Raw genomic sequence first — 57671 nt, 5'->3', positions numbered from 1 at the left:
TGATGCTGGTTGTCGGAACTGGCGCCGTCGTCATCGGCCGGGTTGACCGGATACTCGATTTCCTCGTAGGGCAAGAGGTCGCTGTCGCCGGCTGGCGCGGCGTCGAACGCCTGGTTCCAGGTGTCGTTGGTTTTGGTCGGCGAGGCCTCGAATCGGGCCTTGCGCAGGGCCGGGTTCTTCAGGATTTCGCTGAAGGATCGTTCGCCCCCAAGGTAATAGTGCAGCGCGCTCATGCCCACGCACAGGGTCAGCGTGCCGTTGCCTTCGGTGCGTTGGAAGCTGCGTTCGGCGGCTTCGCCCCAGGCCGCTTGCAGATGATGCAAGGTGTCGGCACTCATGCCGGCAGGTACCGCCAGGGACGAGTCGCCAGGTTGCGCCAGGTGAGCGCTGATGGCACGCACCAGGGGCTGGGGATCGAACCCCTGTAGGCTCGGTTGCTGTTCGGCGCGAAATTTGGAACGATAGCGCGGCCCTACATCCAGTTGCGGTGCGACGGCAAACAGGCTGCCGGCGGTGACGGCCGGGTCGAGCTTGACGCTCTGGCTCCACGGCTCCAGCACTTCGGCCAGCCGGGCGATCTGGCTCTGGCGTAACTGGTTGCTGCGCGACGCGCCCAGCAGCAGGGCGACGACGTAGGTCTGCTCGGCATTCAATTGAGGGACCTGGCTGGCCAGCTCATCGCCAACGCTGAGGTGCTGCAATCGGTGCTGACAGGCGATCCGGTACAGCTGGTGCAAATCGAGCCATAAACCTTCAGGCACGGGGCTGTATAGCTGGCTGGCTCGCAACAGCGTGCCGTCGAGGGCATGTATCGCCCGTTGCAGCGCTGTCGCCAGCAGGCGCGCCCGGTCCTTGGTGAATTTTGGCGAGATACGCGCAACGATTTGTTTGTATCCCATCGCCAAATGAGTCTGCAGGGCCTGGCTCAGGTTGACGATCTTGCGCGAGCGCTCATCCAGCACGATGGCCTGTTGCAGGAAGTGTCGCTCCAGGTGCTTGCAGACGTAATAAACCTCGGGCCGCAGCAGTTCGAGCAGCTGCAAGCGATTTTCACTCGGGGTGAGCAACTGGTTCAGTTCACCGAGGGCCTGGTACAGCAGGCGCGCGGTTTCACCGATGTTGGCCTTGGGCAGGTTGCCGATCCAGCGCTTGAGGTCGCGTGGCGTGGCATCGCAGAAGGACAGGCGCGACTGGGTCGGTGTCGAGACGCGCAGTAACTGGAGAGGGCTGGTCTCGTTCATGCCGTGGATGGGCTCCGGCGGGAAATGAAGGGAATGTTCCAACTCTAGCAGGTGTGGGCAAAAGATCATGCTGCGGCGACACCTGGCGCCATGCGGCGTACAAGACCGCCGCAGGGCCGGTCGGCCACGCTAGCTTTGCAGGCGGCCCATTGACTGGGGGTCGTAGGCTTTCATTTCGCCGACGCTGCGGGTGATGTACAAGTGGTTGGCCGGGATACTTTTGTTGACGAAGGCGCCAGCGCCGACGATCACGTTGTCGCCCAGCTCCAGGTCGTCTGAAATGATGCAGGCATGGGCGTGTACCCTGACGCCGTCACCGATACGCAAGAGCGCAGTTTCGCTTTGGCCCTTGATGCCCAGCGTGCAGTTCTGCCAGATCCTGAAGTCTTTGCCGATAACGGCGTGCGAGGTGATGACGATTCCATTCGGGTGCGCGATCCACAGCCCTTCTCCGATGGTGGCGCCGAGCATGATTTCCACATTGAACTGGCGACTGATTCGCTCGTTCAGCAGCTTGCCGCGCCGTCTCCAGAACTTGCTGTCCTGCTGATGCATGGCGTAGGCCAGGCGAAACCAGAACAGGTAGCGGTACCGGTTGATGCGCTGGCACTTCTGGTAAAGCCGGCGCCATCTGAACGGTTTGTCCAGGCCACCAAGGATTTCGATATGCCAGTAGCGTTTGGCTGACCGGAAAATATCAATGAGCATCGACAGCCTCTTTGCAAGGTGCAGGGCCTGGTAGGAAACGCTGGGAAAGAATGATCCCGACAGGGAGCCAGAAGACGATCCAATAGACCCCAGGCCTGTTGAATACCGTGTGGTAGTCGAACATGGCCGTTACAAGGCCAAAGATGAGCAGCGGCAAGCCGACCGACCCCAAGGGATGAGACCAGGTCTTTCTGTCGATCGAGTACCTGAACACATGAGTAACAGCCAATAACAGCAACGTTGCGCCTATGACTCCGAATTCGTAAAAGAACTGAAGAAACAGATTGTGGACCTGGTTGAAGCACTGCGCCTCGAGGATGCAGATATCAAAGTTGCTCCCCGCACCGGCCCCGAATAGCCAGAACTCTTGGATGCGGCTCAGCCAGCCGGCCCAAATCAGGTCGCGTAGGCTGAATCCACGACTTTGCTGGTCGATAATGACCGGCCATAACCATGCAATTGCCACCAGAAATAGAGCGCCTGTGAGATATAGCCATTTTCGCGTTCGTGGTGTGTGGTGGAGAACAATGCTGGTGCAGACAGCCAGGCCATACCCAAGCCAGACGGCCCTTGAAAGGGTGCAGAACAGGTACAGCGACAGGCCTGCCACGCATGCCATGTAAAAAACTCTGAGCCATGGCCCGCAGGGTTTGGTCAGCAAGAGGTGGAACCCGTAGATGCCAAAAAAGCCGTAGTACAGCGCAGCGATGATCGGGTTCTTGAAATTCGCGTAGTCGCCATACCCCAGGTTGAATAAGCGTCCACCCATGAAAAAGATGTTCTGGTCTTGCTGTACGAAATGAATCAGCAGGCCTGCGATTGCAAAGAGTCCTGCCACGGCGAAGGCAAACGTGAGGCTTTTTTCAAGCAGCCCCTCTCGAGCCAGTATATGCACAGTGCCGAGGTACAAGGTCACGTACAGCACGGTTTTGAACTGCGAGAAGGCGGACGTCGTCGAGCCGGAGTTCAGGAGCGCGATCAGCAATGAGAAAGCCAGCATCAGCAGGACCGGCCAATAGCACTTCTGCACCAGGCTTTGGCGCAGGCGTGCGTCGACAATGCACAAAAGCAATGCAGGCAGGAACAGGCTCAGGTTGGAAATTGTCGTGTAGGTGCTGCCGTCGGTGATGAAAAGTAGCCCTGTCAGGTGTACGGTGAATCCGATCATCAGAACTAGCACGGTGTATCTGGTAAAAACCGAACGTGTCATACCTATTCCAGGGGCAGTGAATGGGAGCCAGGGCTGAGGTCCAAGGCGTGGGGGAAGACCGCCGGCGATGGCAGCGACCCAAGTCGCTGCCTCGGTGATCAAGCCTTGGGTAATGCCAGTCCTTGACCCATCTGCACCGGCGAGCCGGCTACCAGGTCTTCGGCCCACTTCACTTGATCCGGCCCGAACAGCACGATAGCGGTCGAACCCAGTTTGAAGCGGCCCAGCTCGGCGCCTTTTTCCAGATGAATCGGCGCACGGGCGGCTTCGTCATAACGGAAGGTCTTGAGTTCGCGCTTGGGCGGTGTCACCAGGCCGGCCCAGACCGTCTCGATGGACGCCACGATCATTGCACCCACCAGCACCACGGCCATCGGCCCGCGTTCGGTGTCGAAAATGCACGCTACGCGTTCGTTGCGGGCGAACAGCTCCGGAACGTTCTCGGCAGTGGTCTGGTTGACCGAGAAAATGCGCCCCGGGATGTAGACCATTTCCCGCAGCGTGCCGGCCAACGGCATGTGCACGCGGTGGTAATCCTTGGGCGACAGGTAAATCGTTGCGAAGTCGCCGCCCATGAATGGCGCCGCGTTGGCCGCATCGCCGCCGAGCAGTTCCAGCACGCTGAAGCTGTGGCCCTTGGCCTGGAACACGCGGCCATGCTCGATCGGGCCGAGCTGGCTGACGGCGCCGTCGGCGGGGCTGAGAATCGCGCCTGGGGTTTGATCCAGGGGGCGGGCACCGTCTTTCAGCGCGCGGGTGAAGAAAGCGTTGAAGTGCTCGTAGGCGCTCAGGTCTTCCACCAGGGCCTGGGACATATCCACCTGGTAGCGCTTGGCGAACCAGGCCGTAAAGGCGTTCTTGAACCAGCGCACGCGGCATTCGGCGATGCAGCCGGCGAGGCGCGACAGCAAGTGGTGCGGCAGCAGGTATTGGGAAAGGATGAACAAGCGGTTCTTCATTAAATGTCCTTAGGAATCTTCAAAGCTCGATCGGGGTGTCAGGGTGGTTGCCCCATTCGCCCCAGGAACCGGCGTAGCCTTTGACTCGCGGATAACCGAGCGCCTTGGCCACCAGATAGGTGAAGCCAGAGCGGTGGTGAGTCTGGCAGTGGGTAATGATTTCCTTGTCGGGCGTGATGCCCAGCTGTTCGAGGATCTGGGGCATGTCCTTGCGAATGCGCAGGTTGCGCGTCGGGTCCATGCCGGCGGTCCATTCGAAGTTCACCGCGCCGGGAATGTGGCCGCCTCTGGCCGCGACGACTTTTTCGCCGGAGTACTCCAGCGGGCCGCGTGCATCCCAGATCGCCAGGTCGGCAGCGCCGAGGCGGCCTTGCAGGTATTCGCGGGTGGCAGTGGGTTCGTCGTGCAGCTCAAGGCTCACCGGGCCTGCGCCGGGCGCGGGCATTTCAGTGGACACCGGCAGGCCCTCATCCAGCCAGGACAGCAAGCCACCGTCGAGGTAGTGATAATTCGAATGACCGATCACGTCCAACAGCCAGATGAAGCGCCCGGCCCAACCACCGCCTTCATCGTCATACACCACGTAGACGGCGTTGGGGTTGTGTCCGAGTTCGCCGAACAGCGCCTCAAGGTCGGCTTTTGCCGGCAACAGGCCTGGGGCCGGAGGCTGACCCAGTTGCGTGCGCTTGGGATCGACGAAACGCGCGCCGGGGATGTGCCCGCTGCTGTAGCGGGCCGCGCTGGTGAGGTCCACCAGAATCAGCTCGGCAGCATCGAGGCGCGGCAGCAGTTCGCTCGGTTCGATTACCAGCGGCAAGCCAGAGAAGTCAGGCATGTGAGGTCTCCTGGGGCGCAAAGGGAAAGGATTGTAGCAAGTTCAGCGGCCGCGGTTGGTGAAGCTGTGCAGGGCGCGCTCAATGCACTGCACGGTTTTACCGAACGCTTGTACCGTCACATCCGAAAATGGTCCGCCGCCCTGGTCCACCACCACCAGCATAATTACTCGACCGTTACAGGTCAGAGAGCGCAGCAGCAGGTGCTCGCCGCGAAACAGGCTGCGCAGGCCCGCTGGCAGCAATGCCGAATATTGGGCGTTGTTTTGCGGGGTCAGGCGAACCTGGGCCTGCTGGGCAAGTAATCGTTGCAAGATTTTGCTTAGGCTGATGGAGAAGCTCATGGCCGCCGCTTCCTTGGGCAAACCGGCAGTCTGATGCACGCGTACGCTGGTCTGGCTGCGGTCGGCCATCAAGATCATGACCCGGCGCATGCCACATGCCGCTAGCGCATCCCGTGCGGAGGTGGTCAGGTGCATGGCGTTGCGGAACGGGCTCGGCTCCACCAGCAACGCGGCGCATTGTTTGCGCCATTGGCTCAGGTCCTGGGCGCTGGGCGGGGCGGCGGGCAGCAAACCTGGGTGGACCCGCTTGCTGCCCGGCGGCCAGATCAGCGCCACGGCGGGATGCCAGAGGTCCGGCATGGCGTGCTGGCGCGCGCTGTTGGCGGCCTGTTGATGAAGCTGTTGCTGAATGTCGTCCATCGGCATCTGCAGATACAGGCTGGTCAGGTATTGCCAGCGGGCGCTGTGCGGGCTGTCCCAGGCCTGCTGTGCCGAAAGTGCCAGGCCGTTGGCCAGCAGCACGGTGTTGGCGGGCTGATTGAGCCAGCGCCGCAGGGTCGGGTCGTCGTCCAGGCGATTCTGTTGGCGCAGCGGATGCTCACTGTCGCGCGCAATGCGCAGCACTTTGACCAGTTCGCGACGCTCGTTGAGCAGCAGGCGATAGCCCTGCGCTACCCAGACCGGCAGGCGCCAGGTCTCCACCAATGCCAGGCAGATTTTCAGCAGGCTGACGCCGAACAGTTCACGCTCCACTTCGCCGGCTGGCTGGCCTTTATGAACGACGCGCAGCTCCCATTCCCCGAGCAATCGTGGATGAGTAAGGGCCAGCGGCCAGAGCGGTGACAGGAACAGCAGGCTGCCCCAATGGATGTCTTGCCACAGCCGCGCCAGGCGGCTGGCAAAAAAACCGTTGGCCTGTTGCGTGGCGTGCTGGCTGATCAATTGCAACTGGCGCAGGGCCAAGGGAATCTGCTGCCCCGGCAGTGAGGGCAGGCGAGCAAGCAGTTCTTCGGTGCGCTTGAGGCCGAGGCGGTTGATGGCCACCTCAAGGTTTTCCGCCGGTTCCGCCAGGGTGCCGTGCGTGTGGTGGTTGGCTTCGCGGATGACGCTCAGGGCCAGCGCGGGGCTGTCCTGCATCAATTCGGCGATGTCACGCAACGAGCGGCGACTGTCGCCAATCGCCTTGCAGACCAGGTCGTGGCTGGCCTGGGGTACCGGCAGGTGCACGCCCTCGAGCAGCTTTACCCAGCCTTCGAGGGTGGTCGGTCTTGGAGTTGGGACGTTCGTTTCGTTAGCCATGGTTGGACGTGATCATCGCATGGGGTATCTACGCCCGGAACGGGGCAAAATTGGCTTTTCGCCGGAACTGGCTATAGTCTGGCGCAGTTTTGCCGATAAGTAGAAGAAGAGATTTTTCAGCTTCCGAATATGACCTTGAACCCGACTTAAATAAGTACTTTCTATCTATGGCTAAAATTATCGGCATCATCGTCGTGTTCGCGAGCGTGCTCGGCGGATACGTGCTCTCCCATGGCAAGATTGCCGCCCTGGTCCAGCCTTTCGAGGTGTTGATCATCGGCGGTGCTGCCCTTGGTGCATTCCTGCAGGCCAACCCTGGCTATATGACAATGCATGTGCTCAAGAAATCCTTGAGCATGTTCGGCTCGCGTTTCAGCCACACCTTCTATCTCGAGGTGCTGGGGCTGGTCTACGAGATCCTCAACAAAAGCCGCCGCGAAGGCATGATGGCGATCGAGGGTGACATCGAAGACGCCGCCGCCAGCCCGATCTTCGCCAAGTACCCCTCGGTGCTGAAAGACGAGCGCATGACGGCGTTCATCTGTGATTACCTGCGCATCATGTCGTCCGGCAACATGGCCCCCCATGAGCTTGAAGGTTTGTTCGACATGGAGCTGTACAGCCTCAAGGAAGACCTTGAGCACCCGTCCCATGCAGTCAACGGCATCGCCGACGGCATGCCCGGTTTCGGTATCGTTGCGGCGGTATTGGGCATCGTGGTGACCATGGCATCCCTGGGTGAAGGCGATCAGGCGTCCATCGGTCTGCACGTGGGCGCGGCATTGGTGGGTACTTTCTTCGGTATTCTGGCGGCGTACGGTTTCTTCGGCCCGCTGGCCCATTCCCTGGCGCATGACGCCAAGGAAGAACTCAACGTCTATGAGGCCATCAAGGCTTCCCTGGTGGCTTCGGCCTCGGGCATGCCGCCGTCGCTGGCGGTGGAGTTCGGTCGCAAGGTCCTGTACCCGGCGCACCGTCCAAGCTTCGCCGAGCTGGAACAAGCGGTTCGCGGTCGCTAAGCCATGGAAAATAACCAGCCCATTATAGTCAAGCGCGTCAAGCGCATTGCCGGCGGGCACCATGGCGGCGCCTGGAAGATTGCCTTCGCCGACTTCGCCACGGCGATGATGGCGTTCTTCCTGGTGCTGTGGCTGCTGTCCACCGCGACCCCGGAACAGAAAATCGCAATCGCCGGTTACTTCAAGGATCCGATCGGTTTTTCCGAGAGCGGCACGCCGTACATCATCGACCTGGGCGGCTCGCCGGTCCTGGCGCCGGAAAATACCCTCAACCCCGAGGTCAAATCCCAGCCTCAGCCTGACAAGGCGACGGTCGACGCCAATGAGGCCGAAGGCGTGGCCGAGCAGGTCGAGCGCGAACGCCTTGAACTGCTCCTGCAGGAATTGCAGAACAAGGTTGAAGAGAACCCGGAACTGCAGAAATTCAAGGACCAGATCCTTTTCGAGATCACACCGAACGGCCTGCGCATCCAGATCATGGACGCCGATAACCGTCCGATGTTCGACTCTGGCAGTGCGCGCCTGAAGCCGTATTTCGAAGACATCCTGCTGGCCATGGCCGATACCATCAAAGCGGTGCCGAACAAGATCAGCATCAGTGGCCACACCGATGCCAAGCCTTACGTCGGCAAAGGCGACTTCGGTAACTGGGAACTGTCGGCCAACCGGGCCAACGCGGCACGGCGTGCTCTGGTAGCGGGCAGCTATCCGGATGAGCAAGTGGCGCGGGTTGTCGGTTATGCGTCTTCGGCACTGTTCGATCGCAAGGATCCGTTCAACCCGGTCAACCGCCGCATCGACATCGTGGTGTTGACCAAGAAAGCCCAGAAAGCCATCGAAGGTTCGCAGACCGACGATCCGGCGCCAGACCCGGCCCCGGGCGAGGGCGCGCCGGGTGAAGTGCCTGCATCGCCCGCCACGCCTGGCGCGGCCGCCGATCCGAACGCGCTGCCGGCGGACCAGCAACCAGTGCCGGCCCATGAGTTGCGCGAGCGCCTGAACCTGTTCGACGACGCCGCGCCGAAACCGGCGGAGCCGCCAGCGCAGTGACCCAATAAAAAAGCCGACATCGTTGTCGGCTTTTTCATGAGCACTGTTCACTAGAGACGTGCTCGCTTTTTGTGGCGAGGGAGCTTGCTCCCGCTCGGCTGCGCAGCAGTCGCAAACCGGACAATTGAGTCTTCCTGGAAAACTGCTGGGGCCTGCTTCGCAGGCCAGCGGGAGCAAGCTCCCTCGCCACAGAATGATCGAGCCTACATTGCGTGCAGGTCAGTAACTGCTTTCCGGCAAGCTCGCAATGATCGAACGGTAGCTGTTCATCCGTTGTTGATGCACGCGGCCTTCTTCCAGCGCCTTGAGCAAGGCGCAGCCGGGTTCGCGGTCGTGCTTGCAGTCGCGGAATCGGCAGGTGCCGATCAGGTCGTTGAACTCGATGAATCCGGCTTCGACATCGGCCCGGCTGACGTGGCCCAGGCCAAACTCGCGGATGCCCGGCGAGTCGATCAGCTCACCGCCGCCGGGAAAGTGGAACAGTCGCGCGGTGGTAGTGGTATGGGTGCCTTGGCCGGACAGCTCGGACAACGGCCCGACGCGGGTCTCGACTTCCGGCAGCAGGCTGTTGACCAGCGACGACTTGCCGACGCCGGACTGGCCGACAAACACGCTGATGCGCCCATCGAGTTGCTGCTGCAATTGCTCCATACCGTTGCCGTGATGGGCCGAGACTTCCAGCACCGGGTAACCCAGATCCCGATAGACCGACAGCAGGGCGTTCAGCGCCGGGGCGTTGTGTTCGTCGATCAGGTCGAATTTGTTGAGCAACAGCAACGGGCGGATGCCGGCGTGTTCGGCCGCCACCAGGTAACGGTCGATCAGGTTGGCGTGGGGCTCGGGCAGCGGGGCGAAGACAATGACGATCATGTCGACGTTGGCCGCCACCGGCTTGAGCTGGCCCCGGCTGTCCGGGCGGCACAGCTCGGTGTGGCGCGGCAGTTGCGCGACGATCACGCCGATGCCCTGGTTGCCGGCACGCCAGACCACCTGGTCGCCGGTCACCAGCGCCGGCAGGTTAGCCCGCAAATGGCAACGGAATACCTGGCCGGCCAGCTCGCCTTCCTGGGCCTCGACCTCGACCTGGACGCCGAAATGCGCGATCACCAGTCCGGTCTGCTCAGGGCCCAGGTCTCCACCCTCCAGGGCCTCGACGGCACTGGATTCACGTTTGGCTGCGCGGGCGGCGCGCTCGCCCTGGATCTTTTCGATGCGCCAGTTCTGACGACGATTGAGTTGGCGTTTGGCCATGGGTGTTCCGTATGAAGAAATGCAGCGAATAGGGTAAAACGGCGGCGAGTTTAGCACGCCCGACCGGTTGCCTAGTCTAAACTGCGCAGCTAAGCCGAGGAGCTCCCCCATGCAAAACCCGCAGAACCTGATCTGGATCGACCTGGAAATGACCGGTCTGAACCCTGACACCGACGTCATCATCGAAATGGCCACCATCGTCACCGACAGCGATCTCAACACCCTGGCCGAGGGCCCGGTGATTGCGATCCACCACAGTGATGAGGTGCTGGCCGGCATGGACGAGTGGAACACCCGCCAGCACGGCGGCTCGGGTCTGACCCAACGGGTGCGCGAGAGCAGGATCAGCATGGCCGAGGCCGAAGCCCAGACCATCGCTTTCCTGGAACAATGGGTGCCAAGGGGCAAGTCGCCGATCTGTGGCAACAGCATCTGCCAGGACCGTCGCTTCCTTTATACCCACATGAAATCCCTGGAAAGCTATTTCCATTACCGCAACCTGGATGTCTCCACGCTCAAGGAGCTGGCCGCACGCTGGGCGCCAGAAGTGCGTGACAGTTTCCAGAAGGGCAGCACCCACCTGGCCCTGGACGACATCCGCGAATCCATCGCCGAGTTGCAGCATTATCGCAAGCACTTCATCAAGTTCTGATTCAAGCGCCGAGCGCTCTTGTGGCGAGGGAGCTTGCTCCCGCTGGCCTGCGAAGCAGGCCCCAGCAGTTTTCCAGGAAGACTCAATTGTCCGGCTTGCGACTGCTGCGCAGCCGAGCGGGAGCAAGCTCCCTCGCCACAGGGGATCCTCTTAGCCAGGGTCGGCGCCGCGCCCCCTTTTGGTGCCTGCCCAAACTGGCTAGACTGCGCGCCTTCCCGCAAGGACTGCCACCATGTTGCTGATGCTGTATCTGATCGCCATTACCGCCGAAGCCATGACCGGCGCCTTGTCTGCCGGGCGGCGTGGCATGGACTGGTTCGGCGTGGTGCTGATCGCCTGTATCACGGCGCTGGGTGGCGGCTCGGTGCGCGACGTGCTGCTGGGGCATTACCCGCTGACCTGGGTCAAGCATCCGGAATACCTGGTGCTGACGACCGCGGCGGCCATGTTGACGGTATTCCTGGCGCGCTGGATGCGTCACCTGCGCTCGCTGTTCCTGGTGCTCGATGCCGTTGGGCTGGTGGCGTTTACCTTGATCGGCTGCATGACCGCGCTGGAAATGGGCCATGGCATGTTGGTGGCCTCGGTCAGTGGGGTGATTACCGGGGTTTTTGGCGGCATTCTGCGGGATATCTTCTGTAACGATATCCCGCTGATTTTCCGTCGCGAACTCTATGCCAGCGTCTCCTTCGCTGCCGCGTGGTGCTACCTGCTGTGTGTCTACCTGCAATTGCCCAGCGAGCAGGCGATCCTGATCACCCTGTTTGGTGGTTTCCTGCTGCGGCTCCTGGCGATCCGGTTTCACTGGGAAATGCCCAAGTTCGTCTATAACGACGAAGTCTGACGTTCGGCATGTTGGCGCAGCGCCCATTGCACATGTTCCTGGACCAGGGCTGACGGATAATCCTGTCGCGCCTTCAACGCCTCCAGCACGGGAATGGTCGTCGGCGCATTGCCAAGCCCCACCGCCAGGTTACGCAGCCAGCGCTCATAACCGGCGCGGCGTAATGGCGAACCTTCGGTGCTGCTGAGAAACCTGTCCTCATCCCACATGAACAGCTCGGCCAGTTCGGCATTGTCCAGGTTGTGGCGTGGCTTGAAGTCACCTTCCGCGGAGGGCCGGGCGAAGCGATTCCACGGGCAGACAATCTGGCAGTCATCGCAACCGAACACCCTATTGCCGATCAGCGGCCGCAGTTCCTCGGGGATAGCGTTTTTCAGTTCGATCGTGAGGTAGGAGATGCAACGCCGGGCATCCAATACGTAGGGACCAACGAAGGCGTTGGTCGGGCAGATGTCCAGGCAGGCGGTGCATTTTCCGCAATGCTCGGTGCCGTGGGGCGGGTCCACCGGCAGCGGCAGGTCGACGAACAGCTCGCTGAGGAAAAAATAGCTGCCGGCCTTGCGGTTCAACACCAGGGTGTTTTTGCCGATCCATCCCAGCCCGGCCTGTTCGGCAATGGCTTTTTCCAGCACCGGTGCGCTGTCGACAAACGCGCGATAGCCGAAGGGGCCGATGGCTGCCTGGATTTTTTCTGCCAATTGCTGCACGCGTTTACGGATCAATTTGTGGTAATCGCGGCCCAACGCATAACGCGAGACGTAGGCTTTTTCCGGTTCGCCAAGCAATTGCGCCATTCGGGTGTCGCCCGGCAGGTAGTCCATGCGCAGGGACACCACCCGCAGCGTGCCCGGAACCAGTTCTTCCGGGTGCGAGCGTTTGCTGCCGTGGGCGCCCATGTAATCCATTTCGCCGTGGTAGCCGGCTCCGAGCCAGCGTTGCAAGTGCTGCTCATGCTCGCCAAGGTCCAGGCCGCTGATGCCGACTTGCTGGAAACCCAGCTCGCGGCCCCAGTCCTTGATGGATTGGGCGAGGGCGGGGAGGTCTGTGGGAATGGCAGGCATGAGGCGAGAGAAACCGGAGCTGAGATGCGTATAATTCTGCCAGACATCGGAGCCCGAAGACGCATGCCGCAGACTAAAGATGAATTTCCCGACGCGCTGTACAGTGCCGCGCAAGTCCGGGCCCTCGACGCACAACTGATCGCGGCGGGCACCAGCGGCTTCGAATTGATGCAGCGCGCCGCCCGCGCCACCTGGCGAGCGATCGTCCGGCGCTGGCCTGAGGCCGGCGAGTTGACCGTATTCGCCGGCCATGGCAACAACGCCGGCGATGGCTACTTGGTGGCGACTCTGGCCCGGCGTGCCGGCTGGGCGGTCCGGGTACTGGCGGTAGGCGAGCCCCGGCGGTTGCTGGGTGATGCCGCCAATGCCCATGCCGAAGCCGTGGCGGTCGGTGTGCCGGTGGAACCTTGGTCGGATGATTGCGAATTGCGCGGTGTTCTGCTCGACGCGTTGCTCGGCACCGGGGCGAGCGGTGACGTTCGAGAACCGTATGTCCGGGCAATCGACACCATCAATGTCAGCGGGTTACCGGTCGCGGCGGTGGATATCCCTTCCGGGTTGTGTGCCGACACCGGTCGGGTGCTGGGTACCGCAGTGACGGCGGACCTGACCGTGACCTTCATTGGCCTGAAGCTCGGTCTGTTCACCGGCGATGCGGCGGATCGGGTGGGAGAGTTGGTATTCAACGACCTGCACGCGGACCCGGACCTCGTTGACGCGGCGCCGGCCGATGCTCGATTGCTCTTGCCGCATAATTTGCCGCGTCTGCCGCCCCGTGCGCCTTCAGCCCACAAGGGCAGGTTTGGTCATGTGCTGTTGATTGGCGGCGACCGCGGTTTTGGCGGCGCCATCCAGATGAGCGCCGAAAGCGCCTTGCGCAGCGGTGCGGGGATGGTTTCGATGGCGACCCGCAGCGAGCATGTGGCCGCCGCGCTGGTGCGTTTGCCCGAGGTGATGGTGCAAGGCACCCATTCGGCTAACCAGTTGATGGGGCTGCTCAAACAGGCCAGCGTGCTGGTGGTGGGGCCGGGCCTGGGCCAGGCCGCTTGGGGGCGCAGCCTGTTGTCGGCGGCGGCCAATGCGTCGCTGCCGCAGGTGTGGGATGCCGATGCGCTGAATTTGTTGAGCCATGGCGTGGTCAGTCTGCCGGAACAGTGCATCATCACCCCGCATCCAGGCGAGGCCGCGCGACTGCTGGGGATTTCCACCGTGCAGGTGCAGGCCGATCGTCCAGCGGCGGCCCACGCATTGAGCAAAAAATACCGAGCCAGCGTGATTCTCAAAGGCGCCGGTAGCCTGATCGCCAGCCCGGACGGGCGCCTGGCGGTTTGCGGTCAGGGTCATCCGGCGATGGCCACCGCTGGCCTGGGGGATGTACTCGCTGGCGTGGCCGGCGCTTTGCTGGCCCAGGGAATGGAAGGATTCGAAGCCGCGTGCCTGGCCGTCTGGCTGCATGCCAATGCCGGGGTGCAGGTCGGTCGCTCGGGCCGCGGATTGGCCGCGACCGATCTGATTCCGGCCATTCGTCAGTTGTTGGAGGAGCATTCACCGTGTCTGAAGTAACCCTGTACGTGGCGGACGAACAAGCCATGACACAATTTGGCACCCGCATCGCGCAGATCACCGCAGGCCATGGTCTGATTTTTCTCGAAGGTGACCTCGGCGCGGGGAAAACCACCCTGTCCCGTGGCATCATTCGCGGCCTCGGGCATGTCGGCTCGGTCAAGAGCCCCACGTTCACGTTGGTCGAGCCCTACGAGATCGGTGATACCCGCGCCTTCCATTTCGACCTGTATCGACTGGTCGATCCTGAGGAGCTGGAGTTTCTCGGGATCCGTGATTATTTCGAAGATGACGCCTTGTGCCTGATCGAATGGCCTCAGAAGGGTGCAGGCTTTTTGCCAAAGCCCGACCTGACCATTACCATTGGCGCGCAGAACGGCGGGCGTTCGCTGAAACTGACGCCGCAAGGCTCGCGTGGCGAGTCGTGGTGTGCCGCTCTGGCACTGGAAAACTAATTGATGATGGGGTTTGGTATGCGCTTTCGCGCGGTGGTTGCTGTCGTAGGACTGTTGCTTACGGCACTGGCCGTCGATGCTGTGGCTGAGACAAAGGTTAACAGTGTTCGCCTCTGGCGGGCGCCGGACAACACCCGGCTGGTGTTCGACCTGACAGGCCCGGTGCAGCACAGCGTGTTCACCCTCGCGGCCCCGGATCGCCTAGTGATCGACATCAACGGTGCATCCCTGGGCGCGCCGCTGAACGTGCCCACGGCCAACACGCCGATTACCGCGATGCGTTCGGCCCAGCGCACGCCCACCGACCTGCGAGTGGTCATCGACCTGAAACAGGCCGTGACCCCGAAGAGTTTCACCCTCGCACCCAATGCCCAGTACGGTAACCGGTTGGTGGTGGATCTGTTCGATAACCCGGCCGACGCCGCGCCTGCGCCACCGCCCCCGACCAAGGTCGCGACGGTGCCTGCCGTTCCGGTCACACCCACCGAGCCTGCGCTCAAGCTGCCACCGGCGCCGGCCGGCAAACGCGACATCATCGTGGTCATCGATGCCGGCCACGGTGGCGAAGACCCTGGCGCCTCGGGCTCGCGCGGTCAGCGTGAGAAAGACGTGGTGCTGGCCATCGCCCGGGAGTTGCAGCGCCAGGTCAACGGCATGAAGGGCTTTCGCGCTGAGCTGACCCGCACCGGCGACTACTTCATTCCGTTGCGTGGCCGCACCGAGATCGCCCGCAAGAAAGGTGCGGACCTGTTCGTCTCGATCCACGCCGACGCCGCGCCTTCGAAGGCTGCGTTCGGCGCCTCGGTATTCGCCTTGTCCGATCGTGGCGCCACCTCCGAGACCGCGCGCTGGCTGGCCGACAGTGAAAACCGTTCCGACCTGATCGGCGGTGCCGGCAACGTCAGCCTCGACGACAAGGACCGGATGCTCGCCGGCGTGTTGCTGGATCTGTCGATGACCGCCTCGTTGACGTCCAGCCTCAACGTTGGGCAAAAGGTCCTGAGCAACATCGGCCGCGTTACCCCGTTGCACAAGCAACGCGTCGAACAGGCCGGATTCATGGTGCTCAAGTCGCCGGACATCCCGTCGATCCTCGTGGAAACCGGGTTTATCTCCAACGCCAACGAAGCCTCGAAACTGTCCTCTGCGAGCCATCAGCAGGCCCTGGCCCGTTCCATCAGCAGTGGTGTGCGGCAGTTCTTCCAGCAGAACCCGCCGCCGGGCACCTACATCGCCTGGCTGCGCGACTCGGGCAAGATTGCCCAGGGACCACGGGATCATCGCGTCAGTCCTGGCGAAACCCTGGCGATGATCGCGGTGCGCTACCAGGTGTCGCCCGCTACCTTGCGCAGCGCCAATAACCTGCAGAGTGACGAGCTGAAGATCGGCCAGACCCTGACCATTCCCGGCAACGAAGTGGCGGTCAAGCAATGACGGATGAAGTGATTGGCGGCAACGCTCGCATCGAACTGCTCAGCCCGCGGCTGGCGAACCAGATCGCTGCCGGTGAGGTGGTCGAGCGCCCGGCGTCGGTCATCAAGGAACTGCTGGAAAACAGCCTCGACTCCGGGGCCAAGCGCATCGACGTCGATGTCGAGCAGGGCGGCGTCAAACTGTTGCGGGTGCGCGATGACGGTCGCGGCATTCCCGCCGACGACCTGCCGCTGGCGCTGGCTCGCCACGCCACCAGCAAGATTCGCGACCTGGAAGACCTTGAGCGGGTCATGAGCCTGGGGTTTCGTGGCGAGGCGCTGGCGTCCATCAGCTCGGTGTCGCGCCTGACGCTGACGTCCCGCACCCGCGATGCCGACCAGGCCTGGCAGGTCGAGACCGAAGGCCGCGACATGGCTTCTCGCGTCCAGCCCGCCGCCCATCCGGTGGGCACATCGGTAGAAGTGCGCGACCTGTTCTTCAATACCCCGGCCCGGCGCAAGTTCCTCAAGGCCGAGAAGACCGAGTTCGATCATTTGCAGGAAGTCATCAAGCGCCTGGCCCTGGCGCGTTTTGACGTGGCGTTCCATTTGCGCCACAACGGCAAGACCATCCTCAGTCTGCACGAGGCCCACGATGATGCGGCCCGTGCCCGACGCGTGGGCTCGGTGTGCGGTGCGGGTTTCCTCGAGCAGGCATTGCCCATCGAGGTGGAGCGCAATGGCCTGCACCTGTGGGGCTGGGTCGGCTTGCCGACGTTCTCCCGCAGCCAGGCGGATTTGCAGTATTTCTATGTGAATGGCCGCGCGGTGCGCGACAAGCTCGTGGCCCACGCGGTGCGCCAGGCGTATCGCGATGTGCTGTTCAACGGTCGGCATCCGACCTTCGTGCTGTTTTTCGAGGTCGACCCTTCGGTGGTGGACGTCAACGTGCACCCGACCAAGCACGAAGTGCGGTTCCGTGACGGTCGCATGGTCCATGACTTCCTCTATGGCACTTTGCATCGCGCCCTGGGCGATGTGCGTCCCGAAGATCAATTGGCGGCCCCGGCGGCGGTGGCCGGCATGGTCCGGCCAAGCGGACTGGAAGCTGGCGAATTCGGTCCCCAGGGCGAAATGCGCCTGGCGGCCAACGCGCTGCTTGAGCAACCCCAGCCCCAGCCGGTCTATAACACGGCCGGCAACGGTGCCGGCAGCGGCTATCAATACCAATACACGCCGCGTCCTCAGTCGAATGTGCCGGCGGCGGAGGCCCAGGCTGCCTATCGCGAATTTTTCAAGCCGCTGCCGGAGACCGGTGCGGCGGCATTGCCTGATGGCCAGGGCGATATCCCGCCGCTAGGCTATGCCCTGGCGCAGCTCAAAGGTATCTACATCCTCTCGGAAAATGCCCAGGGCCTGGTCCTGGTGGACATGCACGCCGCCCACGAGCGGATCATGTACGAACGATTGAAGATCGCCATGGCCAGCGAAGGCTTGAGCGGGCAACCGCTGCTGGTGCCCGAATCCCTGGCCGTCAGCCAGCGCGAAGCCGATTGCGCCGAAGAACATGTGAGCTGGTTCCAGCGCCTGGGCTTCGAGTTGCAGCGCCTGGGCCCGGAGACCCTGGCGATCCGGCAAATCCCGGCCTTGTTGAAACAGGCCGAGGCCAATCGCCTGGTCAGCGACGTGCTGGCGGACCTGATGGAGTACGGCACCAGTGACCGGATCCAGGCGCACCTGAACGAACTGCTCGGCACCATGGCCTGCCACGGCGCAATCCGCGCCAACCGGCGCCTGGCCCTGCCGGAAATGAACGGTCTGCTGCGGGACATGGAAAACACCGAACGCAGCGGTCAATGCAACCATGGCCGGCCGACCTGGACCCAATTGGGCCTGGACGACCTGGACAAACTGTTCCTGCGCGGTCGCTGATGAGCCAGCTCCCTCCGGCGATCTTCCTGATGGGGCCGACGGCCGCCGGCAAGACCGACCTGGCCATCGAACTGACCAAGGTGCTGCCCTGCGAGTTGATCAGCGTCGACTCGGCCCTGGTCTATCGGGGCATGGACATCGGCACCGCCAAGCCATCGAAGGAACTGCTGGCTGAATATCCGCACCGCCTGATCGATATCCTCGACCCGGCCGACGCCTACTCGGCAGCCGATTTCCGGCGTGATGCGCTCCAGGCCATGGCCGAGATCACCGCGCGGGGCAAGATTCCGCTGCTGGTGGGCGGCACCATGCTCTATTACAAGGCCTTGGTCGACGGGCTGGCGGACATGCCGGCGGCCGATCCCGAGGTGCGCGCGCAGATCGAAGAAGAGGCTGCGCGCCTTGGCTGGCAAGCGCTTCACGAGCAATTGGCGGTGATCGATCCCGATTCGGCGGCGCGTATTCACCCCAACGACCCGCAGCGGCTCAGCCGAGCGCTGGAGGTTTATCGGGTCAGCGGCCAGAGCATGACGGCCCTGCGCCAGCGACAATCTGCGCAAAGTACTGAAGCAGCCGCTTCGGGACTGCAACAATTGCCCTATACTGTCGCGAATCTGGCCATCGCTCCGGCGAACCGGCAAGTGTTGCATCAGCGTATTGAACAAAGATTCACATTGATGTTGGAACAGGGGTTCATAGACGAGGTCGTAGCCCTGCGTGAGCGAAGTGACCTGCATGCCGGGTTGCCGTCTATACGTGCGGTAGGTTATCGACAAGTCTGGGATTACCTGGACGGCAAGCTGACGTCAGCCGAGATGCGCGAGCGTGGGATTATCGCCACGCGCCAATTGGCGAAGCGCCAGTTCACCTGGTTGCGCAGCTGGACTGACTTGCATTGGCTCGACAGCCTTGATTGCGACAATCTGCCACGCGCCTTGAAATACCTTGGGACCATCTCCATATTGAGCTGAGTCCTTGCAATTGCCGTCTATCCTTGGGGGTGTGACGGCCCAAGCCATCTGATTCCGATTTTTATAATTGATCCTTAAAGGAGTGCGGCACATGTCAAAAGGGCATTCGCTACAAGACCCTTACTTGAACACTTTACGTAAAGAAAAAGTTGGGGTGTCCATCTATCTGGTCAACGGGATCAAACTGCAAGGCACGATCGAGTCTTTCGACCAGTTCGTCATCCTGCTGAAAAACACCGTCAGCCAGATGGTCTACAAACACGCTATCTCGACAGTGGTGCCGGTTCGCCCAATTCGTCTGCCTAGCGCAACCGAATCCGAAGGCGCTGACGCTGAGCCGGGTAACGCTTGATAGGAGCCTCCTTTGTTCTTTGAGCGCCACGGTGGTGGTGAGCGGACTATTCTCGTTCACTTGGAAGGACAGGACCCTGAGGCGCGCGAAGATCCGCAGGAGTTTCAGGAATTGGCAATTTCGGCCGGCGCCGAGACCGTCGCGTTTTTCAACGTGCCGCGTCATCGGCCAACCGCCAAATTCCTGATCGGCAGTGGCAAGGTCGAGGAGTTGCGCGACCTGGTCAAGGCCGAGCACATCGATCTGGTGATTTTCAATCACATCCTTACGCCCAGTCAGGAACGTAACCTCGAACGTGTCTTCGAGTGTCGCGTGATCGACCGCACCGGGCTGATTCTCGATATCTTTGCCCAACGCGCGCGTACCCATGAAGGCAAGCTCCAGGTCGAACTGGCCCAGCTTGAGCACATGAGCACACGGCTGGTTCGCGGCTGGACTCACCTCGAGCGCCAGAAAGGCGGTATCGGCCTGCGTGGCCCGGGTGAAACCCAGCTGGAAACCGACCGGCGCCTGCTGCGGGTTCGCCTGCGCCAGATCAAGGGGCGGCTGGAGAAGGTCCGCAGCCAGCGCGAGCAGTCGCGACGCGGCCGCAAGCGGGCGGACATCCCGACGGTTTCACTGGTGGGGTATACCAACGCCGGCAAATCGACGCTGTTCAATCACGTTACCCAGTCCGACGTCTACGCGGCCGACCAGTTGTTCGCCACGCTCGACCCGACCCTGCGCCGGCTCGACCTGGACGACCTCGGGCCGATCGTGCTGGCCGACACCGTGGGCTTCATCCGGCACCTGCCGCATAAACTGGTCGAGGCTTTCCGGGCTACGCTCGAAGAGTCGAGCAACTCCGACCTGCTGCTGCATGTGATCGATGCTGCCGAGCCGGACCGGATGCTGCAGATCGAGCAGGTCATGGTGGTGCTGGGCGAGATCGGGGCGCAGGACTTGCCGATCCTCGAGGTATACAACAAACTCGATTTGCTCGAGGGCGTGGAACCGCAGATCCAGCGCGATGCCGACGGCAAGCCGCAGCGGGTCTGGCTGTCGGCGCGTGATGGCAGCGGCCTGGACCTGCTCAAGCAGGCCGTGGCGGAGCTGCTGGGCGACGACCTGTTTGTCGGCACCCTGAAGCTGCCACAGCGTTTTGCCCGGCTGCGTGCCCAGTTCTTCGAGCTGGGGGCGGTGCAGAAAGAAGAACACGACGAAGAAGGTGTCTGCCTGCTGGCCGTTCGCCTGCCTCGGTCGGAACTGAACCGGCTGGTCAGTCGTGAAGGGCTGCAACCGATGGAATTCATCGAGCAACACACTTTGCAATAAAAGCCTGAGAAAGCTGTGTCAGGCATTCTGTAGCATTGGCCGGCGCGCAGTGGGTGCGTCTTTGCTTTATCAGATGGAGAGCGCTATGGCTTGGAATGAGCCGGGTGGCAACTCGAACAACCAGGATCCCTGGGGCGGCAAGCGTCGTAACAACGGCGACCGCAAGGGACCACCGGATCTCGACGAGGCCTTCCGCAAGCTGCAGGAAAGCCTGAACGGTTTGTTCGGTGGTGGTAAGAAACGCGGTGACGATGGCGGCAGCCGTCCGGGCAGAGGCGGTGGTTTCGGCCTGCTCGGCATCGGTCTTGTCGTGCTTGCGGCTGTCTGGCTGTACAGCGCGGTTTATGTCGTGGACGAGCAGGAGCAAGCCGTGGTGCTGCGCTTCGGCAAGTACTACGAAACCGTCGGCCCGGGCCTGAACATCTATTTCCCGCCGATCGACCAGAAGTACATGGAGAACGTCACGCGTGAGCGTGCCTACACCAAGCAGGGCCAGATGCTCACCGAGGACGAGAACATCGTCGAAGTGCCGCTGACCGTGCAGTACAAGATCACCAACCTGCAGGACTTCGTGCTGAACGTCGACCAGCCGGAAATCAGCCTGCAGCACGCGACTGAGAGTGCCTTGCGCCATGTGGTGGGCTCCACCGCCATGGATCAGGTGCTGACCGAAGGTCGCGAGCTGATGGCCAGCGAAATCAAGGAGCGTCTGCAACGCTTCCTCGACACCTATCGCACCGGTATCACCGTGACCCAGGTCAACGTGCAGAGCGCAGCGGCACCGCGTGAAGTCCAGGAAGCCTTCGACGACGTGATCCGTGCCCGTGAAGACGAGCAGCGTTCGCGCAACCAGGCCGAAACCTACGCCAACGGCGTCGTGCCGGAAGCCCGTGGCCAGGCCCAGCGCATCATCGAGGATGCCAACGGCTATCGCGACGAAGTGGTTTCCCGCGCCAAGGGTGAGGCTGATCGCTTCACCAAGCTGGTGGCCGAGTATCGCAAGGCTCCTGAAGTGACCCGCCAGCGTCTGTACCTGGACACCATGCAGGAAGTCTTCAGCAACACCAGCAAGGTCCTCGTGACCGGCAACAAGAACGGCCAGAGCAATCTGCTGTACCTGCCGCTGGACAAGATGGTCGAGAGCGGTCGCAACACCGGCACGCCGTCAACCGGCGCGGCGGCAGCCGCCAGCAATGAAGCCAATGCCCGCGCGGCGGCGGACCTGCAGCAACAGCAAGCACGTACCAGGGAGAGTCGCTGATGAGCAATAAATCGCTGATCGCCCTTATTGTCGGTGTCGTCGTGGCGATCGCTGCCTGGAACTGCTTCTACATCGTGGCTCAGACCGAGCGTGCGGTGTTGCTGCAGTTCGGTCGCGTGGTCCAGGCTGATGTCCAGCCGGGGCTGCATGTGAAAGTGCCGTACGTCAACAAGGTGCGCAAGTTCGACGCCCGCCTGATGACGCTGGACGCGCCGACGCAGCGCTTCCTGACGCTGGAAAAGAAAGCCGTGATGGTGGATGCCTACGCCAAATGGCGCGTGAAGGATGCCGAGCGCTTCTACACCGCGACGTCCGGCCTCAAGCAGATCGCCGACGAGCGTCTGTCCCGTCGCCTGGAATCGGGTCTGCGTGACCAGTTCGGTAAGCGTACCCTGCATGAAGTGGTCTCCGGTGAGCGCGATGCGCTCATGTCCGACATCACCCGTTCGCTGAACACGATGGCGGAAAAAGAGTTGGGTATCGAAGTGGTCGATGTCCGCGTCAAGGCCATCGACCTGCCGAAGGAAGTGAACCGCAGCGTGTTCGAGCGCATGAGCACCGAGCGTGAGCGTGAAGCCCGCGAGCACCGTGCCAAGGGTAACGAGCTGGCTGAAGGCATCCGTGCCGACGCCGATCGCCAACGCCGTGTGCTGCTGGCCGAAGCCTATCGCGAATCGGAAGAAGTCCGTGGTGATGGCGATGCCCAGGCCGCTGCGATCTACGCCAAGGCCTACGGCCAGGACCAGGAGTTCTACGCGTTCTATCGTAGCCTGCGCGCCTACCGTGAAAGCTTCGCGAACAAGTCCGACGTTCTGGTCCTGGACCCAAGCAGCGACTTTTTCCACTACCTGGAAAAGGCCAAGCCTTGATGCGACGTTGACCTGAAGCACTCCGCCCGGCGGCTAAAACGTCGGGCGGGGTGATCCTTTGGGAAAACGTGTGTATGATGCGGCAGCCGGGAAATTCCCGGCTTTTTTGCGTCTGCACGTTCGATTGTGGTGTTGGTTGCTGGCGTCGGGTGAAATGACCCGACAGGTTTTTCGAGGAAAGTGCTTGGCGAGGCCGATTCAAGGCCATTCGTCACGTCGCCCTTGCGCGTGGTTTGCGGTTTTTCGCATGGCGCGGGCATTTTCTGCTTCACTCAAGGCCAGCCCGAAAGTTGGCCGCCCGGATCATAGGGGAATGGCGTAATGGCAACGGTAGACCGCTGGCTGCTGCCAGATGGCATCGAAGAAGTACTGCCACCGGAGGCCGCGCGTATCGAAGTAGCGCGTCGGCAGGTGTTGGATCTGTTCCAGAGCTGGGGTTACGAGTTTGTCGTGACCCCGCATATCGAGTACCTGGAATCCCTGCTGACCGGCGCGGGCCAGGACCTGGATCTGCGCACCTTCAAGGTCATCGATCCGCAGTCGGGTCGGCAGATGGGCTTTCGGGCCGACATCACGCCACAAGTGGCGCGCATCGATGCCCACACCCTGCGTCGTGAAGGTCCGAGCCGCCTGTGCTATGCCGGCAGTGTCCTGCATGCCTTGCCGCGTGCCTTGTCGTCTTCGCGCAGCCCGATCCAGCTGGGCGCCGAGCTGTACGGCGACGCGAGCCCGAGCAGCGACGTGGAAGTCATCAGTCTGATGCTGGCCATGCTGCAACTGGCTGACGTGCCGGATGTCCACATGGACCTGGGCCATGTCGGCATCTACCGCGGCCTGGCACGTGCGGCCGGCCTGTCCGGCGAAGTGGAACAGCAGTTGTTCGATGCGTTGCAGCGCAAGGCCATCGACGAAGTCATCAGCCTGACCGAAGGCCTGCCGACACAATTGTCTGGCATGCTGCGGGCATTGGTGGATCTGTGTGGCGGCCGTGAGGTGCTGGGCGCCGCTCGCGAGCGTCTGGCCGGTGCGCCGGCGCCTGTGCTGGCGGCCCTTGATGACTTGTTGGCGATTGCCGAGCGTCTGTCGGTGCGTTTCCCGGAGCTGCCGCTGTATTTCGACCTGGGTGAACTGCGCGGTTATCACTACCACACCGGCGTGGTGTTCGCCGTATTCGTACCGGGCGTCGGCCAGTCCATCGCCCAGGGCGGTCGCTACGACGACATCGGCGCCGATTTCGGTCGTGCCCGTCCGGCGACCGGCTTCTCTACCGATTTGAAAACCCTGGTGACCCTGGGGCGTGCTGAGGTCGAGTTACCGTCTGGCGGTATCTGGATGCCTGACAGTACGGATGCGGCACTCTGGCAGATGGTCTGCCAGTTGCGCAGTGAGGGTCAGCGTGTCGTCCAGGCATTGCCTGGGCAACCTTTGGCCGCCGCCCGTGAAGCGGACTGCGACCGGCAATTGATTCAGCAGAACGGGCTTTGGCAAGTATTGCCGCTGGCTTCTTGAGTTTTCCTGCCGGCCATCGCCGGCACCAAGTTTGCGCGAATGAGGACAAGTGTTATGGGTAAGAATGTCGTAGTCCTGGGCACCCAATGGGGTGATGAGGGCAAAGGCAAGATCGTTGATCTGCTGACCGAACATGCTGCCGCCGTAGTGCGCTACCAGGGTGGCCACAACGCAGGTCACACCTTGGTGATCGACGGTGAGAAAACCGTTCTGCACCTGATCCCCTCGGGTGTGCTGCGCGAAGGCGTGCAGTGCCTGATCGGCAACGGCGTGGTGGTTGCCCCCGACGCCCTGCTGCGGGAAATCATCAAGCTGGAAGAGAAGGGTGTACCGGTGCGCGAACGCCTGCGCATCAGCCCGTCCTGCCCGCTGATCCTGTCCTATCACGTTGCGCTGGACCAGGCCCGTGAAAAGGCCCGTGGCGAGCTGAAGATCGGCACCACCGGTCGCGGCATCGGCCCGGCCTATGAAGACAAGGTCGCCCGTCGCGGCCTGCGCATCGGCGACCTGTTCCACCGCGAACGTTTCGCCGCCAAGCTGGGCGAGTTGCTGGACTACCACAACTTTGTCCTGGTCAATTATTACAAAGAGCCGGCCATCGACTTCCAGAAAACCCTGGACGAGTGCATGGAATACGCCGAGCTGCTCAAGCCGATGATGCTCGACGTCACCGCCGAGTTGCACGAGCTGCGCCGCGCCGGTAAGGACATCATGTTCGAAGGCGCCCAGGGTTCGCTGCTGGACATCGACCACGGCACCTACCCGTACGTCACCAGCTCCAACACCACCGCTGGCGGCATCGCCACCGGTTCGGGTTTTGGCCCGATGTACCTGGACTACATCCTCGGCATCACCAAGGCCTACACCACCCGCGTCGGTTCGGGCCCGTTCCCGACCGAGCTGTTCGACGACGTCGGTGCCTTCCTGGCCAAGCGCGGCCACGAGTTCGGTGCCACCACCGGTCGTGCCCGTCGTTGCGGCTGGTTCGATGCCGTCATCCTGCGTCGCGCCATTGACGTCAACAGCATCTCGGGCCTGTGCCTGACCAAGCTGGACGTGCTGGACGGCCTGGAAACCATCAACATCTGCGTGGGCTACAAGAACCAGGACGGCGCCGTCATCGACGCACCGACCGATGCAGACAGCTACATTGGCCTGGAGCCGGTGTACGAGCAGATGCCAGGCTGGACCGAATCGACCGTGGGCGCCAAGACCCTGGAAGAACTGCCCGTGGCGGCCCGCAACTACATCAAGCGCGTCGAAGAGCTGGTCGGTGCGCCGATCGACATTATTTCGACGGGGCCGGACCGCAACGAAACCATCGTTCTGCGTCATCCTTTCGCCTGATAAGTCGTTGATGTAACTCACAAAGGACCCTCGTTTGGGTCCTTTGTCGTCTCTGTCTGTCAGACGGCACGACCTTTGCTACGCACCCTTGATAATAAGTACTTCTTGTGAAGTGCCATCAATTTACTGGCGTTAGTAGAGGGATTCCCCTGTGTCGGCCGTTCTCTCACTGTTACAAAGCCGTTTGCTGCGGCCTGTTTTCGTTACGCTCGGTATCGCCCTTTTGGTGCAGGTACTGGTCGCCGTTGCGCTGACCCGAAGCACGGTCACTGCGCTGGAGGCCGACCTGAACGCGCGCCTGGGGGCTGACAGCCAGAAACTCGCCGGTGAGCTGGAGCAGGCCGGGCGTGAAGTCACCTCGAGCCTCGATAGCCTTTCCGCCAGCACCCGCCAACGGTTGAACGCCGGTTTGTCCTCGCGGCTGAAGGAGGAACAGGCCCATCTGCGTGCGACTCTGGAAAAAGACCTGAGGGATTCCGCCAATGATATGGCGCAGCTTTTGGCCTCGGTCGCGCCTCGCGCCATGTGGGACAGCGACGTGCCGACCCTTTCCGAATTCGCCCGCCGCGCCCAGCGCAATCCCAACGTGTTGTTCGTCATCTATGACGACGCTGCCGGCGAACACCTGACTCGTTATCTGAACCGGGAAAACCCGATCAACAAGGCCCTGCTGGAAAAAGGCAAGGGCGAGCGGGCACTGGACAAGGTGCTGGACGCGGCGAAGAACGACCCGTCGGTCTATTACCTCGAAGCGTCGATCAACCCCAACGGTGTGGAAATTGGCAAAGTGCTGATGGGCGTTTCTACCGCCTCGGTAGAAACCGATCTGAAAGCGCTGGATCAGCGCTTCTCGGCCTTGATCGCCAGCAGTGACCAATTGGTCGGTGACAGCCTCAAGGGCGCAGCCGCGGACAGCGCCACCGCGATGCGTGGCCGCCTGGGCTCGGCGCAGGCAACCGCCACGCAAATGCAGACCAATACCGCCGCCACCGTGCAGGAAGCTGCGGGGACTTTGCGCTGGCGCATCGGTCTGGGCCTGGCGCTGGTCGGGTTCGGCGTGCTGGCATTGCTGGCCGTGGTGCTGGGGCGGCGGGTGGTCAATCGCTTGAAGCTGTTGATCGCAGCGATGAACGACCTGGCGGCGGGCGAGGGCGATCTGACCAAGCGTGTACAGATCAGCAGCAAGGATGAAATTGGCGACATGGCTTCGGCGGTCAATCGTTTTGTCGACAAGTTGCAACCTATCGTGCGTGAAGCGGGCGACGTGGCCCAGCGCACCGGCCAGGAAATCGGTGCGATGACCCTGCGCAACTCCGGCGCCGACGCGGCGGCCGGCATGCAGCGCGACGAAGTGGCCGAGAGCCTGCGGGCGTTGTCGCAGATGGCTGACGAGGCGCAATCGGAAAGCCAGGCGATGCAGGCGGCCCTGCAGCAGGTGGTAGAGATTCGACAGGCCACCGATGAAACGACCCGCACCGCGGCCAAGGTCGGCGGCTTGATCGAAGCGCTGGCCGGACAGGTCGACACCGGGGCGAAGGTCATCGAGCGGCTGGCCCAGCAGAGCGAGCAGATCGAAGTGGTCTTGACGGTTATCCATGGCATCGCCGAGCAAACCAACCTGCTGGCGTTGAACGCGGCCATCGAAGCGGCGCGGGCAGGCGAAACCGGGCGCGGATTTGCGGTGGTGGCGGACGAGGTGCGGGCACTGGCGAGCAAGACCCAGAGTTCGACCGGTGACATCCAGGCGCATATCGTCGCCTTACAACAAGGTGCGCGCGAAGCGGTGGCTGCGATTGGCCAGGCTGGACGACAAGCGAACGAGGGTCTGGCGGTGCTGCGAGACAGCGCGCGGCTGCAACAATCAGTGCAGGCTTCGGTCGAGCAGGTCCACGCGGCCATCGGCCTGGCGACCCAGGCAGCAGCGCATCAGGCCCAGGGCGCCCAAGCGGTGCGCGGACGGGTGGAAACCATCCACGCCCAGGCCGAAAAAGCCGCCCAGGCGGTGGTCGAGACCACTGCCAGCGGCAAGGTGTTGGACAGTCTGGCGGCGCAGTTGAAGGCGAGCCTGGGGCAGTTCAGGGCCTGATCGAGATTGCGGCTGGCCCTTCGCGAGCAGGCTCGCTCCCACAGGGGTTCTGGCGTCTACAAGACCTGGTACCTGTGGGAGCGCGCCTGCTCGCGAAAGTGATTTCAGCGGCTCAGATACATCCGCGTCGTCAGTAAATAGACCGGCAACCCCGACACCAGGATAAGCAGCGCCGCGTAAGGCGCCGCTGCCGCAAACTCGACGTTCGAGGTATGTGCCCAGACCGCTGTCGCCAGGGTGTTGAGCCCGGTCGGGCTGAGCAGCAAAGTAGCAGTCAGTTCTTTCATCGCGTCCAGGAAAACCAGCGCAAATGCCGCCCCCAGCGCCGGGAAGATAATCGGCAAGGTCACCCGGCAAAACGCACTGAAAGAAGAAGCCCCCAGCGTGCGAGCCGCCTCTTCCAGCTGCGGCGCGGCCTTGTTCAGCGCCGTACGCACCGGCGCCTGGGCCAGCGGCAGGAACAGCAGCGCGTAGGCAATCAGCAGCAAGCCCGAGGTCTGATAGAGCGCCGGCACATAGTGCAGCGCGAAATACACCAGGCTCAGGGCAATCACCAGGCCTGGCAGTGCATGCAGCAAATACGGCAGGCGTTCTGCCCATAGCGCCAGGCGCCCCTTGTGACGCACCACCAGCAGGCCGACCGGCACCGCGAGTACAAGGCACAGCGCGGCGCCGCCCAGTGACAGCGCCAGGGATGACAGCAGGGCTTCGCCGATCTCGCCCACCGGGAAGGCGGCGGAAGTGCCCACCGCCAGCCAATACACCAGCATCCCCAGCGGAATACCGCTGCCAATAACCGTCAATGCCGCGCAATACAGCTGGCCGAGGAGCGCCCAGGGGCCGAGTCGTACCTGTTCCGCGCGGCGTGCCGCGCCTTGTCCGGTGCGTACGTGGCGGCCCTTGCCGCGCACGCGCAATTCCAGCCACAACAGTGCCAGGCAAAGCACCAACAGCACCGCCGACAGCATGGCGGCATTGGCGTTGCTGAACTCCAGCTCGAATTGTTGATAGATCGCGGTGGTAAATGTTTGCAGTCCGATGATCGACAACGCGCCGAACTCCACCAGCATGTGCAAGGCAATCAATAGTGAGCCGGCCAGCAGCGAAGGCCAGAGCAATGGCAGGGTGACGCGAAAAAACACGCCCCTGCGATTTTGCCCCAGGGTTCGTGCGGACTCCTCAAGAGAGGGATCGAGATTGCGTAGCGTTGCCGCCACCGGCAGGAAAATCAGCGGATATTTGGACAGCGTCATGACCAGGATGGCCCCGCCCAGTCCTTCGAATTGCGCGCTGAGCGATACCCAGGTGAAGCTGCTGACAAACGCCGGCACTGCGAATGGCAGGCAGAGGATCACGCCCCAGACCCTGCGTCCCGGCAGATTGGTGCGCTCCAAAAGCCAGGCCAGGGACAGGCCGATCACGCCACAGGCCAGCGTGACACCGATCATCAGCGCCAAGGTGTTGCGCAGCAGGCCGAATACATAAGGCCGCCAGAGCAAGTGCAATGCTTCTGTCCAGCCGGCCTGCCAGGCCTTCGCGATGACATACAAGAGCGGCAACGCGCTCAGCAGCACCAGCAGCAGAACCGGGAGCAGCAGACCGATCGAGGGGCGCTTGCGCCGGGGGATATAGCTCCCCGCGACACGGGGTGCGTTCAGCGACGGTGTCATCAGTTCAGGCCGACTTCACGTTCCAGCTCCAGGGCTTCTTCAGCATTGCCGAGGTCGGCCGGGGTGACCTTTGGCGGTTCAAGTTCACTGAACGGCTTGAGGCCACGGTCCGACACCATGCCTTTGTGCAGCGGGTACTCGGCGGACGTCTGGGTAATCACGCGCTGGCCTTCTTCACTGGCCATGTAGGCGAGCAGTTGTTGGGCTTCCTTGGGGTGCTTGCTGGATTTCAGCGCGGCGGCGCTGGACACGGTCACCAGGCCACCGGCATCGCCTCCGGTGAAATAGTGCAGCCTGGAGTCGAGCTGGCCTTTCTCTCGCTGCAGCGCGAACCAGTAGTAATTATTCACCAGGACCGTTGCCACTTCGCCGTTTTCCACGGCCTTGAGGGCAACCATGTTGTTGCTGTAGACCTTGCCGAACGCGCGCAGCCCGGTGAGCCATTCCTCGGCGGCGTCCATCCCGTGCAACTTGATGATGGCGACGGCTTGCTCCTGGAACGCGCCGCTGGTTGGTACAAAGCCGACCTTGCCCTGCCATTGCGGCTGGGCGAAATCGAGGACGGTTTTCGGCAGGTCTTTCTCGTCGATCAGTTTGGGGTTGTAGGCAACCACACGTACGCGGGCGGTCACGCCCATCCAGGTGCCATTGCTCGCAACATAATCCTTGGGTAGTACGTTGAGCGTGGCGTCGTCGATCTTCGCCAGCAGCCCTTGCTCGCCGAGCTTGTTCAAGGGCGGCGACTCTTCGGTGTAGATCACGTCCGCAGGAGAGCGCTCGCCTTCTTCGACAATCTGGCTGGCAAGCTGGTTGCTGCTGCCCTTGCGCACGTTGACGTGGATGCCGGTCTTGGCCTCGAAGGCCTTGGCCAGTTCATCGCCAACTTCTTTGTGCTGGCCGTTGTAGAGAGTCAGTTCCACCTTGTCGGCGGCTTGGGTGAGGGGCGTTGCGAGGGTCAGGCCGAGCAGGGTGCAGGTCAGGGCGCGGCGCAGGGTGGTTCGAAACATCATTCGCGGGGGTTCCTCACTGTCGTGTAGCAAAAACTTGTAACAATGATAAACGATATTGTTTCTCATGTGCGTCTTGACGATAAGTGGGGAGTTTGCGTGGCGAGGGAGCTTGTCCCCGCTGGGCTCCGCAGCAGCACCCAGGCGTCTGATGAATTGATGGGGAGGGTTATGCCCTCCAGCGGGAGCAAGCTCCCTCGCCACAGGGCCTCTAGCCCGGAAATGCAAAAACCCGCTTTCGCGGGTTTTTGTGAGGTTCAAGGTACGTAAACCTTGAAGCTTGAATTGGTGCCCAGAAGAAGACTCGAACTTCCACGACCTTGCGGTCACCAGCACCTGAAGCTGGCGTGTCTACCAATTTCACCATCTGGGCAGTATCTTCAGCGTTGCCGCTGTTGATGTCGCGCACTATACGGAGCGCATTTTGATCTGTAAACCCCTGTTTTTGTTTTGGTAATTGCCAAAACGAAACGGCGGGGGCAAAAATGCAAAAACCCGCTTTCGCGGGTTTCTGTAAAAGCTCGCAGACATTATCTGCTGCTTGAAATTGGTGCCCAGAAGAAGACTCGAACTTCCACGACCTTGCGGTCACCAGCACCTGAAGCTGGCGTGTCTACCAATTTCACCATCTGGGCAATATCGACAACGTGTGTGCGTCGTCGATGGCGCGCACTATACGGAGCGTGTTTTTAACTGTAAACCCCTCGGTGCAAAAAAAAGCTAAATTTCACGAGCGGTGCAATCACAGGCTTTAAAGGCGTGTCAAAAGGCTTTAGAAAAGGCATCTGACGCTTGAAATTTCCCGTTTCATTACGCCTATGCCAAACTAACCCGCATATAGACAAGGTGAAAACTCTCTAATGGCCGATTGGCAGTCCCTCGATCCCGAGGCCGCTCGTGAAGCGGAAAAATATGAAAACCCTATTCCTAGCCGCGAACTGATCCTGGCGCATCTCGCCGATCGGGGTTCGCCTGCTAGCCGTGAGCAGTTGGTCGAAGAATTCGGTCTGACCACCGAGGACCAGCTCGAGGCCCTGCGCCGCCGTCTGCGCGCCATGGAGCGCGACGCTCAACTGATCTATACCCGCCGTGGCACTTATGCGCCGGTCGACAAGCTCGATCTGATCCTGGGTCGTATTGCCGGGCACCGCGACGGCTTTGGCTTCCTGATTCCGGATGACGGCAGTGACGACCTGTTCATGAGCCCGGCGCAGATGCGCCTGGTGTTCGACGGCGACCGCGCCCTGGCCCGTGTCTCCGGCCTGGATCGCCGTGGGCGTCGTGAGGGTGTGATCGTCGAAGTGGTGTCTCGTGCCCACGAGACCATTGTCGGTCGTTATTTCGAAGAGGGCGGCATCGGTTTTGTCGTCGCCGACAACCCGAAGATCCAGCAGGAAGTGCTGGTGACGCCGGGCCGCAACGCCAACGCCCAGGTCGGTCAGTTCGTCGAGGTGAAGATCACCCACTGGCCAACCCCGCGCTTCCAGCCGCAAGGCGACGTGGTGGAAGTGGTCGGCAACTACATGGCCCCGGGCATGGAAATCGACGTTGCCCTGCGCACCTATGATATCCCCCACGTCTGGCCTGAGGCGGTGCTCAAGGAAGCTGGCAAGCTCAAGCCGGAAGTCGAAGAGAAGGACAAAGAGAAGCGCATCGATCTGCGCCATCTGCCGTTCGTCACTATTGACGGCGAAGACGCCCGGGACTTCGACGACGCGGTCTACTGCGAAGCCAAGCCAGGCAAGTTGCGCTTGTTCTCCGGCGGCTGGAAGTTGTACGTGGCGATTGCTGACGTCTCCAGCTACGTGAAGCTCGGCTCGGCACTGGATGCCGAGGCCCAGGTGCGCGGCAACTCGGTGTATTTCCCCGAGCGCGTCGTGCCGATGCTGCCCGAGCAGTTGTCCAACGGCCTGTGTTCGCTCAATCCCCAAGTCGATCGCCTGGCCATGGTTTGCGAGATGGATATCTCCAAATCCGGCGAGATGACCAACTACTGCTTCTATGAAGCGGTGATCCATTCCCATGCCCGCCTGACCTACAACAAGGTCAGTGCGATGCTGGAAACGCCGAAACTCGCCGAATCGCGCAAGCTGCGCGGCGAGTACACCGACGTGGTGCCGCACCTCAAGCAGCTCTACGCGCTGTACAAGGTATTGCTGGCGGCGCGTCACGTGCGGGGCGCGATCGATTTCGAAACCCAGGAAACCCGGATCATCTTCGGTACCGAGCGCAAGATCGCCGAGATCCGTCCGACGATTCGCAACGACGCCCACAAGCTGATCGAGGAATGCATGCTGGCGGCCAACGTGGCCACCGCCGAATTCCTGAAAAAGCATGAAATTCCTGCGCTGTACCGCGTCCACGACGGTCCGCCACCAGAGCGTCTGGAAAAATTGCGGGCATTCCTGGGCGAGCTTGGCCTGTCGTTGCACAAGGGCAAGGAAGGTCCGTCGCCGAAGGATTACCAAGCCTTGCTGGCAAGCATCAAGGATCGTCCGGACTTCCACCTGATCCAGACCGTGATGCTGCGTTCGCTGAGCCAGGCGGTGTACAGCGCCGACAACCAGGGCCACTTCGGCCTGAATTACGAAGCCTACACCCACTTCACTTCGCCGATCCGTCGCTACCCCGACCTGCTCACGCACCGGGCGATTCGCAGCGTGATCCACTCGAAGATGGACACCCCGCACGTCAAGCGTGCCGGTGCGATGACCATCCCCAAGGCGCGTATCTACCCGTACGACGAGGCGGCCCTGGAGCAGCTCGGCGAGCAATGCTCGATGAGCGAGCGGCGTGCCGACGAAGCGACCCGCGACGTGGTGAACTGGCTCAAGTGCGAGTACATGAAGGATCGCGTGGGTGAGTCTTTCCCGGGCGTGATCACCGCCGTGACCGGTTTCGGCCTGTTCGTCGAGCTGACCGACATCTACGTCGAAGGCCTGGTGCATGTCACCGCGCTGCCGGGCGACTACTACCACTTCGATCCTGTGCATCACCGCCTGGCGGGCGAGCGCACCGGTCGCAGCTTCCGTCTTGGCGATACCGTTGAAGTGCGGGTGATGCGCGTCGATCTGGACGAGCGAAAGATCGACTTCGAGATGGCCGAAAAAACCATCAGCGCGCCGATCGGTCGCAAGAAGCGCGGCACCGAAACGGCTGCGCCAGCAACCAAGACCGCCGCCGAGCCTGCCCCGGCCAAGTCGGGGCGCCGCGGTTCGGCCAAGGAGAAGGCCGTCGAGGCCTATCGCCCGAGCGATGCGGCGGCGAAAAATGCCGAGTTGCGCAAAAGCCGTGAAATGAAACAGGCGTTGCTGGCCGAAGCCAAGAACGGTGGTAAAGCGGCGTCTGGGGGAAAGACCGGAAGGTCGACCCCGGACAAGGCGACCAGCAAGCCGAGCAAGCACCGTAAAGGTCCGCCGAAAGCGGGCTCGTCCCCAGCCAAAAGTGGCGGGACGCGTAAACCCAAGGGCAAGTCATGAGTCAGCTGGAAAAAATCTACGGTGTGCATGCCGTGGAGGCGCTGTTGCGTCACCACCCCAAGCGGGTCAAGCAGATCTGGTTGGCGGAAGGACGCAGCGATCCGCGTGTCCAGACGTTGATCGAGCTGGCGGGCGAGAATCGCGTGGCGGTCGGCCAGGCCGAGCGGCGTGAGATGGACGCCTGGGTTGAAGGCGTGCACCAGGGTGTCGTGGCCGAAGTCAGCCCGAGCCAGGTCTGGGGCGAGGCGATGCTCGACGAGCTGCTCGATCGCACCGAGGGCGCACCCTTGCTGCTGGTGCTGGACGGCGTGACCGACCCGCACAACCTCGGCGCCTGCCTGCGTTCGGCGGATGCCGCCGGGGCGTTGGCGGTGATCGTGCCAAAAGACAAGTCGGCCACCCTGACCCCGGTAGTGCGTAAAGTCGCCTGCGGCGCGGCGGAAGTGATCCCGCTGGTGGCCGTGACCAACCTGGCGCGCACCCTGGAGAAACTCCAGCAGCGCGGCTTGTGGGTCGTCGGCACGGCGGGCGAGGCCGAGGTCAGCATCTATGACCAGGACCTGACCGGCCCGACCATCCTGATCATGGGCGCCGAAGGCAAGGGGATGCGCCGCCTGACCCGCGAGCATTGCGACTACCTGGTCAAGCTGCCGATGGCCGGCAGTGTCAGCAGTCTCAACGTCTCGGTTGCCACCGGCGTGTGCCTGTTCGAAGCCCAGCGCCAGCGTGGGGCCAAGGCTGCCGCCAAAAAGCCCTGATCCAGACGCGGTCAGAATGTGGGAGCGAGCTTGCTCGCGATGAGGGCCTGCCAGTGATGGAAATGTCGCCTGGCACGCCGCTATCGCGAGCAAGCTCGCTCCCACAGTGTTTTGTGTAGGGCAAGGAACGGCGCTGTTCAAATAATCGCCAATTGCCTTGCGCCGCCCTCGACCCTTCTCTACAATTGCGCCCCTTGCTGTGATGGCAGGCACTTATGTGTCTAGCGTCCTCAAGTCCATAAGTGTCATTCACTCCTTGTCTGACCGTTTTTGAGCGGCAGGCTACAACCCGTAAGGAGCATTCATGCGTCATTACGAAATCATCTTTTTGGTCCACCCGGATCAAAGCGAGCAAGTCGGCGGCATGGTTGAGCGTTACACCAAGCTGATCGAAGAAGACGGCGGCAAAATCCACCGTCTGGAAGATTGGGGCCGTCGTCAACTGGCCTACGCAATCAACAATGTTCACAAGGCTCACTACGTGATGCTGAACGTTGAGTGCACCGGCAAGGCCCTGGCCGAGCTGGAAGACAACTTCCGCTACAACGATGCAGTGATCCGTAACCTGGTCATCCGTCGCGAAGAAGCCGTCACCGGCCAATCCGAGATGCTCAAGGCTGAAGAAAACCGCAGTGAGCGCCGTGAGCGTCGCGACCGTCCTGAGCACTCTGACAGCGCCGATGGCGATGACAGCGATAGCGACAGCGACAACAGCGATAACGCTGACGAGTAATCCACGGACCTTTTAAGGAGCCAATCACATGGCACGTTTCTTCCGTCGTCGTAAATTCTGCCGCTTCACCGCTGAAGACGTGAAAGAGATCGATTACAAAGATCTCAACACTCTGAAAGCCTACGTATCCGAGACCGGCAAAATCGTTCCAAGCCGTATCACCGGTACCAAAGCACGTTATCAGCGTCAGCTGGCCACCGCTATCAAGCGCGCCCGCTTCCTGGCCCTGCTGGCCTACACCGACAGCCACGGCCGCTGAGACCGGGCAGTCGATACGTAGCAAAGGATTGAATGCATGCGCGCCTTAGCTGAGTTCATCATGCGCGGTCGTATGCAGGCCACTCTCGTAGTGGCTGGATGCGCGGCATTGCCGTTGTTGTATTGGTTGGGTGCTGCCGCGGTGAGTCTCGTACTCCTGCGGCGCGGATTGAGGGACGCCCTTGGCGTTCTTGCTCTGGGACTGCTGCCGGCCTTGCTCTGGTGGTTGTATTCCGCTGACCCGCGGGCACTGATGGTGCTGCTGGGGTCTTCGGCGCTGGCGTTGGTGTTGCGCGCCAGCGAATCCTGGAACCGCGTGCTGCTGGTCAGCATAGCGATGGGAGTGGTGTTTTCAGTGGTGCTCGGGGTGGCTTTCGCACCCCAGATCGAGATGCTCTCGCAGGCTTTGATAAAAATCCTGCCCGAAGCCCTCGGTGATCTCTACCAACAGATGTCGGCAGAGGAGCAGGCGCGTTTCGCGTCCCTGATCGCACCGGTCCTGACCGGCCTGATTGCGGCCTTGTTGCAAATCGTCAGTGTGCTGAGCCTGATTATCGGGCGCTACTGGCAAGCGTTGTTGTACAACCCGGGTGGTTTTGGTCGCGAATTTCGCGCCATTCGTTTCCCGCTCGGGCTGGCGATGTTACTGCTGGCGGGCATGCTCCTGGGGCCGAATTTCGGTCCGCAGATGGCCATGCTCACGCCGTTGTGCAGTGTACCGCTGGTGTTTGCCGCCCTGGCCCTGATTCACGGGCTTGTGGCGCAAAAGCGACTGGCCAGGTTCTGGCTGGTCGGGTTGTACGTCACGTTGTTGCTGTTCATGCAGCTGATCTATCCGTTGCTGGTGGTCCTGGCCATCGTCGACAGCCTGATTGATTTTCGCGGTCGTATGGCGCCGAAAGACGCCGACAACGCGAACGGTGAAGGTTAAAAGTTAGAGGATTTTCACATGCAACTGATCCTTCTGGAAAAAATCGCCAACCTGGGCAACCTGGGCGACAAAGTAAACGTTAAGGCCGGTTACGGCCGTAACTACCTGCTGCCTTTCGGCAAAGCCACCGCTGCGACCGCTGCCAACCTGGCTGCGTTCGAAGAGCGTCGCGCTGAGCTGGAAAAAGCCGCCGCAGACCGTAAGGCATCGGCTGAAAGCCGTGCTGCCCAACTGGCCGAGCTGGAAGTGACCATCACTGCCACCGCTGGCGACGAAGGCAAGCTGTTCGGTTCGATCGGTACTCACGACATCGCTGACGCACTGACCGCCTCCGGCGTTGAAGTTGCGAAAAGCGAAGTTCGTCTGCCGAACGGCACTATCCGCAACGTAGGTGAATTCGACGTAGCCGTGCACCTGCACGCCGAAGTTGAAGCCACCGTACGCGTTGTCGTGGTAGCAGCCTAAGCAACACCTGTCGGTTGGCACCCTCGGGCGCCAACCGGTAACATCGGGCACGATCCTGTCTACAGGTCGTGCCCTTTGTCTTTCTGCAAGTCCTGATTTCCATACCCCCTGCTTTACCTGAAGAATCAAGTGGCCATGAACGAAATCACCGCTCCCGAGCAATACGATCTGCAAACCGCTGCCTTGAAGGTGCCTCCGCATTCCATCGAGGCCGAACAGGCCGTACTCGGTGGCCTGATGCTGGACAACAACGCCTGGGAACGTGTGCTCGATCAAGTTTCCGACGGCGATTTCTATCGGCATGACCACCGCCTGATTTTCCGCGCGATCGCCAGGCTCGCCGATCAGAACATGCCGATCGACGTCGTCACCCTGGCCGAGCAATTGGACAAGGAAGGGCAGACGTCCCAGGTCGGCGGCCTCGGTTACCTGGGCGAACTGGCAAAAAACACCCCGTCGGTCGCCAACATCAAGGCTTATGCCCAGATCGTTCGTGAGCGGGCAACCTTGCGTCAGTTGATCGGCATCAGCACTGAAATCGCCGACAGCGCGTTCAACCCGGAAGGCCGAACCGCCGCCGAAATTCTTGACGAAGCCGAGCGGCAGATTTTCCAGATCGCCGAGGCCCGGCCGAAAACCGGCGGCCCGGTGAGCGTCAATGACTTGCTGACCAAGGCCATCGATCGCATCGACACCTTGTTCAACACGGACAACGCCATTACCGGCCTGTCCACCGGCTATACCGACCTGGACGAGAAGACCAGCGGCTTGCAACCGTCCGACCTGATCATCGTCGCCGGCCGTCCGTCCATGGGTAAGACCACCTTTGCGATGAACCTGGTGGAAAACGCCGTGCTGCGCAGCGACAAGGCGGTGCTGGTGTACTCCCTCGAGATGCCAGGCGAATCGCTGATCATGCGTATGCTGTCGTCCCTGGGTCGTATCGACCAGACCAAGGTCCGTTCCGGCCAGCTGGAAGACGACGACTGGCCGCGCCTGACCTCGGCGGTCAACCTGCTCAACGACCGCAAGCTGTTCATCGACGATACCGCCGGTATCAGCCCGTCGGAAATGCGCGCCCGAACCCGTCGCCTGGTGCGTGAGCACGGTGATATCGCGCTGATCATGATCGACTACCTGCAACTGATGCAGATCCCCGGTTCCAGCGGCGACAACCGGACCAACGAGATCTCCGAGATCTCTCGTTCCCTCAAGGCCCTGGCCAAGGAATTCAACTGCCCAGTCGTTGCCCTTTCGCAGTTGAACCGTTCCCTGGAACAGCGCCCCAACAAGCGTCCGGTGAACTCCGACTTGCGGGAATCCGGAGCGATCGAGCAGGACGCCGACGTCATCATGTTCGTCTACCGCGACGAGGTGTATCACCCCGAGACGGAACACAAGGGCATTGCCGAAATCATCATCGGCAAGCAGCGGAACGGCCCGATCGGCTTTATCCGCCTGGCGTTTATCGGCAAGTACACGCGCTTCGAAAACCTGGCGCCGGGTAGCTACAATTTTGATGACGACGAATAATCAGGGCTTGGCCCCGGCCTCAAACAGTGCCTGGATCATTGTTTCGTCGTATTGATAGTTCCAGCGCAACTCGGTATTTGCCGGAATGTCCTCGTTGGCGAAGAGCACCGTTAGCGTTACGCATTCCCGTGGCTGCTCGCCTTTTTGGACATAGGCTTTGAAAAATGCCGATTCGACGTTATAGCCTGCGGCCGCTTGCCTCACGGGTATGCCCTCTTCGTATTCGAAAATGGTATTGATCCGAGACAGGATATTGTCCCCTGAAAACACCACATCGCTTCTGATTGGGCGGGGCGATGCTTCGTTACTCGAGCCGGGCTGGTCGATCGGGCTGATGTCGTTCAGATAAGGATCCTGGCGATGCGCGGCAACAGTGATGGGAACAAGCTCGCCACCGTAGACCCCGAGTATTTCGCCTTTTTTGAGCGGCTGCTTATTCACCACGGCCGATTGGCCGATCAGAACTCTTTCTTCCGGGAATTTCTGGTGCGCAGCGGTGAAGGTGACCACTTCAAGTTTCTCGTCATACAACCGCGCCACTTTCTCGTAGCCTTCCCATTGAATATAAGGCAGAACCAGTTCCTTGCTGAAGGTTCTACCGGAGGTGGGAGAGGTGCCTAGGCTTTGTAGGCTTCTGATTCGCAAGGGCAGCCCGTCCGTATCTCTGAGTGGATACCGGCCATTATTCGCGCGAACATAGATTCGCCGATAATTCTCGCTGTGCTGGTAAGACTTATCGGAGCGCATGTGGCTCAGTTCGTTCGCCGTATAAGGTGTCGGCTCGAGGTCGTCATTGGCTGTTTCGTAGTCCGAGGAGGATTCGGCCGACTCGAACTCGTCGCTGGATTCTGGGTTCGTCATCGGGAGTGGGGAGGGCGCTCCTCCGAGGAGCTTGCCTTTGGTTTCGTCGAGGCTCCAGCCACCTGTGGCGTCTTTTCGAATGTAGGGCCTGTAAGCCCTGAAGGGGCTGCGAGCGTCGAGCAGCAGGATGCCAAGGCTATCCATCTTGACCTGGAAGTATTGCTCTTTGTCTCGGACGTAATAGCGGGGGAAACCGTCAGCAAAAGGTTTTGACTGATAAAGGCCATCGCTGCGCAATGTCAGTTCGGGAGGCGGATTGGGTACTGCGAAAAGCGGATCCAGAGGCTGTGTTGTCATCTCTGACGTCAGTACACCCGAGGTCTTGAGTCGGACAGCGGATGGACGTGTAGCCATCAGTTTCAAGTTTGCCTGCCGGATGGCCTGTTTGAGAGTGGGAGCACCTGCTTGACTGAGAACAGTGCGGCGCTCGGAATCCGACAGGACCTTCTCAAGGCTGCTGAACAGATCCGTGGGCGCATGAAGCTGTTTGCCCGTGGCGTCATGGGGGGTGTACAAGCCATTGTGGCGTGTCAGCAGGTAACGGGTGCCGGCGGACTCGCTGCCATTGCTGCCGAGCAGTAGACCGTCGGTGCTATGGTCACGTATTTCTATGCGGCGCGAGGCCGGCCAGCCAGGTAGCTGGTCCAGTGTGTCAATGATCAGCAATAGCCCTTCATCGTTGCTCACTGAGTCCAGGTAGATGTTTTCGCGTGCTCGAGTGATCTGGATATTTTCAATGTATCGTCTGGCTTCCCAGTGTTGTTCGACGGTCAGGCTTTTCTCGCGCTGTATCCGCAGTCGTTGTTTCGGGCTAAGGACTGCGGCCATTTCCTCAAGATGGCTTTTCGGCAATTCAGGCACGACTCGGTGAATGTCTTGTTGAATCGGGTCTTGGATTTTTTCGCCAAATTCGAAAAGTCGTGCAAACAGAAGTTGTTTATTTTTCTGTGCGTGGTTGTGCAGCGTCATAGCCAGATTTTCGACCTTGGTGAGATCGTCAATGTAGGGTTTCTGCAGGATGGCGTTGAATTCCAGCTGTGGCATTTGCATCTCTAAGGCATGCAGCAGCTCTCCGTTCCTGAATCGCGACTCCGGCACCCGAATTTCAGCGGGCCCGTTACCGTGTGAGAGCAAGACTCCTTGCTGGTCGTCAATGATCGATAGTGTTCGGTTTTTCGGCCAATTAGGCAGTGAGCATACCGAGTAAAACTGAAGGAAAGGGCTGTGTGAGGTGATGCTCGCGCCTTTGGCCCGATCGATGGAAAAGTCGTTGATTTCCTGCTCAAGATTGAAGCGTTTAACTGTATCGCGCAGCAGAGGCGGGGGGCGTGACCCGTCCTGATGGACTTGACGCAGGGTTGTGTTCTCGGTTCCGCCGAGCAGCAGAATAGATTCGACCGCCGTAGGCTTGATGCTGGCGGCGTCAGGTCCCAATCGTTTGATCAGCTTGAAGTCGTCCCAATCCTCGGTGCTTTCATGCAAGTGACGCCAGCCGCCGACGCCATTACCCAATATAGGGGGGGTGTAGGCATCCGGGTCGGTTGGATGAAGCAGTTGCCATTGCTGGTCCTGCGGGTCACGTTGTATGGCGTGGACCGCGTCATCGAGCTTCAGATAATGCCGTTGTTCATGCTGATAAATGCCTTGGGCATCGGCGGGAAGTGCTTCGGGTAATGTCGTGGGGTGGCGGTAGGCTGCAAGGTCGGAGTGCCAGAGGCGCCATCCCTTGTTGCGTATCTGGACTTTCACCAGGTTGGCGGTGAAGCCGCTGCCCTTGATCGCCCCGGCAGTTGCCACGGCCAAAGCGGCGTTATCCACGATGTCCAGCAGATCATTCAACGCCCGCTCGCTGTCGCCCCGGCTCCAGGCGGCAAAACCGTCAAAGACGGTTTCGGTCAGTTGGGCTGCGCTGACCACCAGCAGCACTTCTCCAATAATTGGAACGAACGAGGCCGCAAAGAACAGCGCTGACTTGCCCAGGTCGGCGTAGTACTGAAGACGTTTTTGTCGGCTCAGGATATCGATGTCGGCAGTGGGGACGGCGACGACGCGAGCATCGTTCTGGATCTGTGTGATCCGTTGCATGCCCATTGCGTAGAATACGTCTCCCTGGATCGGGGCCAGGGCAATCGGCTCTTTCAGCGTGGCCTTCAAGACTTCCAAGCGCCGGTTGGGATAGACCCAACGGGTTTGGGTAGGCAGGACGGTCAGTAATGTATCCCTGTGCCGCAAGGGGACGAGACGCTCGAAAAAAACCGAGTAGCCTGGGGTGCTCAAGCGCTCGGCCAGGCTGTGGCTCAGGTCGTCCATGGACCAATGGCTACGAAACGGCGAAATCGGGTCCTGCGGGGTGTACAGGATGATCGGTCTGTCGCCATGGTTCAGTTGGATCACCAAGACGCTGGGAATGACGACGTTGGCGATGGTCAGGTGGCTGCACGACAGTTCACGGTGGGTGGTGTCGCGTTGCAGGCTACGTAATCGCAGATAGGCCGTGTGTTTCAGTCTGCCTCGAAGATGCGCGAAGAGCAGGGCGGCTCCGAAGCAACTTTGCTCATGCCAGCGGAATATCCCGAGCACTTGCGAAGCGGTACGTCTGGCGCCTGGTATGGCCGTTGGTTGAAGTACCTCGTTGACGTGCTTGAGGTACTGACCACCGATATCCAGCTGACGGCAAACCCCAGCGAACCGGGTCGGGGCAATGGACGTCAAGACCCTCCCGGCCTGGCTGACGTTATAGAGGCCGGAACCTTGTTCCATTCCTCCATTCGCCGCTTCCGAGGCTTCGAAGTTCTGCAGGGCTGCCTCGAGCAAAGTATGTTCGGTGGTCTTGTAGTGGGTCTTGATCAGACCCAGCAGGTGACTATTCTTCCATTCACGTACAAGAAGGGCGTTTTCGTCCTTCAAGAACCCGGAAAAATGCTTCCGGATTGCTTCTTGTACCAAAGGTCGAGCAAAGACTTCGGGGCTCTTCAGTTCGTCGAGAAGTCCCTTCACGTCATGCCGGGCTTGATTGCTACTGATAAGGTGTTGGCGCAACTCCCTGAGCGTTGCTGCTGGTGCTGTTTTGATCCAGGAAGGCAGTTGTGTCCTGATGAAAGCCTCATGTGGGTGAACAGGGGCCGGTGAAGGTGGTATTTCTTGCGGCTGGGAACGGTGTTTACTCATTGGAAGACCATTGGAGTGGTGTGGTTGGTCTATCCAAGTTATCCCGCCGGTTGTCTCGACGAGCGGTAACTATCTAACGCCTGCACCCTCCACAGATGGAGTATTGGGGAGCGCCGGAGCTGGTAGAGGCAAAAGCCGACCACTGTCGTCGGAATTGGTTGTTTTTTGTGCTATATTCCGCGCCCGCGATTTTTCATCTTCTATACCGGTCATCGACATGCAAGCAGCCAAGCCGTTATTTGACTATCCCAAGTACTGGGCCGAATGTTTCGGACCGGCGCCGTTCCTGCCGATGAGCAGGGAGGAGATGGATCAGCTCGGCTGGGATTCGTGCGACATCATCATCGTGACCGGCGATGCCTACGTCGATCATCCGTCGTTCGGCATGGCGATCATTGGCCGCCTGCTGGAAGCCCAAGGCTTTCGCGTTGGCATCATTGCCCAGCCGAACTGGCAGTCCAAAGACGACTTCATGAAGCTCGGCGAGCCCAACCTGTTCTTCGGCGTCGCGGCCGGCAACATGGACTCGATGATCAACCGCTACACCGCCGACAAGAAAATCCGTTCCGATGACGCCTACACCCCAGGCGGCTTGGCGGGCAAGCGGCCGGACCGTGCGAGCCTGGTCTACAGCCAGCGCTGCAAGGAAGCCTACAAGCACGTGCCCATCGTACTCGGCGGTATCGAAGCGTCCCTGCGCCGCATCGCCCATTACGATTACTGGCAGGACCGGGTGCGCAATTCGATCCTGATCGACGCCTGCGCCGACATCCTGCTCTACGGCAACGCCGAGCGGGCGATTGTCGAAGTGGCCCAGCGCCTGTCCTACGGCCACAAGATCGAAGACATCACCGACGTGCGCGGCACCGCGTTCATCCGTCGCGACACGCCGCAAGGCTGGTACGAAGTCGATTCCACGCGCATCGACCGTCCGGGCAAGATCGACAAGATCATCAACCCGTACGTGAATACCCAGGATACGCAAGCCTGCGCCATCGAGCAGGAGAAGGGGCCGGTCGACGACCCGAGCGAAGCCAAGGTCGTACAGATCCTGGCGAGCCCGAAGATGACCCGCGACAAGACCGTGATCCGCCTGCCGTCGGTGGAAAAGGTCCGTGGCGACGCGGTGCTCTACGCCCACGCCAACCGCGTGTTGCACCTGGAAACCAACCCGGGCAACGCCCGTGCCCTGGTGCAGAAGCACGGCGACGTCGACGTCTGGTTCAACCCGCCGCCCATTCCGATGACCACTGAAGAAATGGACTACGTGTTTGGCATGCCTTACGCGCGCGTCCCGCATCCGGCGTACGGCAAGGAAAAAATCCCTGCCTACGACATGATCCGTTTCTCGGTGAACATCATGCGCGGCTGCTTTGGCGGCTGCACCTTCTGCTCGATCACCGAGCATGAAGGTCGAATCATCCAGAACCGCTCGGAAGAGTCGATCATTCGTGAGATCGAAGAGATCCGCGACAAGGTCCCTGGTTTCACCGGGGTCATTTCCGACCTCGGCGGCCCGACCGCGAACATGTACCGCATCGCCTGCAAGAGCCCGGAAATCGAATCCGCGTGCCGCAAGCCGTCCTGCGTGTTCCCAGGCATCTGCCCGAACCTCAATACCGACCACTCGTCGCTGATCCAGCTGTACCGCAGCGCCCGGGCGTTGCCTGGGGTGAAGAAGATCCTCATTGCCTCCGGCCTGCGTTACGACCTGGCGGTCGAGTCGCCGGAGTACGTCAAGGAGCTGGTGACCCACCACGTCGGCGGTTACCTGAAGATCGCCCCGGAGCACACCGAGGAAGGTCCGCTCAACCAGATGATGAAGCCGGGCATCGGCAGCTATGACAAATTCAAGCGGATGTTCGAGAAGTACACCAAGGAAGCCGGGAAAGAGCAGTACCTGATTCCGTACTTCATCGCGGCTCACCCGGGCACTACCGACGAAGACATGATGAACCTGGCGCTGTGGCTCAAGGGCAACGGCTTCCGGGCCGACCAGGTGCAGGCGTTCTATCCGTCGCCGATGGCCACGGCCACCGCGATGTACCACTCGGGCAAGAACCCGCTGCGCAAGGTCACCTACAAGAGCGACGCGGTGACTATCGTCAAGAGCGAAGAGCAGCGCCGCCTGCACAAGGCATTCCTGCGTTATCACGACCCGAAAGGCTGGCCGATGCTGCGCGAAGCGCTGACCCGCATGGGCCGCGCCGACCTGATCGGGCCGGGCAAGAACCAGTTGATCCCGCTGCACCAGCCGGCGACCGACAGCTACCAGAGCGCTCGTCGCAAGAACTCGACGCCGGCTGGCAGCCATAAGGTGGGCAAGGAAACCACCAAGATCCTGACCCAGCACACCGGTTTGCCACCGCGCGCGAGCGACGGCGGTAACGCCTGGGACAAACGCGAGCAAGCCAAGGCCGCTGCGTTCGCCCGTAATCAGAAGGCTGCCAAGGAGCGCAAGGATGCGGCCAAGGGCAAGGGACCGAAGCCTGCGCGCAAGCCGGTTGTGCCGCGCTGATCGCCCCGCCCGGTTGCAAAACGCCAGCCTGAGTGCTGGCGTTTTGCTTTCTAGCGGCAGTGCTGGCAGTTTGTTATCGTGGCGCCCGCCAACGGCGTAACGGCGGATAACATAGCTTTTGTGGCGAGGGAGCTTGCTCCCGCTGGGCTGCGAAGCGGCCCCAAACAATCCCATGCAATGTTCCCAGGCAGACCGTGCCGGCCGGTTTACGACGGCTTCGCCGCCGAGCGGGAGCAAGCTCCCTCGCCACAGGTGTTCGATGTGGATAAAGGCCCACTTTCCGATTCTCAAGGACGATTCATATGAGTACCCCTTTGCCGGGCATCGGCATGGATAACAGCATTTCCCAGCGAATGGCTCGCCAGCGCATCGAAAGCCAGATCAACCTGCCACGATTGTTCGCCGCCATTGACGCCGATCCCGGCATCGTCGGTGCCGGGGTGGTGTATATCGATGCTGAGTTCAATGTAGTGACCCTGCGTGAGTTCAAGCCGATCTGCAGCATCAAGCCCAAGCGGATTATCTTGCGTGAGGCGCAAAAGTACATTGCGCCGGCTCAGTTTGCTCAGCAGGTGCAGGACAATCCTCGTGAATCTCGATTGGTTGGCGAAGCGATCAATACCTCGTTGTCGTGCGCTGGGGCCGTTATCGGTTGGGTAGTGGTACTCAGCGGTTCCGTTGCTATTCCATTCTCTGCGGGGGCCAGCACTGCAATCGCTGTTCTGGGTTACACCGCCGCTGCGGCCAGCACGGCGCAGTGTTTTACCAGCGGTTATCGCATGCGCAATGAAATGGTTAACCCCGCCCGAAATGATCAGCTCGATAGTGAAGAGTGGTACCAGTACACCATGATCGCATTGGACGCTGCGTCGTTGGTTGGGGTTGGAGCATCGTCGCTGACGACGCTCAAACTGGTCAGATTGAACAAAGCTGCGACGGGCAAAAGTGTGCGGGAAGTACTTCGGGGATTGAATCGTCAGGAGCGAGCCAAACTCACCAAAGAATTGCTGAGTATCAATGACCCGCGCTTGACCTCCAAATTGCTCAAATTGAAACAATTGTCTGGCGAGCTACCCAAGCGTTTTACGTCCACTCAAATCAAGCATGCCACGGTCACGCAGATTCGGGATGCTTTGGGAGCTGCCATCGGCTTCACCGGAAGCGCGATTTCAGGGAATGTCCGGACTATTGCTGTAGGGCTGTATGAGGAGATTGAGGAGTGAGTGTCCAGCCCAGCATCCGCCAATTTCTATCGCAATATTTTCCGGTCTTCATGGGCGCGATATTCGCATCGATTTTTTCTTTGGTTTTTGCTGTTCCACTGTTTTTTGATAGCTATTTTGGGACGCTATCAATGGCGGATAACGTGAAGTGGTCTTTCTGGGGGGCATCACGCTTACGCTTGTTGTGGTGCATTGCAACTTCATGATTGCGCGCGGACGTCCATTCTGGGTATGGCCGTTGGTAGGGGTGTCTGGGTTGTGTTTTTTATGTGTATTACCCACTATCGAATATCGACCTGATTCGCTGATCTACAGTTTGAGTTTATTTTTTCCATTGGTTGCTCTGTTGCTGCTCAACAGCAAACGCCACCGGGAAATGCGCCGCAAGCTCGTCGAGATCCGCCACCAGCGCGAACGCATCATCCAATCCGCCAAGGCCTCGCGTCCGCGCCGTTGAGTCGATTCGCTACCGCCCGCGCCGCATTTATGTGCGGCCGTTGCAGATCAATACAGGCATCGCGCGGTTTTAGTGCTCTACTGCCCTGAGTAGACGTAGAAAGTGTCCGACCTGCCTGTGTGGCATAAGTCTTGCGCCGCTTTCGATAACGCCCAGGCTCCGCAGGAGGCACGCCGTGTCGATCCATGTCGCTTTGCACCATGTCACACATTATCGCTACGAGCGCGCTGTCGAACTCGGTCCGCAGATCGTGCGCCTGCGCCCGGCCGCCCATAGCCGTACGCGCATTCTTTCGTATGCGCTGAAAGTCTCGCCCGATCAGCACTTCATCAACTGGCAACAAGACCCTCAGGGCAATTACCTGGCGCGGCTGGTGTTCCCGGAAAAGACCGATGAGCTGCGGGTCGAGGTCGATCTGGTCGCCGAGATGGCGGTGTTCAATCCATTCGACTTTTTCCTTGAACCCTACGCCGAGAAGATTCCGTTTGCCTATGCAGCCGACGAAAAACACGAGCTGATGCCCTATCTGGAAAAGCTGCCGCTGACGCCGAGATTCAAGGCTTATCTGGACGGCATCGACCGCACGCCGCTGCCGGCGGTGGACTTCCTGGTGGCATTGAACCAGCGCCTGAGCGAAGACATCAGTTACCTGATCCGCATGGAGCCCGGCGTGCAGACGCCGGAGCACACCCTGGAGCATGCGTCCGGTTCCTGCCGGGATTCGGCCTGGCTGCTGGTGCAACTGTTGCGTCATCTGGGCCTGGCGGCGCGGTTTGTCTCCGGTTACCTGATCCAACTGACTGCCGATGTGAAAAGCCTCGACGGCCCGTCCGGTACGGAAGTGGACTTCACCGACCTGCACGCCTGGTGCGAGGTGTACCTGCCCGGCGCCGGCTGGATCGGCCTGGACGCCACGTCCGGGTTGTTCGCCGGTGAAGGTCATATCCCCTTGGCGTGTAGTCCCGATCCGTCCTCGGCAGCGCCGATCAGCGGCCTGGTGGAACCTTGCGAGTGCCAGTTCAGCCACGAAATGTCCGTCGAGCGAATCTGGGAGGCGCCACGGGTCACCAAGCCATACACCGAAGAGCAATGGCAGGCGATCCAGGCGTTGGGCCGGCAGATCGACAGCGACCTGCTGGAGGGCGACGTCCGCCTGACCATGGGCGGCGAGCCGACCTTCGTTTCCATCGACGATCCGGACGGCGCCGAGTGGAATACCGCAGCGCTCGGCCCGGACAAGCGTCGCCTCTCCGCCGAGTTGTTCCAGCGCATGCGCAAGCACTACGCGCCCGAGGGGCTGGTGCACTTCGGCCAGGGCAAGTGGTACCCCGGCGAGCAACTGCCGCGGTGGTCGCTCAACTGTTATTGGCGGCGTGACGGCGTGCCGATCTGGCGCGACAACGTGCTGATCGCCGACGAACAGCAGGACTACGGCGCCGATGGCGAGCTGGCCGGGCGCTTCCTGGCGAGTGTCGCCGAACGCCTGAATATTCCTGCGCGGTTCGTCTTCGCGGCCTACGAAGATAATTTCCATTACCTCTGGCGCGAGGGCAACTTGCCTTCGAACGTGACAGCCGAGGACCCTCGGCTCGAGGATCCCCTGGAGCGGGCGCGGTTGCGCAAGGTCTTCAGCCAGGGCCTGGACAAAGTGGTCGGCCAGGTCCTGCCGCTGGCGCGCACCGCCAAGGGCGATCAATGGCAAAGCGGCCGCTGGTATTTGCGCGACAACCATTGTCGGCTGGTGCCGGGCGATTCGCCGCTGGGCTATCGTTTGCCGCTGGCGTCGCAGCCATGGGTGACGGCAGCCGAGTATCCCTTCATCCATCCCACCGACCCGAACCAGGACTTGCCCGAGTTGCCTGGCACAGAGCAACTCGCCCATCACGGCGAGCCGGCCCTGGAACAGGAGCGCGCGCCGAAGGTCGACGAATCGGCCGATTGGCTGACGCGCACCGCGTTCTGTGCCGAGGCCAGGGAAGGGCGGCTCTATCTGTTCATGCCGCCGCTGGAGCGGGTCGAGGACTACCTGGAACTGGTCAGCGCCATTGAGGCGACAGCCGAGGAACTGAGCTGTCCCGTGCTGCTGGAAGGCTACGAGCCGCCGAGCGATCCGCGCCTGAGCAATTTTCGCATCACGCCTGACCCGGGCGTCATCGAGGTCAACGTGCAACCGTCGGCGACCTGGGATGAGCTGGTCGAGCGCACCGAGTTCCTTTACGAGCAGGCGCGGCTGAACCGGCTGACCACCGAAAAATTCATGATTGACGGTCGACACACCGGCACCGGTGGCGGTAACCATTTCGTCCTGGGCGGCGCGACGCCGGCTGACTCGCCCTTCCTGCGTCGTCCCGACTTGCTGCGCAGCCTGATCAGCTACTGGCATAACCATCCGTCGTTGTCCTACCTGTTTTCCGGACTGTTCATCGGCCCGACGTCCCAGGCGCCCCGCGTGGACGAGGCGCGCAACGACGCGTTATATGAACTGGAGATCGCCTTCGCGCAAATGCCCGAGCCTGGCGAAGCATGCCCGCCCTGGCTGGTGGATCGATTGCTGCGCAACCTGTTGATCGACGTGACCGGCAATACCCACCGCGCCGAGTTCTGCATCGACAAGCTCTATTCACCGGACGGCGCCACCGGGCGTCTCGGCTTGCTGGAGCTGCGCGCTTTCGAAATGCCGCCTCACGCCCGTATGAGCCTGGCCCAGCAGTTGCTGCTGCGGGCGCTGGTGGCGAGGTTCTGGCGTGAACCCTACGCGCCGGCGAAACTGGCGCGCTGGGGTACTGAGCTGCACGATCGCTTCTTGCTTCCGCATTTCATCGAGCAGGATTTTGCCGATGTCATCGACGATCTCAATGTCGCCGGTTATCCGCTGCGGGCCGAGTGGTTCGCCGCGCACCTGGAGTTCCGCTTTCCCAAGGTCGGCGATTACGCGGTCAATGGTATCGAGCTGCAGTTGCGTCAGGCGCTGGAGCCCTGGCATGTGCTGGGAGAGGAGGGCACGGCGGGCGGCACCGTACGCTACGTGGACTCGTCCCTGGAGCGCTTGCAGGTCAAGCTCAGCGGCCTGGCGCCACAACGTTATCTGCTGACTTGCAACGGCGTACCGGTGCCCTTGCAACCCACCGGTCGAGTCGGTGAGTTCGTCGCCGGGGTACGTTTCCGCGCCTGGCAACCGGCCAACTGCCTGCAACCGACCATCCCGGTCCATGCACCGCTGGTATTCGATGTGCTCGACACCTGGATGCAACGTTCGCTGGGCGGCTGCCAGTACCACGTGGCGCATCCGGGCGGGCGCAACTATGACAGCCTGCCGGTCAACGCCAACGAAGCGGAGAGCCGGCGGATGGCGCGTTTCTTCCGGATCGGACACACGCCTGGGAAACTTCCGATACCGAACCTGGCAACGGATGACGAGTTTCCACTCACCCTCGATCTGCGACGCTTCCAAGGGGCATTGAAACGATAGATTTACCTTGTGGCGAGGGAGCTTGCTCCCGCCGGGCTGCGCAGCGGCCCCAGGATTTTACGGTCGCTGCGCAACCGAGCGGGAGCAAGCTCCCTCGCCACGATGATTGCCCTGAGGCCTCTTGCCGGATTCAGCTCAAACATACCTATCCGGGTGTCATCTGCCTGCGCTAGTCTCACCTTTCATTGCCGTCCTGCCGAGCTTTCCATGCCTGACCTGCTTGACCGTTACCCGTTGACGACGGGCACCTATCACGAATTGCTGGATGACAGCGGTGCGGTGCGTGCGCATTGGCGGCGGCTGTTCGACCAATTGCAGCGCAGCACGCCGGCTCAGTTGATCCAGCGCCAGGCATTGCTCGCCCGGCAGATCCAGGAAAATGGCGTCACCTATAATGTCTATGCAGACCCCAAGGGAGCTGATCGGCCTTGGGAGCTGGACCTGTTGCCCCATGTCATCGACGCTCGGGAGTGGACGCAACTGTCGGCCGGCATTGCCCAGCGGGCACGCTTGCTTAATGCCGTGCTGGCCGACCTGTACGGGCCGCAGCGGCTGATCAGCGAGGGGCTGTTGCCGGCGGAGCTGGTGTTTGGGCACAACAATTTCCTTTGGCCCTGCCAGGGCATCACACCGCCAGACGGCAACTTCCTGCACTTGTATGCCGTGGATCTGGCGCGCGCGCCCGACGGCCGCTGGTGGGTGACTGCGGATCGGACCCAGGCGCCCTCGGGCGCCGGTTATGCGTTGGAAAATCGCACCATCGTGTCGCGGGCCTTCCCCGACCTTTATCGCGACCTCAAGGTGCAGCACCTGTCCGGTTTCTTCCGCACGTTGCAAGAGACCCTGGCGCGACAGGCTCCCAGCAACGGCGAGCCGCCGTTGGTGGTACTGCTGACGCCTGGTCGGTTCAACGAAAGCTACTTCGAACACCTCTACCTGGCGCGCCAGCTCGGCTATCCGCTGGTGGAAGGCGGCGACCTGACCGTCCGCGACGCGACGGTCTATCTGAAGACTCTCAGCGGGCTGCGTCGGGTCCACGCGATCATGCGTCGGCTCGACGATGATTTCTGCGACCCGCTGGAGTTGCGCACCGATTCGGCCCTGGGCGTGCCCGGATTGCTGGAGGCGGTGCGTCAGGGGCGGGTGCTGGTGGCCAATGCGCTGGGTAGCGGAGTCCTGGAGTCTCCCGGGCTCTTGGGATTCCTGCCGAAAATAAGTCAGTTTCTTTTCGGTGAAGAGCTGATGCTGCCCTCCATCGCCACGTGGTGGTGCGGAGAGCCGCCGGTGCTGGCCCAGGCCCTGGAGAAACTGCCGCAGTTGTTGATCAAGCCGGCGTTTCCGTCCCAGAGCTTCACGCCGGTATTTGGTCGTGACCTGGACGAAGACCAGCGCGCTCAATTGGCCGCACGCATGCAGGCGCGGCCCTATGCCTATGTTGCTCAGGAACTGGCGCAACTGTCCCAGGCGCCGGTATGGCAGGCCGAAGACGGCCAGATCCAGCCCCGAGCCATTGGCATGCGGGTTTATGCGGTGTCCGGGAAAGACGATTATCGAGTGCTGCCGGGAGGCCTGACGCGCGTGGCCGCCGAGGCTGATGCCGAAGTGGTGTCGATGCAGCGCGGAGGCGCCAGCAAGGACACCTGGGTACTTGGCGAGCAGGCGCCCGGCGGTGAGCAATGGAAGGCCCAGCGAACCGTGGGCGTGCATGATCTGGTGCGCCGCGATCCCTATCTGCCGTCTCGTGTGGTGGAAAACCTGTTCTGGTTTGGCCGCTACTGCGAACGTTGCGACGACAGCGCCCGTCTGCTGCGGATCATGCTGGCGCGCTATGTCGACGGCGATGATCCGCAGGCCTTGCAATCGGCGGTTACCCTGGGCGAGAGCCTGATGTTGATGCCGGAGGAGGGCGAGTTGCCCGAGCGCCTGCTAGCGGCCATGCTCGGGGATGACTGGTCGTTCAGCCTGCGCTCCAATCTGCAGCGCTTGCAGTGGGCGGCCTCGCAGGTCCGTGGCAAGCTGTCCCGGGAGAACTGGCAGGCACTGGTGGAACTGCAACGCGAAGCCGTGGAGCTGGAAACCAGCGAGCCGGACTTCGGTGAGCTGCTGGATTTTCTCAATCGACTGGTGATGTCCCTGGCCGCGTTGTCCGGGTTCGCCCTGGACGACATGACCCGCGACGAGGGCTGGCGTTTCCTGATGATCGGCCGGCGCCTGGAGCGTCTGCAATTTCTCAGCAGCAGCCTGGCGGCATTCCTGCGCGGCGAGGCGGTTTTCGATCAGGCCGGGCTGGAATGGTTGCTGGAGTTGGGCAACAGCAGCATCACCTACCGTTCGCGATACCTGGCGGTGGCGCAGCTGATCCCGGTGCTCGATCTTCTGTTGCTGGACGAACAGAACCCTCACGCAGTGCTCTTCCAGTTGAAACTGGTGGCGCGCACCGTCAAGCGTCTGAACGACGATTTTGGCGCGCCGAGAGAAACCGCCCTGCCGGAACTGGTGGCGCGACTGTCGCGCTTTGACTTGCGCTGCCTGGAGAGTCTTTTGTTTGGCGAAGCCAGCCTGCGCGCGGCGCTCGACGGTCTGGCCGATCTGCTGCAGGAAGTCGCCGATGTCAGCGGGCAGGTGTCCGATCGCCTGGCCTTGCGCCATTTCGCCCATGTTGACGACGTCAGCCAGCGCACGGTATCCGTCTGATGAATGCCCGTTACCAGATCCTTCACGACACCCACTATCATTACGACAGCCCGGTGTCCCTCGCCCAGCAACTGGCGCATCTATGGCCGCGGCCCTGTGAATGGCAGCGCTGTACCGAACGACAACTGACCATCAGCCCGGAGCCCACGACCCGTCGCGATGAACAGGATGTGTTCGGCAATCCGCTGACCCGCCTGGCCTTCGAGCGGCCCCACGATGAGCTGTTGGTCAATGCCCGCCTGAGCGTCGAGGTGCTGGCGCGCCCGCCACTGGATTTCGGTTCATCGCCCGCCTGGGAATCCACTCGTCATGCATTGACCTACAGCGGCCGGCCGCTGACGGCGCAGTTGCTGGATGCGTGCCGCTATCGTTTCGAGTCACCCTATGTGCACCTCAAGCGCAGCTTCGTCGAGTTTTCCGAAAGTTGTTTCCCGGTTGGTCGTCCGTTGATGCTCGGCGTCCAGGCGCTGATGGAAAAAATCTTCGAGGAGTTCACTTTCGACGCGGAGGCCACCCAGGTCGCGACACCGCTGGTGGAAGTGCTGGAGCGACGCCGGGGCGTCTGCCAGGATTTTGCCCACTTGATGCTGGCCTGCGTACGTTCTCGCGGATTGGCGGCGCGTTACGTCAGCGGCTATCTGTTGACCCAGCCACCCCCCGGCCAGGCTCGATTGATTGGTGCCGATGCGTCTCACGCCTGGATTTCGGTGTTTTGCCCGGTGCTGGGATGGGTGGATTTCGATCCGACCAACAACGTGCAACCGTCCTTGGAGCACATCACCCTGGCCTGGGGCCGGGATTTTTCCGATGTATCGCCTTTGCGCGGGGTGATCCTGGGGGGCGGTGCCCATGACCCGGAGGTACGGGTGACGGTGATGCCGTTGGAGTCGTGAGTGTAGTTGGACCAATGTGGGAGCGAGCTTGCTCGCGATAGCGCTGGTTCAGTCAGCCTCGATGTGACTGATACGCCGCTATCGAGCAAGCTCGCTCCCACAGGGTTTGTATTGAATTAAGAGGAAAATGCATGTTCCCGGTTTCCATCAAAGGCGTACTGCAATCTCCCGACGGCCTGGTTGTGCTGATGCTCAACGAACGGGACGAATGGGAGTTGCCCGGTGGGCGGATCGAGCTGGGCGAAACGCCGCCGCAGTGCCTGGCACGGGAAATCGCCGAGGAGCTGGCGGTCGAGGTCAGCGTGGGCGAACCGCTGGATTCGTATCTGTTCGAGGTGATTCCCGGCAAGCACGTGTTCATCTCCACTTACCGCTGCCAGTTGCTGGGCGGTTTCGTGCCGACGATCAGTCATGAGCACAAGGAGATCGGGCTGTTCGAGCCAAGCCAGTTGCCAGCGAACCTACCTGCGGGTTATCGCTTGTCGATTATCAACGCGCTGGGGTTGTGAGGGCCGGCAGCGAGGCTGCCGGCCCTGGACACAAAACCGTGGGGCCGGATCGGATCATCGGGCCCTGGAGGAGTCAGGCGTCGGGGGCCTGGTCTTTCGGTGCATCTGCATCATCGTCTGCCGCTACTTCACCTTCAGCATCGGGGTTCAGTGCTGCTTCATCGGCGGTGGCTTTCTTGCGCTGGAGCTTTTCCTCTTTCTTCTGCTCCTTGGCCAGGTCTCTCTGACGTTTGGCGAAGGAATAATTGGGTTTGGCCATGGGCGATCCTCTGGGGTCGAAGGTGAGGTTGAGCGGCGCGTATTCTGCCCTGTATCGGGGTCGAGCCGTTAGCTGGGTTTTTGCTCGGCCCATTTCGGCGGCACCGAGGGTTGCCATTCATCCAGCGCATCGAGCAGGTCATGGGCCGAGTCGCTCACTTGCAGCATGTCACGATGCGGCGCGCGGACGAAGCCTTCACCGACGATGTGATCGAGAAAACCGGTGAGTTTGCTGTAGAAACCGTTCACTTCCAGCAGCCCCAGCGGTTTAGCGTGGTAGCCGAGCTGGCCCCAGGTCCACACTTCGAAAAGTTCTTCCAGGGTGCCGAGGCCGCCGGGAAGGGCGATGAAGGCGTCGCTGAGTTCAGCCATGCGGGCCTTGCGCGCATGCATGCCGTCCACCACTTCCAGGCGTGTCAGGCCGCTGTGGCCGATCTCCTTGTCTTTCAGGCTTTGCGGGATGATGCCAATCACTTCGCCGCCAGCCGCGAGGGCTGCATCAGCGACGATTCCCATCAGGCCGACCGCGCCGCCGCCGTAGACCAGGGTCAGTTTTCGCTCCGCCAGTGCCTGCCCCAGGGCCTGAGCCGCTTCGCGATAGGCCGGATGGCTGCCGGTGCTGGCGCCGCAAAATACACAAACAGACGATATGGACATGCTTTACTCCGTGATCGCTAACCGGTCCAGAGTAAAGCCTGCCCCTTGTTGCGCAAAGAATTAAACCTCGCGCCGGGGTTTTTCGTAGGTGCCGCTGGCGCCGCAAGCGTAGGCGGCGAGCAGGCTGCATAACAGGCTGTTGAGGTTCATGACGGTTGCTCCAGAGGTGATGGAGCCGATCGTAACGGGCGAGTCATACTTGTGGCTGGTTGATTCTGTCCATCAGGCTGATAGTCTTAAGTTGTATACAATCTTTGACACAGGTCATAGGAACTTGCTGGAAAATCAGGCAGTCTTCCCCTTTGACGGATTTTTGTTAACCATGCCTTGGAGATTCATGATGTTCGCCAAACTTGTAGCAGTATCCCTGTTGACACTGGCCAGCAGCCAACTGATGGCAGCGGAGTGCAAGACCACCATTGATTCCACCGACCAGATGTCCTTCAATACCAAGGCCATCGAAATCGACAAGAGCTGCAAGACCTTCACCGTTGAGCTGACTCATTCCGGCAACCTGCCAAAAAACGTCATGGGTCATAACTGGGTGCTGAGCAAAGAGGCTGACATGCAGCCGATCGCAACGGACGGTCTGGCCGCTGGCATTGACAAGGATTACCTGAAGGAAGGTGATGCTCGCATCATCGCCCACACCAAAATCATCGGCGCCAAGGAAACCGACTCGGTGACCTTTGATGTTTCGAAATTGAGTGCTTCCGAGAAGTACGGTTTCTTCTGCTCGTTCCCGGGCCACATCTCGATGATGAAAGGCACGGTTACCCTGAAATAATCAATTTCAGACAAAAAAAGCGCCCCATGCAGGGCGCTTTTTTCATGTCCGGCAAACAATCGAGCCCCTTGTGGGAGCGAGCCTGCTCGCGAAAGCGGTGTATCAGTCAGCGTCGGCGTAACTGATGCGGCGCCATCGCGAGCAAGCTCGCTCCCACATTTGGGCGTCGTCCGACACAGATTCTGCATTCGCCAAAGCCCCCTGTGGGAGCGAGCTTGCTCGCGATGGCGTCAGGTCATACACCGCTGAAGTTACGGCGCGTACGGCATCACTCGCTTGTGCTCGGTCTTGCGGTAGGTTTCGCAAATGATCCTGGCCGCCTCTTCGCGAATCGGTTGGCCATGCAGGAAGGCGTCGATCTCGCCGTAGGTCACGCCATGGGCGGCTTCATCCGGCTTGCCTGGCGACAGGTCTTCCAGGTCAGCGGTGGGGACTTTTTCCACCAGCGACTCCGGCGCGCCGAAATCCCGGGCGATGGCCCGGACCTGGCTTTTCACCAGGCCGCTCAGCGGGGCCAGGTCACAGGCGCCGTCACCGAACTTGGTGAAGAAGCCCATGACCGCTTCGGCCGCGTGATCGGTGCCGATCACCAGGCCTTGCTCCGCGCCGGCGATGGTGTATTGCGCCACCATGCGCATCCGCGCCTTGGTATTGCCCAACACGAAATCCCGCGAACCCGGCGCCTTGCCTTCGAATGCCAGGACTTCCTTCGCCAATGCCTTGACCGCCGGACCGATGTTGACGGTATGGCGCTCGTCCGGCTCGATGAAGTCGACGCAGGCCTGGGCTTCGTGCTCATCGAACTGGGTTTCGTACGGCAGGCGCACGGCGATGAAGCGGTACGCCGAATTGCCGGTTTTTTCCCGCAGCTCGCGCACGGCACGTTGGGCCAGCAGGCCGGCGGTCAACGAGTCGACCCCACCGCTGATACCCAGCACCAGGCTCTTGAGACCCGAGTTGACGAGGCAGTCCTGAATGAAGCTCACCCGGCGCGCGATTTCGGCCTTGAGGGCGGCGTCATCGGCGAACGGTGGCTGGACCTTGAGCTGTTCAGCAATCTCACGCTGTACGGCTTGCATGAATTCACTCCTTGCTTGATGTGCCAGAAAGGGCGGCAGGTACTTGGAAAACATGTCGCATATAGGCGACGAAATTCGGGTCCTTGCAGTGGGTCTTGCCGGGCTCGTCGGAAATCTTGGCCACGGGTTGCCCGTCACAGCTGATCATTTTAAGCACGATGCTCATCGGCTCCACGCCTGGAATGTCGCAGGTCAGGTTGGTCCCGATACCGAAGCTCACATTAATGCGACCACGCAAGGCGCGGAAAATATCCAGGCATTTGGGCAATGTCAGGCTGTCGGAGAACACCAGGGTCTTGCTCATCGGGTCGATGCCCAGTTTGTGGTAGTGGGCAATGGCCTTTTCAGCCCAGATGACCGGATCCCCCGAATCATGGCGCAAACCGTCGAACAGCTTGGCGAAGAACAGATCGAAGTCCTTGAGGAACGCATCCATGGTGATGCAGTCGGTCAGCGCGATGCCCAGCAGGCCTCGGTACTCACGAACCCAGCAGTCGAGCGCGGCGATCTGGCTGTCGATCAGTCGCGGGCCCAGCTGCTGGTGGGCCATGATCCATTCGTGAGCCATGGTGCCCAAGGGCTTCATGTCCAGCTCTCGGGACAGGTGCACATTGCTGGTGCCGACGAAGCGGCCGGGGAAGTCGTGCTTGAGCACGTTCACCACTTCTTCCTGGACACGGTAGGAAAACCGGCGGCGAGTACCGAAGTCGGCCACTTGCAGTTCGGACAATTCGTCGGCACTGGCGTTGGCCGTCAGCCAGTCGAACTTGCGATAAAGCTGC

45 protein-coding genes, 2 tRNA genes and 1 pseudogene (2 of these 48 running past the window's edge) are annotated in these 57671 nt (G+C 61.2%); 31 read left to right on the top strand and 17 right to left on the bottom strand.

All coding sequences use genetic code 11. From position 1 onward, the window contains the following. From J3P94_RS24860 to J3P94_RS24835, 6 genes are all read right to left on the bottom strand, one after another. Positions 1-1241, bottom strand: partial view of a molecular chaperone gene (locus J3P94_RS24860; RefSeq protein ID WP_434570015.1) — the 5' portion only. The gene continues 520 nt to the left of window position 1, outside the view; 1241 of the gene's 1761 nt are visible here — the first part of the coding sequence; it begins with the start codon at positions 1239-1241; the stop codon falls past the left edge of the window. A gap of 129 nt (positions 1242-1370) precedes the next feature. Beyond that, positions 1371-1949, bottom strand: coding sequence for a serine acetyltransferase (locus J3P94_RS24855; protein ID WP_434570014.1), 579 nt, complete (start codon positions 1947-1949; stop codon positions 1371-1373). Further along, positions 1939-3159 (bottom strand): O-antigen ligase family protein, encoded by a 1221-nt coding sequence (locus J3P94_RS24850; RefSeq protein WP_434570013.1) that lies wholly within the window; start codon positions 3157-3159, stop codon positions 1939-1941. Before J3P94_RS24850 ends, J3P94_RS24855 begins: the two co-directional genes overlap by 11 nt. A 98-nt stretch (positions 3160-3257) precedes the next feature. Beyond that, a complete protein-coding gene (asd, locus tag J3P94_RS24845) occupies positions 3258-4118 on the bottom strand; it encodes an archaetidylserine decarboxylase (RefSeq protein ID WP_434570012.1) in 861 nt (286 codons plus the stop codon). 19 nt (positions 4119-4137) lie between these two features. Beyond that, positions 4138-4953 (bottom strand): rhodanese-like domain-containing protein, encoded by an 816-nt coding sequence (locus tag J3P94_RS24840; protein ID WP_434570011.1) that lies wholly within the window; start codon positions 4951-4953, stop codon positions 4138-4140. Positions 4954-4995: 42 nt separating this feature from the next. Further along, positions 4996-6534, bottom strand: coding sequence for an HDOD domain-containing protein (locus J3P94_RS24835; protein ID WP_434570010.1), 1539 nt, complete (start codon positions 6532-6534; stop codon positions 4996-4998). 167 nt (positions 6535-6701) lie between these two features. On the opposite strand from J3P94_RS24835, the gene motA reads away from it, so the two are divergent. Further along, entirely contained in the window at positions 6702-7553 is an 852-nt protein-coding gene (gene motA, locus J3P94_RS24830; RefSeq protein ID WP_305497215.1) for a flagellar motor stator protein MotA, read from the top strand. A gap of 3 nt (positions 7554-7556) precedes the next feature. Beyond that, positions 7557-8603 carry a flagellar motor protein MotB gene (motB, locus tag J3P94_RS24825; protein WP_434570009.1) on the top strand — a complete coding sequence of 349 codons (1047 nt, stop codon included), beginning with the start codon at positions 7557-7559 and terminating at the stop codon, positions 8601-8603. A 219-nt stretch (positions 8604-8822) separates the two neighbouring features. Here motB and rsgA read toward each other — a convergent pair whose 3' ends face one another. Next, positions 8823-9854, bottom strand: a complete 1032-nt coding sequence (rsgA, locus tag J3P94_RS24820) for a small ribosomal subunit biogenesis GTPase RsgA (protein ID WP_217861119.1) — start codon at positions 9852-9854, stop codon at positions 8823-8825. A gap of 109 nt (positions 9855-9963) precedes the next feature. Between rsgA and orn the strand changes: the two genes are divergently transcribed. Next, positions 9964-10506: an oligoribonuclease gene (gene orn / locus J3P94_RS24815; protein WP_305497212.1), complete on the top strand. Its 543-nt coding sequence runs from the start codon at positions 9964-9966 to the stop codon at positions 10504-10506. Between the two features lie 232 nt (positions 10507-10738). Further along, on the top strand, positions 10739-11350 hold the full coding sequence (locus J3P94_RS24810) for a trimeric intracellular cation channel family protein (protein ID WP_305497211.1): 612 nt from the start codon (positions 10739-10741) through the stop codon (positions 11348-11350). On the opposite strand, the gene queG is transcribed toward J3P94_RS24810, so the two are convergent. Beyond that, positions 11332-12411 (bottom strand): tRNA epoxyqueuosine(34) reductase QueG, encoded by a 1080-nt coding sequence (gene queG, locus J3P94_RS24805; RefSeq protein WP_434570008.1) that lies wholly within the window; start codon positions 12409-12411, stop codon positions 11332-11334. The two genes, J3P94_RS24810 and queG, sit on opposite strands and share 19 nt — an antisense overlap. A 63-nt stretch (positions 12412-12474) precedes the next feature. Between queG and J3P94_RS24800 the strand changes: the two genes are divergently transcribed. From J3P94_RS24800 to J3P94_RS24745, 12 genes are all read left to right on the top strand, one after another. Then, positions 12475-13974: an NAD(P)H-hydrate dehydratase gene (locus J3P94_RS24800; RefSeq protein WP_434570007.1), complete on the top strand. Its 1500-nt coding sequence runs from the start codon at positions 12475-12477 to the stop codon at positions 13972-13974. Beyond that, positions 13962-14429 carry a tRNA (adenosine(37)-N6)-threonylcarbamoyltransferase complex ATPase subunit type 1 TsaE gene (gene tsaE, locus J3P94_RS24795; RefSeq protein WP_434570006.1) on the top strand — a complete coding sequence of 156 codons (468 nt, stop codon included), beginning with the start codon at positions 13962-13964 and terminating at the stop codon, positions 14427-14429. The genes J3P94_RS24800 and tsaE overlap by 13 nt, the downstream gene beginning before the upstream one ends. Positions 14430-14432: 3 nt before the next feature. Next, positions 14433-15863 carry an N-acetylmuramoyl-L-alanine amidase gene (locus J3P94_RS24790; protein ID WP_370871022.1) on the top strand — a complete coding sequence of 477 codons (1431 nt, stop codon included), beginning with the start codon at positions 14433-14435 and terminating at the stop codon, positions 15861-15863. After that, entirely contained in the window at positions 15860-17773 is a 1914-nt protein-coding gene (mutL, locus tag J3P94_RS24785) for a DNA mismatch repair endonuclease MutL (RefSeq protein ID WP_434570005.1), read from the top strand. The genes J3P94_RS24790 and mutL overlap by 4 nt, the downstream gene beginning before the upstream one ends. Continuing rightward, positions 17773-18744 carry a tRNA (adenosine(37)-N6)-dimethylallyltransferase MiaA gene (gene miaA, locus J3P94_RS24780; RefSeq protein WP_434570004.1) on the top strand — a complete coding sequence of 324 codons (972 nt, stop codon included), beginning with the start codon at positions 17773-17775 and terminating at the stop codon, positions 18742-18744. Before mutL ends, miaA begins: the two co-directional genes overlap by 1 nt. Before the next feature lie 91 nt (positions 18745-18835). After that, a complete protein-coding gene (hfq, locus tag J3P94_RS24775; RefSeq protein ID WP_058546527.1) occupies positions 18836-19096 on the top strand; it encodes an RNA chaperone Hfq in 261 nt (86 codons plus the stop codon). A 12-nt stretch (positions 19097-19108) separates the two neighbouring features. Next, entirely contained in the window at positions 19109-20410 is a 1302-nt protein-coding gene (gene hflX, locus J3P94_RS24770; RefSeq protein ID WP_434570003.1) for a ribosome rescue GTPase HflX, read from the top strand. 85 nt (positions 20411-20495) lie between these two features. Then, positions 20496-21671 carry an FtsH protease activity modulator HflK gene (gene hflK, locus J3P94_RS24765; RefSeq protein ID WP_434570002.1) on the top strand — a complete coding sequence of 392 codons (1176 nt, stop codon included), beginning with the start codon at positions 20496-20498 and terminating at the stop codon, positions 21669-21671. Beyond that, positions 21671-22540 (top strand): protease modulator HflC, encoded by an 870-nt coding sequence (gene hflC / locus J3P94_RS24760; RefSeq protein ID WP_305497195.1) that lies wholly within the window; start codon positions 21671-21673, stop codon positions 22538-22540. The genes hflK and hflC overlap by 1 nt, the downstream gene beginning before the upstream one ends. A 321-nt stretch (positions 22541-22861) precedes the next feature. After that, on the top strand, positions 22862-24049 hold the full coding sequence (locus J3P94_RS24755) for an ATP phosphoribosyltransferase regulatory subunit (protein ID WP_434570001.1): 1188 nt from the start codon (positions 22862-22864) through the stop codon (positions 24047-24049). A 54-nt stretch (positions 24050-24103) separates the two neighbouring features. Continuing rightward, positions 24104-25396, top strand: a complete 1293-nt coding sequence (locus J3P94_RS24750) for an adenylosuccinate synthase (protein ID WP_003186407.1) — start codon at positions 24104-24106, stop codon at positions 25394-25396. A 151-nt stretch (positions 25397-25547) separates the two neighbouring features. Continuing rightward, positions 25548-27482 carry a methyl-accepting chemotaxis protein gene (locus tag J3P94_RS24745; RefSeq protein ID WP_434570000.1) on the top strand — a complete coding sequence of 645 codons (1935 nt, stop codon included), beginning with the start codon at positions 25548-25550 and terminating at the stop codon, positions 27480-27482. A 104-nt stretch (positions 27483-27586) separates the two neighbouring features. Here the strand turns inward: J3P94_RS24745 and J3P94_RS24740 are convergent, their stop codons facing one another. The 4 genes from J3P94_RS24740 to J3P94_RS24725 form a co-directional block, all read right to left on the bottom strand. Continuing rightward, positions 27587-29152, bottom strand: a complete 1566-nt coding sequence (locus tag J3P94_RS24740; protein ID WP_434569999.1) for an ABC transporter permease — start codon at positions 29150-29152, stop codon at positions 27587-27589. Then, positions 29152-30162, bottom strand: coding sequence for an extracellular solute-binding protein (locus J3P94_RS24735; protein ID WP_305497188.1), 1011 nt, complete (start codon positions 30160-30162; stop codon positions 29152-29154). The genes J3P94_RS24740 and J3P94_RS24735 overlap by 1 nt, the downstream gene beginning before the upstream one ends. Positions 30163-30445: 283 nt before the next feature. Further along, positions 30446-30532: transfer RNA gene (locus tag J3P94_RS24730), tRNA-Leu, on the bottom strand. Positions 30533-30707: 175 nt separating this feature from the next. Continuing rightward, positions 30708-30794, bottom strand: a tRNA-Leu gene (locus J3P94_RS24725). A 225-nt stretch (positions 30795-31019) separates the two neighbouring features. Here J3P94_RS24725 and rnr point away from each other — a divergent pair. The 7 genes from rnr (at position 31020) to dnaB (ending at position 38316) form a co-directional block, all read left to right on the top strand. Continuing rightward, entirely contained in the window at positions 31020-33638 is a 2619-nt protein-coding gene (gene rnr, locus J3P94_RS24720) for a ribonuclease R (RefSeq protein ID WP_434569998.1), read from the top strand. Continuing rightward, positions 33635-34396 carry a 23S rRNA (guanosine(2251)-2'-O)-methyltransferase RlmB gene (gene rlmB / locus J3P94_RS24715; protein WP_434569997.1) on the top strand — a complete coding sequence of 254 codons (762 nt, stop codon included), beginning with the start codon at positions 33635-33637 and terminating at the stop codon, positions 34394-34396. Before rnr ends, rlmB begins: the two co-directional genes overlap by 4 nt. 304 nt (positions 34397-34700) lie before the next feature. Continuing rightward, entirely contained in the window at positions 34701-35129 is a 429-nt protein-coding gene (rpsF, locus tag J3P94_RS24710) for a 30S ribosomal protein S6 (RefSeq protein ID WP_003186395.1), read from the top strand. Positions 35130-35157: 28 nt separating this feature from the next. Beyond that, positions 35158-35388, top strand: a complete 231-nt coding sequence (gene rpsR / locus J3P94_RS24705) for a 30S ribosomal protein S18 (RefSeq protein WP_002551829.1) — start codon at positions 35158-35160, stop codon at positions 35386-35388. A gap of 36 nt (positions 35389-35424) precedes the next feature. Continuing rightward, on the top strand, positions 35425-36318 hold the full coding sequence (locus J3P94_RS24700) for a hypothetical protein (protein ID WP_305497181.1): 894 nt from the start codon (positions 35425-35427) through the stop codon (positions 36316-36318). An 18-nt stretch (positions 36319-36336) separates the two neighbouring features. Continuing rightward, the gene (gene rplI, locus J3P94_RS24695) at positions 36337-36783 is read left to right on the top strand and encodes a 50S ribosomal protein L9 (protein ID WP_003186385.1); all 447 of its coding nucleotides are present in this window, start codon (positions 36337-36339) and stop codon (positions 36781-36783) included. Between the two features lie 135 nt (positions 36784-36918). Beyond that, positions 36919-38316, top strand: a complete 1398-nt coding sequence (gene dnaB / locus J3P94_RS24690) for a replicative DNA helicase (protein WP_027911801.1) — start codon at positions 36919-36921, stop codon at positions 38314-38316. Here dnaB and J3P94_RS24685 read toward each other — a convergent pair whose 3' ends face one another. Beyond that, positions 38317-42345, bottom strand: a complete 4029-nt coding sequence (locus J3P94_RS24685; protein ID WP_434569996.1) for a dermonecrotic toxin domain-containing protein — start codon at positions 42343-42345, stop codon at positions 38317-38319. Positions 42346-42562: 217 nt separating this feature from the next. Between J3P94_RS24685 and J3P94_RS24680 the strand changes: the two genes are divergently transcribed. The 7 genes and pseudogenes from J3P94_RS24680 (at position 42563) to J3P94_RS24650 (ending at position 54108) form a co-directional block, all read left to right on the top strand. Next, positions 42563-44863 carry a YgiQ family radical SAM protein gene (locus tag J3P94_RS24680; protein ID WP_434569995.1) on the top strand — a complete coding sequence of 767 codons (2301 nt, stop codon included), beginning with the start codon at positions 42563-42565 and terminating at the stop codon, positions 44861-44863. A gap of 302 nt (positions 44864-45165) precedes the next feature. Continuing rightward, the gene (locus J3P94_RS24675; RefSeq protein ID WP_434569994.1) at positions 45166-46086 is read left to right on the top strand and encodes an NAD synthetase; all 921 of its coding nucleotides are present in this window, start codon (positions 45166-45168) and stop codon (positions 46084-46086) included. Then, positions 46083-46543: pseudogene (locus J3P94_RS24670) on the top strand (hypothetical protein). Before J3P94_RS24675 ends, J3P94_RS24670 begins: the two are co-directional and overlap by 4 nt. A gap of 175 nt (positions 46544-46718) precedes the next feature. Beyond that, the gene (locus J3P94_RS24665) at positions 46719-50012 is read left to right on the top strand and encodes a DUF2126 domain-containing protein (RefSeq protein ID WP_434569993.1); all 3294 of its coding nucleotides are present in this window, start codon (positions 46719-46721) and stop codon (positions 50010-50012) included. Between the two features lie 207 nt (positions 50013-50219). After that, complete coding sequence (locus J3P94_RS24660; RefSeq protein ID WP_434569992.1) at positions 50220-52706, top strand: circularly permuted type 2 ATP-grasp protein; 2487 nt, start codon at positions 50220-50222, stop codon at positions 52704-52706. Continuing rightward, positions 52706-53599, top strand: coding sequence for a transglutaminase family protein (locus J3P94_RS24655; RefSeq protein ID WP_434569991.1), 894 nt, complete (start codon positions 52706-52708; stop codon positions 53597-53599). The genes J3P94_RS24660 and J3P94_RS24655 overlap by 1 nt, the downstream gene beginning before the upstream one ends. Before the next feature lie 131 nt (positions 53600-53730). Further along, positions 53731-54108 carry an NUDIX hydrolase gene (locus J3P94_RS24650; protein ID WP_305497168.1) on the top strand — a complete coding sequence of 126 codons (378 nt, stop codon included), beginning with the start codon at positions 53731-53733 and terminating at the stop codon, positions 54106-54108. Between the two features lie 73 nt (positions 54109-54181). Here J3P94_RS24650 and J3P94_RS24645 read toward each other — a convergent pair whose 3' ends face one another. Beyond that, on the bottom strand, positions 54182-54367 hold the full coding sequence (locus J3P94_RS24645) for a hypothetical protein (RefSeq protein WP_434569990.1): 186 nt from the start codon (positions 54365-54367) through the stop codon (positions 54182-54184). A 68-nt stretch (positions 54368-54435) separates the two neighbouring features. Beyond that, entirely contained in the window at positions 54436-55023 is a 588-nt protein-coding gene (locus J3P94_RS24640) for a TIGR00730 family Rossman fold protein (RefSeq protein WP_434569989.1), read from the bottom strand. A 340-nt stretch (positions 55024-55363) separates the two neighbouring features. On the opposite strand from J3P94_RS24640, the gene azu reads away from it, so the two are divergent. Beyond that, entirely contained in the window at positions 55364-55810 is a 447-nt protein-coding gene (gene azu / locus J3P94_RS24635) for an azurin (protein ID WP_434574295.1), read from the top strand. A 251-nt stretch (positions 55811-56061) separates the two neighbouring features. Here the strand turns inward: azu and nadE are convergent, their stop codons facing one another. Together nadE and pncB are read right to left on the bottom strand one after the other, a co-directional pair. Then, positions 56062-56889 (bottom strand): ammonia-dependent NAD(+) synthetase, encoded by an 828-nt coding sequence (gene nadE / locus J3P94_RS24630; protein WP_434569988.1) that lies wholly within the window; start codon positions 56887-56889, stop codon positions 56062-56064. A 4-nt stretch (positions 56890-56893) separates the two neighbouring features. Beyond that, positions 56894-57671: the 3' portion of a nicotinate phosphoribosyltransferase gene (gene pncB, locus J3P94_RS24625; RefSeq protein ID WP_305497159.1), read on the bottom strand. 449 nt of this gene lie beyond the right edge of the window; 778 of the gene's 1227 nt are visible here — the last part of the coding sequence; the start codon falls outside the window, past its right edge; it ends in the stop codon at positions 56894-56896.

This window comes from Pseudomonas sp. Z3-8 (genome assembly GCF_051131975.1).
Taxonomy (GTDB): Bacteria; Pseudomonadota; Gammaproteobacteria; order Pseudomonadales; family Pseudomonadaceae; genus Aquipseudomonas.
The sequence above is the reverse complement of the archived record's forward strand: the minus strand, read 5'-3'. Positions and strand labels throughout refer to the sequence as shown.

Excerpts from the sequence above, each read along its gene's own strand:
- motB (WP_434570009.1), top strand. The coding sequence starts at position 7,557 with ATGGAAAATAACCAGCCCATTATAGTCAAGCGCGTCAAGCGCATTGCC.
- rsgA (WP_217861119.1), bottom strand. The coding sequence starts at position 9,854 with ATGGCCAAACGCCAACTCAATCGTCGTCAGAACTGGCGCATCGAAAAG.
- J3P94_RS24640 (WP_434569989.1), bottom strand. The coding sequence starts at position 55,023 with ATGTCCATATCGTCTGTTTGTGTATTTTGCGGCGCCAGCACCGGCAGC.
- mutL (WP_434570005.1), top strand. The coding sequence starts at position 15,860 with ATGACGGATGAAGTGATTGGCGGCAACGCTCGCATCGAACTGCTCAGC.
- hfq (WP_058546527.1), top strand. The coding sequence starts at position 18,836 with ATGTCAAAAGGGCATTCGCTACAAGACCCTTACTTGAACACTTTACGT.
- dnaB (WP_027911801.1), top strand. The coding sequence starts at position 36,919 with ATGAACGAAATCACCGCTCCCGAGCAATACGATCTGCAAACCGCTGCC.
- queG (WP_434570008.1), bottom strand. The coding sequence starts at position 12,411 with ATGCCTGCCATTCCCACAGACCTCCCCGCCCTCGCCCAATCCATCAAG.
- orn (WP_305497212.1), top strand. The coding sequence starts at position 9,964 with ATGCAAAACCCGCAGAACCTGATCTGGATCGACCTGGAAATGACCGGT.
- J3P94_RS24840 (WP_434570011.1), bottom strand. The coding sequence starts at position 4,953 with ATGCCTGACTTCTCTGGCTTGCCGCTGGTAATCGAACCGAGCGAACTG.
- miaA (WP_434570004.1), top strand. The coding sequence starts at position 17,773 with ATGAGCCAGCTCCCTCCGGCGATCTTCCTGATGGGGCCGACGGCCGCC.
- J3P94_RS24755 (WP_434570001.1), top strand. The coding sequence starts at position 22,862 with ATGGCAACGGTAGACCGCTGGCTGCTGCCAGATGGCATCGAAGAAGTA.
- J3P94_RS24650 (WP_305497168.1), top strand. The coding sequence starts at position 53,731 with ATGTTCCCGGTTTCCATCAAAGGCGTACTGCAATCTCCCGACGGCCTG.
- asd (WP_434570012.1), bottom strand. The coding sequence starts at position 4,118 with ATGAAGAACCGCTTGTTCATCCTTTCCCAATACCTGCTGCCGCACCAC.
- rplI (WP_003186385.1), top strand. The coding sequence starts at position 36,337 with ATGCAACTGATCCTTCTGGAAAAAATCGCCAACCTGGGCAACCTGGGC.
- J3P94_RS24660 (WP_434569992.1), top strand. The coding sequence starts at position 50,220 with ATGCCTGACCTGCTTGACCGTTACCCGTTGACGACGGGCACCTATCAC.
- J3P94_RS24700 (WP_305497181.1), top strand. The coding sequence starts at position 35,425 with ATGCGCGCCTTAGCTGAGTTCATCATGCGCGGTCGTATGCAGGCCACT.
- rlmB (WP_434569997.1), top strand. The coding sequence starts at position 33,635 with ATGAGTCAGCTGGAAAAAATCTACGGTGTGCATGCCGTGGAGGCGCTG.
- J3P94_RS24855 (WP_434570014.1), bottom strand. The coding sequence starts at position 1,949 with ATGCTCATTGATATTTTCCGGTCAGCCAAACGCTACTGGCATATCGAA.
- J3P94_RS24645 (WP_434569990.1), bottom strand. The coding sequence starts at position 54,367 with ATGGCCAAACCCAATTATTCCTTCGCCAAACGTCAGAGAGACCTGGCC.
- rnr (WP_434569998.1), top strand. The coding sequence starts at position 31,020 with ATGGCCGATTGGCAGTCCCTCGATCCCGAGGCCGCTCGTGAAGCGGAA.
- J3P94_RS24835 (WP_434570010.1), bottom strand. The coding sequence starts at position 6,534 with ATGGCTAACGAAACGAACGTCCCAACTCCAAGACCGACCACCCTCGAA.
- hflC (WP_305497195.1), top strand. The coding sequence starts at position 21,671 with ATGAGCAATAAATCGCTGATCGCCCTTATTGTCGGTGTCGTCGTGGCG.
- J3P94_RS24800 (WP_434570007.1), top strand. The coding sequence starts at position 12,475 with ATGCCGCAGACTAAAGATGAATTTCCCGACGCGCTGTACAGTGCCGCG.
- J3P94_RS24655 (WP_434569991.1), top strand. The coding sequence starts at position 52,706 with ATGAATGCCCGTTACCAGATCCTTCACGACACCCACTATCATTACGAC.
- J3P94_RS24850 (WP_434570013.1), bottom strand. The coding sequence starts at position 3,159 with ATGACACGTTCGGTTTTTACCAGATACACCGTGCTAGTTCTGATGATC.
- J3P94_RS24680 (WP_434569995.1), top strand. The coding sequence starts at position 42,563 with ATGCAAGCAGCCAAGCCGTTATTTGACTATCCCAAGTACTGGGCCGAA.
- J3P94_RS24675 (WP_434569994.1), top strand. The coding sequence starts at position 45,166 with ATGAGTACCCCTTTGCCGGGCATCGGCATGGATAACAGCATTTCCCAG.
- J3P94_RS24810 (WP_305497211.1), top strand. The coding sequence starts at position 10,739 with ATGTTGCTGATGCTGTATCTGATCGCCATTACCGCCGAAGCCATGACC.
- azu (WP_434574295.1), top strand. The coding sequence starts at position 55,364 with ATGTTCGCCAAACTTGTAGCAGTATCCCTGTTGACACTGGCCAGCAGC.
- J3P94_RS24750 (WP_003186407.1), top strand. The coding sequence starts at position 24,104 with ATGGGTAAGAATGTCGTAGTCCTGGGCACCCAATGGGGTGATGAGGGC.
- J3P94_RS24685 (WP_434569996.1), bottom strand. The coding sequence starts at position 42,345 with ATGAGTAAACACCGTTCCCAGCCGCAAGAAATACCACCTTCACCGGCC.
- rpsR (WP_002551829.1), top strand. The coding sequence starts at position 35,158 with ATGGCACGTTTCTTCCGTCGTCGTAAATTCTGCCGCTTCACCGCTGAA.
- rpsF (WP_003186395.1), top strand. The coding sequence starts at position 34,701 with ATGCGTCATTACGAAATCATCTTTTTGGTCCACCCGGATCAAAGCGAG.
- J3P94_RS24740 (WP_434569999.1), bottom strand. The coding sequence starts at position 29,152 with ATGACACCGTCGCTGAACGCACCCCGTGTCGCGGGGAGCTATATCCCC.
- J3P94_RS24790 (WP_370871022.1), top strand. The coding sequence starts at position 14,433 with ATGATGGGGTTTGGTATGCGCTTTCGCGCGGTGGTTGCTGTCGTAGGA.
- J3P94_RS24735 (WP_305497188.1), bottom strand. The coding sequence starts at position 30,162 with ATGATGTTTCGAACCACCCTGCGCCGCGCCCTGACCTGCACCCTGCTC.
- nadE (WP_434569988.1), bottom strand. The coding sequence starts at position 56,889 with ATGCAAGCCGTACAGCGTGAGATTGCTGAACAGCTCAAGGTCCAGCCA.
- motA (WP_305497215.1), top strand. The coding sequence starts at position 6,702 with ATGGCTAAAATTATCGGCATCATCGTCGTGTTCGCGAGCGTGCTCGGC.
- hflK (WP_434570002.1), top strand. The coding sequence starts at position 20,496 with ATGGCTTGGAATGAGCCGGGTGGCAACTCGAACAACCAGGATCCCTGG.